The organism is endosymbiont of Galathealinum brachiosum (assembly GCA_003349885.1).
Classification (GTDB): Bacteria; Pseudomonadota; Gammaproteobacteria; order SZUA-229; family SZUA-229; genus SZUA-229.
This window is the reverse complement of record QFXC01000007.1, coordinates 530,515-588,185: the sequence shown is the minus strand read 5'-3', so window position 1 is coordinate 588,185 and position 57,671 is coordinate 530,515. Positions and strand designations below refer to the sequence as shown.

Annotated in this window: 49 protein-coding genes (2 of these 49 only partly in view); 37 read left to right on the top strand and 12 right to left on the bottom strand. The window is 40.4% G+C overall.

The window, feature by feature from the left end; genetic code table 11:
• Positions 1–185 carry the end of a disulfide bond formation protein DsbC gene (locus tag DIZ80_05300; GenBank protein RDH84882.1) on the top strand. Its footprint begins 637 nt before the window's first position, so only the last 185 of its 822 coding nucleotides appear in the window; its start codon lies beyond the left edge, outside the window; it ends in the stop codon at positions 183–185.
• 132 nt (positions 186–317) lie between these two features.
• On the opposite strand, the gene DIZ80_05295 is transcribed toward DIZ80_05300, so the two are convergent.
• Complete coding sequence (locus tag DIZ80_05295) at positions 318–3,749, bottom strand: DNA helicase UvrD (GenBank protein RDH84881.1); 3,432 nt, start codon at positions 3,747–3,749, stop codon at positions 318–320.
• Positions 3,750–4,074: 325 nt separating this feature from the next.
• On the opposite strand from DIZ80_05295, the gene parE reads away from it, so the two are divergent.
• From parE to DIZ80_05275, 4 genes are all read left to right on the top strand, one after another.
• Positions 4,075–5,961, top strand: a complete 1,887-nt coding sequence (parE, locus tag DIZ80_05290) for a DNA topoisomerase IV subunit B (GenBank protein RDH84880.1) — start codon at positions 4,075–4,077, stop codon at positions 5,959–5,961.
• A 281-nt stretch (positions 5,962–6,242) separates the two neighbouring features.
• Positions 6,243–7,124: an alpha/beta hydrolase gene (locus DIZ80_05285; protein ID RDH84879.1), complete on the top strand. Its 882-nt coding sequence runs from the start codon at positions 6,243–6,245 to the stop codon at positions 7,122–7,124.
• A gap of 8 nt (positions 7,125–7,132) precedes the next feature.
• Entirely contained in the window at positions 7,133–9,562 is a 2,430-nt protein-coding gene (locus DIZ80_05280; GenBank protein ID RDH84878.1) for a hypothetical protein, read from the top strand.
• A 356-nt stretch (positions 9,563–9,918) separates the two neighbouring features.
• The gene (locus tag DIZ80_05275) at positions 9,919–10,125 is read left to right on the top strand and encodes a cold-shock protein (GenBank protein ID RDH84877.1); all 207 of its coding nucleotides are present in this window, start codon (positions 9,919–9,921) and stop codon (positions 10,123–10,125) included.
• Between the two features lie 142 nt (positions 10,126–10,267).
• On the opposite strand, the gene DIZ80_05270 is transcribed toward DIZ80_05275, so the two are convergent.
• Positions 10,268–10,771: a cytochrome P460 gene (locus tag DIZ80_05270; protein RDH84876.1), complete on the bottom strand. Its 504-nt coding sequence runs from the start codon at positions 10,769–10,771 to the stop codon at positions 10,268–10,270.
• Positions 10,772–10,903: 132 nt separating this feature from the next.
• On the opposite strand from DIZ80_05270, the gene DIZ80_05265 reads away from it, so the two are divergent.
• From DIZ80_05265 to parC, 3 genes are all read left to right on the top strand, one after another.
• Positions 10,904–11,410: an RNA polymerase subunit sigma-24 gene (locus DIZ80_05265; GenBank protein ID RDH84875.1), complete on the top strand. Its 507-nt coding sequence runs from the start codon at positions 10,904–10,906 to the stop codon at positions 11,408–11,410.
• Positions 11,410–12,057 (top strand): hypothetical protein, encoded by a 648-nt coding sequence (locus tag DIZ80_05260; protein ID RDH84874.1) that lies wholly within the window; start codon positions 11,410–11,412, stop codon positions 12,055–12,057. Before DIZ80_05265 ends, DIZ80_05260 begins: the two co-directional genes overlap by 1 nt.
• A gap of 110 nt (positions 12,058–12,167) precedes the next feature.
• Positions 12,168–14,426 carry a DNA topoisomerase IV subunit A gene (parC, locus tag DIZ80_05255; GenBank protein RDH84873.1) on the top strand — a complete coding sequence of 753 codons (2,259 nt, stop codon included), beginning with the start codon at positions 12,168–12,170 and terminating at the stop codon, positions 14,424–14,426.
• 194 nt (positions 14,427–14,620) lie between these two features.
• On the opposite strand, the gene msrA is transcribed toward parC, so the two are convergent.
• Entirely contained in the window at positions 14,621–15,253 is a 633-nt protein-coding gene (gene msrA / locus DIZ80_05250; protein ID RDH84872.1) for a peptide-methionine (S)-S-oxide reductase, read from the bottom strand.
• Positions 15,254–15,372: 119 nt separating this feature from the next.
• Between msrA and DIZ80_05245 the strand changes: the two genes are divergently transcribed.
• Both DIZ80_05245 and DIZ80_05240 read left to right on the top strand, forming a co-directional pair.
• A complete protein-coding gene (locus tag DIZ80_05245; protein RDH84871.1) occupies positions 15,373–16,155 on the top strand; it encodes a peroxide stress protein YaaA in 783 nt (260 codons plus the stop codon).
• A gap of 29 nt (positions 16,156–16,184) precedes the next feature.
• Positions 16,185–16,727 (top strand): DUF924 domain-containing protein, encoded by a 543-nt coding sequence (locus DIZ80_05240; GenBank protein RDH85045.1) that lies wholly within the window; start codon positions 16,185–16,187, stop codon positions 16,725–16,727.
• A gap of 488 nt (positions 16,728–17,215) precedes the next feature.
• On the opposite strand, the gene DIZ80_05235 is transcribed toward DIZ80_05240, so the two are convergent.
• The 3 genes from DIZ80_05235 to epmB all read right to left on the bottom strand — a co-directional run bounded on the left by DIZ80_05235 (position 17,216) and on the right by epmB (position 22,350).
• Positions 17,216–19,306 carry a two-component system response regulator gene (locus DIZ80_05235; protein RDH84870.1) on the bottom strand — a complete coding sequence of 697 codons (2,091 nt, stop codon included), beginning with the start codon at positions 19,304–19,306 and terminating at the stop codon, positions 17,216–17,218.
• A gap of 28 nt (positions 19,307–19,334) precedes the next feature.
• Positions 19,335–21,176 (bottom strand): hypothetical protein, encoded by a 1,842-nt coding sequence (locus DIZ80_05230; protein ID RDH84869.1) that lies wholly within the window; start codon positions 21,174–21,176, stop codon positions 19,335–19,337.
• Between the two features lie 142 nt (positions 21,177–21,318).
• Entirely contained in the window at positions 21,319–22,350 is a 1,032-nt protein-coding gene (gene epmB / locus DIZ80_05225) for an EF-P beta-lysylation protein EpmB (protein RDH84868.1), read from the bottom strand.
• Positions 22,351–22,444: 94 nt separating this feature from the next.
• Here epmB and efp point away from each other — a divergent pair, with 94 nt between their 5' ends.
• Positions 22,445–23,017 carry an elongation factor P gene (gene efp / locus DIZ80_05220; GenBank protein RDH84867.1) on the top strand — a complete coding sequence of 191 codons (573 nt, stop codon included), beginning with the start codon at positions 22,445–22,447 and terminating at the stop codon, positions 23,015–23,017.
• Positions 23,018–23,032: 15 nt separating this feature from the next.
• Entirely contained in the window at positions 23,033–23,995 is a 963-nt protein-coding gene (locus tag DIZ80_05215) for a hypothetical protein (GenBank protein RDH84866.1), read from the top strand.
• A gap of 205 nt (positions 23,996–24,200) precedes the next feature.
• Here the strand turns inward: DIZ80_05215 and psd are convergent, their stop codons facing one another.
• Together psd and DIZ80_05205 are read right to left on the bottom strand one after the other, a co-directional pair.
• Complete coding sequence (psd, locus tag DIZ80_05210; protein ID RDH84865.1) at positions 24,201–25,064, bottom strand: phosphatidylserine decarboxylase; 864 nt, start codon at positions 25,062–25,064, stop codon at positions 24,201–24,203.
• Between the two features lie 19 nt (positions 25,065–25,083).
• Entirely contained in the window at positions 25,084–25,554 is a 471-nt protein-coding gene (locus DIZ80_05205; protein ID RDH84864.1) for a hypothetical protein, read from the bottom strand.
• Between the two features lie 96 nt (positions 25,555–25,650).
• Between DIZ80_05205 and DIZ80_05200 the strand changes: the two genes are divergently transcribed.
• Positions 25,651–26,556: a 50S ribosomal protein L3 N(5)-glutamine methyltransferase gene (locus tag DIZ80_05200; GenBank protein RDH84863.1), complete on the top strand. Its 906-nt coding sequence runs from the start codon at positions 25,651–25,653 to the stop codon at positions 26,554–26,556.
• Positions 26,557–26,593: 37 nt separating this feature from the next.
• On the opposite strand, the gene DIZ80_05195 is transcribed toward DIZ80_05200, so the two are convergent.
• A complete protein-coding gene (locus DIZ80_05195) occupies positions 26,594–27,688 on the bottom strand; it encodes a hypothetical protein (protein ID RDH84862.1) in 1,095 nt (364 codons plus the stop codon).
• Positions 27,689–27,793: 105 nt separating this feature from the next.
• Between DIZ80_05195 and DIZ80_05190 the strand changes: the two genes are divergently transcribed.
• Positions 27,794–28,894, top strand: a complete 1,101-nt coding sequence (locus DIZ80_05190) for a chorismate synthase (GenBank protein ID RDH84861.1) — start codon at positions 27,794–27,796, stop codon at positions 28,892–28,894.
• Positions 28,895–28,923: 29 nt separating this feature from the next.
• Positions 28,924–30,078: an MFS transporter gene (locus DIZ80_05185; GenBank protein ID RDH84860.1), complete on the top strand. Its 1,155-nt coding sequence runs from the start codon at positions 28,924–28,926 to the stop codon at positions 30,076–30,078.
• Positions 30,079–30,186: 108 nt separating this feature from the next.
• Here the strand turns inward: DIZ80_05185 and DIZ80_05180 are convergent, their stop codons facing one another.
• Complete coding sequence (locus tag DIZ80_05180) at positions 30,187–30,675, bottom strand: peptidylprolyl isomerase (GenBank protein ID RDH84859.1); 489 nt, start codon at positions 30,673–30,675, stop codon at positions 30,187–30,189.
• A 118-nt stretch (positions 30,676–30,793) separates the two neighbouring features.
• Here DIZ80_05180 and DIZ80_05175 point away from each other — a divergent pair, with 118 nt between their 5' ends.
• The gene (locus DIZ80_05175; GenBank protein RDH84858.1) at positions 30,794–31,588 is read left to right on the top strand and encodes a histidinol phosphate phosphatase; all 795 of its coding nucleotides are present in this window, start codon (positions 30,794–30,796) and stop codon (positions 31,586–31,588) included.
• A gap of 144 nt (positions 31,589–31,732) precedes the next feature.
• A complete protein-coding gene (locus DIZ80_05170) occupies positions 31,733–32,206 on the top strand; it encodes a hypothetical protein (GenBank protein ID RDH84857.1) in 474 nt (157 codons plus the stop codon).
• Positions 32,207–32,251: 45 nt separating this feature from the next.
• Here the strand turns inward: DIZ80_05170 and DIZ80_05165 are convergent, their stop codons facing one another.
• A complete protein-coding gene (locus DIZ80_05165) occupies positions 32,252–33,133 on the bottom strand; it encodes a LysR family transcriptional regulator (GenBank protein RDH84856.1) in 882 nt (293 codons plus the stop codon).
• A 204-nt stretch (positions 33,134–33,337) separates the two neighbouring features.
• Here DIZ80_05165 and leuC point away from each other — a divergent pair, with 204 nt between their 5' ends.
• The 17 genes from leuC to DIZ80_05080 all read left to right on the top strand — a co-directional run bounded on the left by leuC (position 33,338) and on the right by DIZ80_05080 (position 53,091).
• A complete protein-coding gene (gene leuC / locus DIZ80_05160) occupies positions 33,338–34,747 on the top strand; it encodes a 3-isopropylmalate dehydratase large subunit (protein ID RDH84855.1) in 1,410 nt (469 codons plus the stop codon).
• A 176-nt stretch (positions 34,748–34,923) separates the two neighbouring features.
• A complete protein-coding gene (gene leuD / locus DIZ80_05155) occupies positions 34,924–35,559 on the top strand; it encodes a 3-isopropylmalate dehydratase small subunit (GenBank protein RDH84854.1) in 636 nt (211 codons plus the stop codon).
• Positions 35,560–35,627: 68 nt separating this feature from the next.
• Positions 35,628–36,704 carry a 3-isopropylmalate dehydrogenase gene (gene leuB, locus DIZ80_05150; protein ID RDH84853.1) on the top strand — a complete coding sequence of 359 codons (1,077 nt, stop codon included), beginning with the start codon at positions 35,628–35,630 and terminating at the stop codon, positions 36,702–36,704.
• A gap of 140 nt (positions 36,705–36,844) precedes the next feature.
• Positions 36,845–37,867, top strand: coding sequence for an aspartate-semialdehyde dehydrogenase (locus tag DIZ80_05145; GenBank protein ID RDH84852.1), 1,023 nt, complete (start codon positions 36,845–36,847; stop codon positions 37,865–37,867).
• Between the two features lie 184 nt (positions 37,868–38,051).
• Positions 38,052–41,258, top strand: coding sequence for a hypothetical protein (locus tag DIZ80_05140; protein RDH84851.1), 3,207 nt, complete (start codon positions 38,052–38,054; stop codon positions 41,256–41,258).
• Positions 41,259–41,452: 194 nt separating this feature from the next.
• Positions 41,453–42,235: a tRNA pseudouridine(38-40) synthase TruA gene (locus tag DIZ80_05135; GenBank protein ID RDH84850.1), complete on the top strand. Its 783-nt coding sequence runs from the start codon at positions 41,453–41,455 to the stop codon at positions 42,233–42,235.
• A gap of 183 nt (positions 42,236–42,418) precedes the next feature.
• Positions 42,419–43,039 (top strand): hypothetical protein, encoded by a 621-nt coding sequence (locus tag DIZ80_05130; GenBank protein RDH84849.1) that lies wholly within the window; start codon positions 42,419–42,421, stop codon positions 43,037–43,039.
• A 221-nt stretch (positions 43,040–43,260) separates the two neighbouring features.
• Entirely contained in the window at positions 43,261–43,893 is a 633-nt protein-coding gene (locus tag DIZ80_05125; protein RDH84848.1) for a phosphoribosylanthranilate isomerase, read from the top strand.
• Between the two features lie 4 nt (positions 43,894–43,897).
• Positions 43,898–45,115, top strand: coding sequence for a tryptophan synthase subunit beta (gene trpB, locus DIZ80_05120; GenBank protein RDH84847.1), 1,218 nt, complete (start codon positions 43,898–43,900; stop codon positions 45,113–45,115).
• Positions 45,116–45,158: 43 nt separating this feature from the next.
• Positions 45,159–45,962, top strand: coding sequence for a tryptophan synthase subunit alpha (locus DIZ80_05115; protein ID RDH84846.1), 804 nt, complete (start codon positions 45,159–45,161; stop codon positions 45,960–45,962).
• A gap of 99 nt (positions 45,963–46,061) precedes the next feature.
• Positions 46,062–46,931 carry an acetyl-CoA carboxylase carboxyl transferase subunit beta gene (locus DIZ80_05110; GenBank protein ID RDH84845.1) on the top strand — a complete coding sequence of 290 codons (870 nt, stop codon included), beginning with the start codon at positions 46,062–46,064 and terminating at the stop codon, positions 46,929–46,931.
• Between the two features lie 66 nt (positions 46,932–46,997).
• Positions 46,998–48,275: a bifunctional tetrahydrofolate synthase/dihydrofolate synthase gene (locus tag DIZ80_05105; GenBank protein ID RDH84844.1), complete on the top strand. Its 1,278-nt coding sequence runs from the start codon at positions 46,998–47,000 to the stop codon at positions 48,273–48,275.
• Positions 48,276–48,296: 21 nt separating this feature from the next.
• On the top strand, positions 48,297–48,755 hold the full coding sequence (locus DIZ80_05100) for a hypothetical protein (GenBank protein ID RDH84843.1): 459 nt from the start codon (positions 48,297–48,299) through the stop codon (positions 48,753–48,755).
• Between the two features lie 52 nt (positions 48,756–48,807).
• Positions 48,808–49,296, top strand: a complete 489-nt coding sequence (locus DIZ80_05095; protein ID RDH84842.1) for a colicin V production CvpA — start codon at positions 48,808–48,810, stop codon at positions 49,294–49,296.
• A gap of 89 nt (positions 49,297–49,385) precedes the next feature.
• Positions 49,386–50,900: an amidophosphoribosyltransferase gene (locus tag DIZ80_05090; GenBank protein ID RDH84841.1), complete on the top strand. Its 1,515-nt coding sequence runs from the start codon at positions 49,386–49,388 to the stop codon at positions 50,898–50,900.
• Positions 50,901–50,938: 38 nt separating this feature from the next.
• A complete protein-coding gene (locus DIZ80_05085; protein ID RDH84840.1) occupies positions 50,939–51,871 on the top strand; it encodes a hypothetical protein in 933 nt (310 codons plus the stop codon).
• Between the two features lie 11 nt (positions 51,872–51,882).
• Positions 51,883–53,091 (top strand): hypothetical protein, encoded by a 1,209-nt coding sequence (locus DIZ80_05080; protein ID RDH84839.1) that lies wholly within the window; start codon positions 51,883–51,885, stop codon positions 53,089–53,091.
• A 65-nt stretch (positions 53,092–53,156) separates the two neighbouring features.
• Here the strand turns inward: DIZ80_05080 and DIZ80_05075 are convergent, their stop codons facing one another.
• Positions 53,157–54,074 (bottom strand): peptidase M14, encoded by a 918-nt coding sequence (locus DIZ80_05075; GenBank protein ID RDH84838.1) that lies wholly within the window; start codon positions 54,072–54,074, stop codon positions 53,157–53,159.
• Between the two features lie 34 nt (positions 54,075–54,108).
• Here DIZ80_05075 and DIZ80_05070 point away from each other — a divergent pair, with 34 nt between their 5' ends.
• The 3 genes in view from DIZ80_05070 to DIZ80_05060 are tightly spaced (at most 48 nt apart) and all read left to right on the top strand, a layout consistent with a single transcriptional unit that may run on beyond the window.
• Complete coding sequence (locus DIZ80_05070) at positions 54,109–54,612, top strand: hypothetical protein (GenBank protein RDH84837.1); 504 nt, start codon at positions 54,109–54,111, stop codon at positions 54,610–54,612.
• Positions 54,605–55,792, top strand: coding sequence for an O-succinylhomoserine sulfhydrylase (locus DIZ80_05065; protein RDH84836.1), 1,188 nt, complete (start codon positions 54,605–54,607; stop codon positions 55,790–55,792). Before DIZ80_05070 ends, DIZ80_05065 begins: the two co-directional genes overlap by 8 nt.
• A 48-nt stretch (positions 55,793–55,840) precedes the next feature.
• A protein-coding gene (locus tag DIZ80_05060) for a diguanylate cyclase (protein RDH84835.1) crosses the window boundary here: on the top strand, positions 55,841–57,671 show its 5' portion. Its footprint extends 254 nt past the window's final position; 1,831 of the gene's 2,085 nt are visible here — the first part of the coding sequence; its start codon is at positions 55,841–55,843; its stop codon lies beyond the right edge, outside the window.

Sequence of the window (57,671 nt, the reverse complement as noted above, 5' to 3'; positions counted from 1 at the left end):
GTGGAATGGTTGAAGCAAAAACGTGTGATAACCCGATCAATAAACATAAGATGCTTGCTACAGATTTAGGTATCAGGGGAACGCCAGGCATAATGCTTGAATCAGGTGAACTGATTGGAGGATACGTGCCTTCAGATAAATTATTAAAAATGTTAAATTCTGTAAATACAGCCAAGCTTAATTAAATGAAAATTACGGCACACCTTTTATAAGGTTGTGTCGTAACTATTTATAGTTCACGAATAAGTTAGTCATATAGTCTTTTCTCAGGCATAACATCGCTCACCATCAGATAAAATAATTTTCTTCTATCTGTTTTATACATCAACCTCAAACAATTCTGAACATTCAGTAAACAGCAAATAACTCTTTATTTGTCTGTCAGGCCATAACTGTTTTAAACCATCAGCATAAAGTGACATTTGTTGTTGATATGGTACTGACAATTCGTGCAAATTATTTTTATTAGCATGCTGATGTGTTTTGTAATCAACAATGGTGACATCGTTTTGTTCAACGATAAGCCGGTCAATAATGCCATATACTAGGCGATCATCTCTGGAGTATTGAACGGGGCATTCGTCATACACTTTAATAATATTGTCAGGGTTAAAAATAGACTGTAATTCAGGGTGACTGTAATTTGAGGTCGCAATGGTTAACCAGTCTTGCAGTTCGTCCTCATCTTCAATATGCAATTCAAAAATAATTTTCTGTAAAATATTCTGACTAGTTAAATTTTGATTTTGACTTAATAATTCGAGCATCCGATGAATGGCTATACCACGTGTTTTTGCAGATTGACTATTCTCAGTGTTACTTCCGGCGTTATTTTTTCCAATGAAATTTTCATCATTATTAAAATAAGCAGCATTTCTTTCTAATCGGCTGGGTGCAAGCATTGTCTGAGGTTTTTCGTGGCTGACTATTTTTTTTGTTAATGCAATGTCTATGTCAACAATATTATCAACTTCAATTGAGGTTGTTTCAGTATCATCACAGTTTAACTGTGTCCCAAAAGGGTAGGTAAGCTGTTCGTCTTCTGTATTACCGGTTAACGTTTGTAAGGCAGTAAAAATGGGTTGATACCAGTTGGTAAAAGGTCCTCTGTCTGGTTGGCAGCCGCTGATAAATAAATATTGTCTGGCGCGAGTAATCGCAACATATAACAGGTTAGCGTCTTCTTTTTGTAATGCCTCTTTTGACTGCTTAGTTAACTCTCTGGTTGTACTATCCTGAAGTTTAGAAGATGGAACCAGTTGAAAATGTTCGGGACGTTTATCTTCTACAGGCCAGTCTACTAAAGTGCTTAAGGATGATCTGTCTTTAGCGCCAGTAATGGTATCTGCTAGATACACTACCGGAGCTTCGAGTCCTTTGCTGGCATGTATGGTCATAATGCGTACCCTTGGCTCACGGGTTTCCATTGGTGCTTCATCTGGCGCATCGCTCTGGGTATGTCGCAGACTTCGTAAATGAAAAAGAAAGTGCATCAGGCTAGGGTAGCGTCCACTGTCTAAATCCAGAGCCATTTCAAGAAACAGGGTTAAATTTGCCTGCACTCTTGCCTGTAATGCTTCAGGTGTCGAACGTTTATAACGTTCTAATACATCAGCCTGTGAAAATATTTTATCGAGTAAATCGTGCACAGGGATTTTATCTGCCAGTGCTCTCCAGATAGATAAAAAATGCCAGGCACGTTTTAGCGGGTGCTGGTCATCAAGTTCATTCGATAACAGCTCCAGTTTTTCAAACCAGTGGCCCTGAAAGTTATGTGATGCCAGTATTTGAAGATCATCATCACTGGCACTGAACAGAGGTGATTTCAATACCTGAGCCAGTGCAAGATTGTTAAATGGTGTTAGCAAGGTATCAAGCAGGGCTTCCATATCCTGTATTTCTAAACAGGATAAAAAAGTGCCCCGGTTAGTGCCCAAATAAGCAATGCCTGCATCTCTTAATGCCTGTTCATAGTCAGCAACGTGAGCGCGTTTTCTAACCAGTATGTAAATATCGTTATAAGTAACCGCTCGTTGTGAATCATCATCAGTAATGGCAGTTTTATTTTTTATTAGTTGTTGAATATGTTGTGCAATCTGTCTGGCTTCTTTCTGGTGGATGCCAGCTGCTTCTGCCCTTGCTTCTTTTAAGGGGTTACGGCAATAAACCGGTTCAATTTTATCGTCAAGGTCGCTCATTTTCCACAGAGGTAAAACTTCAACTTTTCCCGGCAGATTTTTAAGGTGTGTTTCATGTTGAATGAAACCGGGTAAATTTTTCTGATATTCATCCTGAGAAAAAACTGCATTAACAGTTTCAATAATAGCCGGTGATGAGCGCCATGATTTATTCAGAGGAAATGCCTGAGCATTCAGGTTTTGTTCTAGCCAGTTTGCAGCCTGTTGTTGTAATTCAGGTTTAGCCCGGCGGAAACTGTAAATAGACTGTTTTTCATCACCCACCAAAAATACACTGCGGTGTTTTTCAGATTCTGCAGCAGCCATTTCTTCCAGTAAGGGTAAAATTAACTGCCATTGAGTCGGGTTAGTATCCTGAAATTCATCAATCAATAAATGTTGTATTTGTTGGTCGAGCTTGTATTGAATCCACAGCGCATTTTCAGAATCCTGAAGTAATTTATAACTGCGCCATTCAAGGTCTGTGAAGTCTAGTAAACGCTGCTGGGTTTTTAATGTTTGATAGTGCTCAATGAGTTTTTCACCGCAATAAAACCAGTGATGGTTTAGCTGCCAGCAATGTTGTTTATTAAGCTGGTCGAGGGTGTCAATAATTTGCTGGCTTATGTGCTGGTGAACATCCAGAAATTCTTCTGCGGCATCATCACCCAGCTTTTTTCGCAGCGCTTTAGTATCTTTACGTCCCGCAGACAAAGCTTCATCTTTCTGGGTTAGAAAACAGCTGCGTATAATATTAAAACTTTTACTATCTGTCCTTGCATCAACCAGCCAGTTAGCTAAATCATCTGCAGACTGCAGGTTTTTCTTACCCGCAGCTTTAACTAATAACTGAGCAAACTCTTTTAGTGTGTGCTTAAGGTCAGCATTAAAAAATAGCGTTAGTGGATCGGTGTCTGAAGAGTAGCCAAGTTTAGTGGCCAACCGCTGGCTGGCGAAACTGGCTTTGTTAGTTTCTTCATTATCAGTGTAAGCCCACCAGTCACTTCTATGTTGTAAAAAACTGTTAAGAACCTTATCAAGGTTAAACAGCCCCCCACACAGTTTCATTAATTGCTGTAAATGCTTTGAAAGCTCGCCCTGCATATCCAGTGTGGCTACATTAAATAAAGCGTCTCTTGCCTGTTGAATAAGTAAATCAGCACTTTCCAGTAAATCAAAATTAGGCGGTACATCTGCCTCCAGTGGAAACCGGGCTAATAAATCCTGACAGAATGAATGGAAGGTGAGAGTGCGAACCGGGTAATCACAATATTGATGGGCTTCATATAAAGCACGGGCTTTTTGTTGATATTCCTTACCTAAATCAAGTTCATTAAGTAATTTAAACAACTTTTCATCATCTACGGTTGCGAGTTGATATAAACGTTCAGACAGGCGTTGTTGCATTTCAGCCGCTGCTTTACGTGTAAACGTGAGAGCTAGAATACTGCCTGGTTGTGCATCTTCAAGTAGTAATCGCACGATGCGAGTGACCAGCATATAGGTTTTACCGCTTCCAGCCGAGGCGGTAACAGTGGCGTTTATATTGGGGTTTGCGGCTTCAAGACTCATATCGGCATTCTACGGGATATTACGGCAGAATGTGAAACCTGATTTGCTCAGGGGGGAACTCTGGGGTGTCTATACGAATATCTAGTATAAAATTCAAATGTAGCTATTTTATTGTAGGAGGTGGCTTTATCTGACGAAATAAAATGTAATGTGAAACGCCTCATACACATAAATGCTCGCCAGCATCATGCGTGATCGTCAGCCCATGTTATAGATATGTCTAAGCTTACAACGCAATTCCGGCATTTACCTGATAGACAAATTGCGTCTTAGCTCCAAGTCTTTTATAGTTCTCCAAAATCCAGATTGATTAAGAGAATATTGAATGAGTTCATACGATGCTTCCGCCATTGAAGTTTTAACAGGTTTAGAGCCGGTACAAAAACGCCCTGGCATGTATACCGATACTACCCGCCCCAACCATCTGGCGCAGGAAGTCATAGATAATAGTGTCGATGAAGCGGTAGCTGGCCATGCCAGTAAGATAGAAGTTGTCTTATATAAAGATGGCTCACTGGGTGTAACTGACGATGGTCGGGGTATGCCGGTGGATATTCACCCTGAAGAAGGGCTGCCAGGCATAGAAGTGATTATGACCAAACTTCATGCCGGCGGTAAATTTTCAAATGATAATTATAAATTTTCAGGTGGTTTGCACGGTGTAGGGGTTTCCGTGGTGAATGCTCTGTCTGATAAGGTTGAAGCTGAGATACGCCGTGACGGCAAAGTTTTTTCTATTACTTTTGCTCATGGCGACAAGATTAAGGATCTTGAAGAAATTGGCACGGTTGGTAAGAAAAATACCGGCACACAGATTCGTTTCTGGCCTGAAGCTAAATATTTTGATTCACCTAAATTTTCAGTTATACAGCTCAAACATGTACTTAGAGCAAAAGCCGTATTGTGTCCTGGTTTAAAAGTCACTTTTCGAGAAGAAAAAACAGCTGAAAGTTCAGAGTGGTATTACGAAGATGGTTTAGAAGACTATCTAATGGATAGTCTGAAAGGTTATGAATTATTACCTAAAGGACCGTTTACCGGTGCGCTGTCTTCAGAGCATGAAGCAGTTGACTGGGCATTGTTATGGTTGCCAGAAGGCGGTGATTCAGTAGGCGAGTCTTACGTAAATTTAATACCCACTGCGCAGGGTGGTACCCATGTTAATGGTTTACGCACAGGTTTAACAGAAGCGATACGTGAGTTTTGTGAATTTAGAAACCTGTTACCCCGTGGTGTAAAACTCAGCCCGGAAGATGTCTGGGAAAAAGTCAGTTACATTCTTTCAGTAAAATTATTAGATCCACAGTTCTCAGGGCAAACAAAAGAAAGACTCTCTTCAAGAGAATGTGCTGCCTTTGTTTCCGGTGTGGTAAAAGATTCGTTTAGCCTGTGGTTAAATCAGAACACAGATCAGGGTGAACTGATTGCCATGCTGGCAATTGATAATGCCCAGAAACGTTTAAAAGCCGGTAAAAAAGTTGCCCGTAAAAAGGTCACATCGGGTCCCGCATTACCGGGTAAGTTAGCCGACTGTAGCTCATCGGATGCAAACCTGACTGAACTGTTTTTAGTAGAAGGTGACTCAGCGGGTGGCTCGGCCAAACAGGCCAGAGATAGAAACAATCAGGCAATAATGCCATTACGCGGAAAAATACTAAATACCTGGGAAGTGGATGCAGATCAGATATTAGCTTCACAGGAAGTACATGATATTTCAGTTGCCATTGGTGTCGATCCGGATTCGGATGATTTATCCGGTTTACGTTATGGAAAAATATGCATACTCGCAGATGCAGACTCGGATGGATATCACATCGCGACTTTATTATGCGCATTATTTTTACGTCATTTCCGTACACTAACGGAAAGCGGTCATGTTTATGTTGCCATGCCACCACTCTTTAGAGTAGATGTCGGTAAAGAAGTTTTCTATGCGTTAGATGAAGCAGAGAAGCAGGGCGTATTAGATAGAATTACCGCAGAAAAGAAAAAAGGCAAAGTTCAGGTAACCCGATTCAAAGGGCTGGGTGAAATGAATCCTATGCAGTTACGCGAAACATCTATTGCACCAGATACTCGTCGTTTAGTTCAGTTAATTGTAGAAGACGGTGATGACAGCGATAAAATGATGGATATGTTATTAGCAAAAAAACGTGCATCAGACAGAAAAGCCTGGTTAGAAAGCAAAGGTGATTTAGCCGAAGTTTTATAAAGTATTCATTATTCCCTGTAGGTGCTCCTTCAGGTGCACACTGTAGCCGTGTTCCCACGGTCTCTCGAGGAATATGCAAACAAAATCAACAGGTTTAATACCATCAAAATATGCTAATAGCCTGTGATTTTTGGAATACTCAGGGCATGAAATTAATTATTAGTAATATTAGAATGTGTTGTTATCAGGCTATGTTGTTATCTGTTTAAGCCGTTCTCCATAACCGGCCAATTGTTACCTGGTTTCAACACTATCAGCTTAAATTGAACTACAATACTAAAATGCTTAATTGGGTTTTTAAAATGAAAATTCACCCCTTATTACTGATAAAATCTTTCTTTCTTTTACTGGCTTTCTTAGTTACATCAGCTGTATTTGCTGAAACTATACAGTTAACATCAGCAGTAAATAAAAAAATAAATGCTAATTTTTATCAGGGAAAAGGTGATGCTAACCCTGTTTTGATGTTGCATGGGTTTCTTCAAACAAATGAGTTTCCTACTATTAACAGGCTGGCTATATCATTACATGAGTCAGGTTATACAGTATTAAGCCCAAACTTATCTCTAGGCCTGAATAATAGAAAACAAAGCATTGACTGTGAGGCTATACATACTCACTCGATGGATTCAGATGCAAAGGAACTTGCGCAATGGATAGATTGGTTGCATAAAAAAACAGGAAAACCAGTGACATTGATAGGTCATAGTGCTGGTGGGTTGGTTATATTGAATTACATGGAAAATAATCATGCTAAATCCATTAATCAGACCATATTGATAAGTGTTTCATATTATGCTTCAGGGCCAGCTGCCAGAGAAACCATAGAGCATGCTCAAAAAGCAAGAAAGGCGATAGAAAAGGGAAGGAATCCACTGGATAAGTACGCCTTAAATTATTGTGAAACATACCCGACCTATGCGCGTGACTTTTTGTCTTATTACAATTGGGATAGAGATAAAACAAATGCCGTGATCTTAAAGCATAAAAAATTAATATCTTTAATTCTGGGCACTGAAGATAAGCGTATTGAAAAAAACTGGAGGCAGCAATTACAGAAAACAACAAATAAAATTATGCTGATTGACGGTGCCAATCACTTCTTTGATCAGACGCATGAATTTGACTTGATTGATGCTGTCGAAACACTCTTAAGTAATTAAATACGTTTATGCTGCTTAGTATTAAACAATATGCAATTATATTTACTTTATTTATAGTCTTTCTTATAACCGTGTTTACCTACCAGATTAGCAGGAATATTGAAGAAGCCGGGATCAAGATAGATAAGTCTCAGGAAGCATCATCAACTACTGAGTTAGAGCACTCTATTCAGCTTACTGTTGAAAATATCAAACAGTCTGCAAATGAATTAAGCCAGTGGGAAGAAGTTACTCAGCAAATTAACTCTCCTGAAATATTTGCATACTGGTACAACGTTCGCTTTAAAAAATCGGCATTTGATTTACAGAAATACACAGTTGATTTAATGATTTATGACGTAGATGGAAAGGCGCTTGAAAAACTAGATGACAATACTCTGCCATTTGAAATTAAAATCGAAGGCATTGATGCTATAAAATTCAGGTTTGTTAATGATCAGGATGTGATTTATATTTTACCTGTTTATAGTACAGATGAATCTAGATCTGTGATTGGATATGTAAGTACACAAATTAAGTTTATACCATTACTTAAATCATTAAGTAATTTCCAATTTGTAAAGTCAGATTCTATCCAGTTTATTATCCAGGATCAATTTGGTTTTTATGATAGTTTAAATACAGAGCAGTTTTTATATGTCACTAGAAAACCAGAAGGATTACTCAGGTTAGAAAATCAAATACAGGAATCAATTATTCAGTTAGTTTTTATTATTATAATACCGACTTTGATTCTGTTTTCAGCTCTTGTGTTTATTGTGGCTGTGCCCATGAAAGATATAACTAACTATATAAATACTTTAAGAGCAAAGCCCGCCAACAATAGTGAATACAGGTATCAGCGACTATTTCAAGTCACTGAATTAAAAACCATATACGAGTCACTCGCGCAATATCATAGAGAACTCAATCAAAATGAAGAGCATTTATCTTTAACTCTAAACAGTATAGGTGACGCTGTTATTACTACTGATTCTGAAAATAATGTGGTTCGCATGAACCCTGTGGCAGAAAAATTGACTGGTTGGTCAATCAGTAATGCAAAAGGGACACCTTTGAAAGAAGTATTTAATGTTATAGATCCCGCAAATAAAGAAAGTATGATAGACACATTTGACCGGGTCATAAATTCTGGTGAAGTTGTCCATCTGGGTAAACGCAGTACTCTTATATCAAAAAATAATACTGAGTATATTATCGCTGACTCGGCTGCACCCATCCGTGATGATTCCGGCAAAATTCACGGTATTGTGCTTGTATTTAACGATATAACCGAACAAAGAATGAAAGACGAACAACTACAGCATAGTCTTAAAATGGATGCTTTAGGTAAGCTAACCGGCGGTATAGCGCATGACTTTAATAACTTATTAGGTGTAATACTTGGTTACTCAGAATTACTTACTACAAGCAAAAATCTAAATGAGCATAAAATGCTTAATTATGCTGAAAAAATATTCAATGCAGGTGAAAGAGCACGTAAGCTTACTTCACAATTATTAGCGTTTTCACGAAAACAGACTTCAGAATCAACGATTACAGATATTAATCAGCTGCTTCAGTCAGAGCAGCATATGTTGGAAAAAATTCTGACAGCAAGAGTTGAATTAATTCTTGATCTCGATAAAAAAATCTGGCCTGTATATCTGGATCAAAATTTATTGCAGGATGCAATACTTAATATGAGTATTAATTCTATGCATGCTATGCCCGATGGTGGGCAGCTTATATTAAGCACACAGAACATACATTTAGATGGCTTGAATAAAAAACACGTAAGCCTTCCCGAAGGGGACTATGTTCACTTTACCATTAATGACACAGGTATCGGTATGGATAATGCTACCTGTAATAAAATATTTGATCCATTTTTCTCTACCAAGGGTGATCAGGGAACTGGGCTTGGAATGAGTCAGGTTTATGGATTTGTTAAGCAGTCTAATGGAGCCATTTACGCTTACTCAACTCGTGGTGCCGGCACACAGATATCAATTTATCTCCCGCGATATTCTGTATTAGATGATACATCTAATGAAATAGATAAGGTCAAGCTGAAAATAGACGTAGTGCCTGCAGGGAATGAATCGATTCTTGTTGTTGATGATGAGCCCGCGCTTCTTGAGTTATCATGTAATATCTTAAAAAGTCAGGGTTATCAGGTAACGTTTGCAAATAGTGGAGATGAAGCGCTTTCTATTCTTGAAAAAAACACCATACATCTTTTACTAACGGATGTGATAATGCCTAAAATGGATGGTTTTCAACTTGCAAGTATAGTTGCTGAGAAATATCCCGAAACTAAAATTCAGATGGTCAGTGGCTATAGTGATGATAAAAACAAACATGTAGAAGATGATGATCTTCATCAGAACATGTTACATAAACCCTTTAAGTCAGATGAGTTATTAATAAAAGTAAGAAAAACATTAGATAGTTAATAGTTACCAGAGAAAAACGTGTCTCTGACTAATTTAAAACTCTGACCCCATACCTATGTTGTAACAAAACTGCAGGTGATCCTTCAGGTGTGCTTAATCTTATCCCCTCGCCCCCATGGGGGCGAGGGGATAAGTGGCACAAACGTGACTACTAACCCTTAGCTTCTATTACATTTACAGGTTACACTACGTATCACTACAACAAAAACTATAGCTACTGAGTTAGCAGCCCCTTAGCAAAACGTTATGTGTAGGTAAGCGAAATGTAATTTACAACTTTTGCTCGCTACAATTGATGTAAAATACGAAATAAATAGCCAGGCTATATTTAAAACTAACTAAACAGGAACATCACAATGAGTAAAGGTACAGTAAAGTGGTTCGACGCGGGTAAAGGTTTTGGTTTTATAACTCCAGAAGACGGAGGAAAAGATCTTTTTGTGCATCATTCTGAAATTAAGAGTGGTGATGACTATAAATCACTTAATGATGGGCAAGTGGTTGAATATGAAGTAGGACAAGGCCAGAAAGGCCCTTGCGCAAACAACGTTGTCCCAGTTTAACTGCATTGAACAAAACGCCTATGAGTAACAGCACGTTATATGCTGGTTAACTGGGCGTTATGAAAACAGGGTCAGAGAACAATTGTGTATAATTTTAGAATATGCTGTTTTCTGACTCTGATTTTTAGGTTGATGTAACTTTTCAGGGCATTTTCGCCGGTGTCGTAAACACCCAGTCATTATCTTTTACCGGTGTGTGGCATCCCATGCATTCCAGAGCAAAGTTTTCATCACTACCGTAAGGTTTCTGATCTAATCCTGTCCAGCGTGCATAACCCCAGCCACCGGTTGATTTATATTTTTCACTGTCTTTATGCATGAATTCAGCATGCACAAATTTATCTGGAGCAATTGCTGCTGGCCAATGTTCTTCAGCGGTTTGTTTCCATACCAGTTTTCCCAGTATTGAGCCTTTAGGCCATGGATTGGTATTGCCAGCGCGTGCGGCTTTTACTGCAATGTCATTTCCCAGAATGGTGCGCATAGAGTGGTTATCTGTGCGATGTGAGATAGAAATGACTTTCCAGTCTTTATAAGCTTCAGGCAGTGTAATGCCGTTGGGGGAGGGTTTAATTATTTCACCTGCAATAAGTGACTGACTCATAATGGTTAATGTTAGAGATAATATGCCTGTTTTTAATTTCATTAAAATGTCCTTTTGATACAATCGAAATACTCTGTTCACAGCTATAACGTGTGAGCTGCTCATTTGATTGCATGTTTGTGATCACAATTCTTTGCAATCAAATGAGCAGGCTGGCCGTCTTATAAGAGACCCATGTTGAATCAAGAAGAATTAAATCAGTTATATCGTTATGCACTGTCATTATCGGCCCATGAAGAAACGGCTTATGATCTGGTGCAAAGTGCTGTGGAGAAATTTTTAAATAAACAATCTGCTTCTATTGATAAACCACAGGCCTATATAAAAACGATTATTCGGAATCTTTATTTTGACCAGGAACGACATAAAAAAGTGGTGCCTATGATTTCAATAGAAAGTGACGAATTATCTCATATTGAACCCGTTGATAATGATGGGATGGACGACCTGTTGATCAATCAGCAGGATGTTCAGGTTTTAATCGATTTTTTGAATGCAGAAGAAAATGAGTTGTTGTATTTGTGGGCGGTAGAAGAGCATACCGCAGATGAAATTGCGCGTATTTATGAAAAACCCCGGGGTACTATATTGTCAAAATTACATCGGTTAAAAAAACGTATGAGAGAGCGATTTCAGGGTGATCGGTTTGATACCAGTGTAATGAATAAGGGTGAATTGTAATGAGTGAAGACAAGCAGCCAATAAGGCAGGCGGTAAAAGCCTTTTATGGTAATAAGTCATTATCAGCTGAGCAAATGAAGACGCTGCAGAATATACTGTCACAGCATAGTGAGGAAGGTGAGCAGCACCAGCAGTCTTCCGGTAGTCGGTTTAAGCAGATCAATGTTTATAAATGGCCAGGCTCAATAGCAGCGTCAATTTTATTGTTTGTTGTAATGATGGGGTATTTTCAGACGCCTGATTTAATTAGCTCTGCTTATGCAGATATTCAAAAAGATTCTAATTTAAATAATGGCATGCAGGTTTCAATGCAGCAGTGGCTGGACGAAAACGATATTAGTCGTGTGCCGATAATGTACCCGGTTGAAATGAGTAAATTTTGTCGGCTTGATCAAAAATTAACCACACATTTACGTATTGCGGGCAAAGAGCAGGGTGTGCTGAATGTTTTTTTCCATCAGGGGAAGCGTCCACTGCACTGGTCACCTTTGCATTGGCTTAAGGGTGCTGGAACACTGGATGATATGAACTGGAAGTTAGTTAAGGTGAGGGATGACCTGACGGTCATTGTATTGTACAGCCATGATATGCGTGAAAAAGCCGTGTTACACATTATGCGTGAAATGTTGCCTGAATTCGAAGTGTAATCGCATTTTATCGGTGCCCCTGAATCTTCCTGTTTGATTCGTTGTGTTTATGCGTTTATTTGAGCATAATTCAGCAAACGAAATAAATCACATAGAGAAAGATTGACTGTATGTCTGACCAGGAAGATTTAAATTTTGAAGGCGTAGAAAAACAGCCTCTCGCCGAATTCACAGAAAAGGCGTATCTGGACTATTCCATGTACGTTATTTTAGACCGGGCCCTGCCGTTTATCGGTGATGGTTTAAAACCCGTACAGCGACGCATTATTTATGCAATGTCTGAGTTAGGGCTGGTGTCTACCGCCAAACATAAAAAATCAGCGCGTACTGTAGGTGATGTATTAGGTAAGTTTCACCCACACGGTGATAGTGCCTGTTATGAAGCCATGGTGTTGATGGCGCAGGACTTTTCTTATCGATATCCATTAGTTGATGGACAGGGTAACTGGGGCTCGCCAGATGATCCTAAGTCTTTCGCAGCCATGCGTTATACAGAGTCTAAATTATCTAAATATGCCGAAGTGCTTTTAAAAGAGCTGGGGCAGGGCACAGTTGACTGGCAGCCTAACTTTGATGGCACGCTTGAAGAGCCCAGGTCATTACCAGCTCGCTTACCGAATTTATTGTTAAATGGAACAACGGGTATTGCCGTGGGTATGGCGACGGATGTGCCGCCGCATAATTTACGTGAAGTTGCCACGGCCTGTATTCGATTGCTGGATGAGCCCAAAGCAACGGTTGAAGAATTATGTACACATATTCAGGGGCCGGATTATCCGACAGATGCAGAAATTATCACGCCTCGTGAAGAACTGCTGGAAATGTATAACAAGGGTAAGGGCAGTATTCGTGCCCGCGCTATCTATGAAGTAGAAGATGGTGACATTATTCTTACGGCATTACCTCATCAGGTTTCGGGTAATAAAATTCTTGAGCAGATCGCGCAGCAGATGACCGCTAAAAAACTACCTATGCTGGAAGATATTCGTGATGAGTCTGATCATGAAAACCCGACCCGTTTAGTGCTGGTGCCACGTTCAAATCGTGTGGACATAGAACAGTTAATGACGCATCTGTTTGCGACAACGGATTTAGAGCGCACCTATCGTGTCAATATGAACATGATAGGTATAGATGGGCGCCCGTCGGTTAAAAATCTGCGTGTGATATTAAAAGAATGGATTACCTATCGTACGACTACGGTGCGTAACCGTCTTAACTGGCGCCTGGAAAAAGTTAATAAACGTTTGCATTTATTAGAAGGTTTGTTAATTGCCTTTTTGAATATTGATGAAGTAATTCAACTTATTCGTGATAGTGAAAAACCGAAACCTGCATTAATGGAACGATTTGGTCTGAGTGAAGTTCAGGCTGAATATGTGCTGGATACAAAATTACGTCAGTTAGCGCGTTTAGAAGAAGTTAAAATTCGTGCTGAGCAGGAAGAGTTAGCGGAAGAAAAAGCCAGGCTTGAAAAACTGCTGAGTTCAGAGCGTCGATTAAAAACATTAATCAAAAAAGAAATTCTGGATGATGCGGAAACTTACGGTGATAAACGTCGTTCACCTATTGTGGCACGTGATGCTGCACAGGCAATGGATGAATCAGCATTATTATCCAGTGACCCGATTACGGTTGTACTGTCTGATAAAGGCTGGGTGCGTGCGGCAAAAGGTCATGAGCTGGATGCGCATAAACTTAATTATAAAGCCGGTGATGCCCATCGCTCATCTGCACAGGGTAAATCTAATCAGCCAGCGGTGTTCCTCGATAGTACGGGCAGAGCTTATACATTAGGTTCTCATACTCTACCCTCAGCCAGAGGGCAGGGTGAGCCACTTACGGGCAGGTTTAATCCTCCGCCGGGTGCTGTGTTTGTTTCTGCACTGATGGGCGACCCTAAAGATCTTTATTTATTTGCCACCAGTTTTGGTTATGGTTTTGTTTGTGAGCTGGGTGAATTACAGTCCAGAAATAAAGCGGGTAAAGCATTTCTGAAAGTGCCGCCTGGAGCAAAAGTATTGCCACCGGTTAAAGTGCGAAGTCTGGATGATGATTTTATTGTTGCCATTAGTTCAGAAGGACACATGCTGGTAACCGAGCTTTCCGAATTGCCGCAAATGGCAAAAGGTAAGGGGAATAAAATTATTAATATTCCATCGGCAAAACTGAAAGAAGCAGAAGAATGGGTTTGTGCAATTGATCTGATTCAGGATGGTGAAAAGCTGGCTGTGTTTGCAGGTAAAAAACATAAAGTCATGAGAGCCGGAGAAGTGGATGAGCATTATGCCGAGCGTGGTAAACGTGGATTTAAGCTACCTCGCGGTTACCAGAAAGTAGATAAGATTGAGGTTGAGATTAAAGAGTAGGTTCATCTCCATCGGGGATGGACCTCGCTTTTTGAGCTCCGTCCCCTGTTGTGATGCCATCAAGAGCTGATCAGAGTTGTTCATCGCCCTGCCAGTCAGATCGGAATTACCATATGGGACAGAGCGCTAAAAAGCAGCGGGCTGTCCCTGATGGATATGTTCCGTAACATGGTAAAGATGGCAATCACTCGATTTTATTTGCTACCCCAAAGCTCCTCAACTCTCGCATCACGCCCACAGGCATATCGATAATATTTATATCTCAGCGGGCTCTTTTTGTAATAATCCTGATGATAATCTTCAGCGGGATAAAAAGTACTGGCCTGAATAAACTCTACTTTTAATGGGTCTTTAAACGATTTAGTTTTTTCTATATGGGCAGCTGATTGTAATATTGCCTGTTTTTCCATTTCATTTTTATAGAAAATAGCCGGGCGATATTGTGGGCCTCTATCGCAGAACTGTCCGTCATCGCGAGTAGGATCTATGTGATGCCAGAAATAATCTAGCACTTTTGTATGCTTTATGATCTCAGGGTCATAGGTCACTTCTACAACTTCAATGTGTCCGCTATTACCCGCAGAAACCTGTTCATAAGTAGGGTTTTCTGTGTGTCCACCCGAGTACCCGGAGACAACACTGATAATGCCGTCGAGTTTTTCATAGTCTGATTCTATGCACCAGAAGCAGCCACCGGCTAATACAATTGACTTCATCGTGTTTGTTTGTGAATTAGCTTTAACAGGTGTTTCAGCCTGTGTTGCGTTAACCATAATAGCCAATGCTACTACTGATAAGGAAATGAGGGAGAGTGAGCGTAAAGACATGTTATGGGGTACCTTTAAAATAAACATCTGTGAACTTATGGCAATTAGTATAGCAATTATGGGGTTAGTTCATTTTTATTGGTTATAATGGGCGCTAACTCAAAACTATGTGAATCAGTATGCTTATTGTTGTCTCTCCTGCGAAAACCCTTGATTATGATACACCGCCAAAAACAAAGAAATTTACCCTGCCGGATTATCTGGATGATTCAGCTGAGTTGATTCACCGTATGCGTGAGTTTTCTTCATTAGATATTTCAGAGTTGATGAAAGTCAGCACAAAAATTGCCGATTTAAACTTTGATCGTTTTGAAGCCTGGAATAAAAAATTTACAGAGAAAAATGCCAAACAGGCTGTGCTGGCTTTTAAAGGTGATGTGTATACCGGTTTAGATGCGGAAAGCTTTAGTGCGCAGGATTTTACTTTTGCACAAAAACATTTTCGTATGTTATCTGGTTTGTATGGTTTATTACGACCTCTGGATTTAATGCAGCCATATCGTCTTGAAATGGGTACCCGACTTAGTAATGATCGGGGTAAAAATTTATATGAATTCTGGGGTGACGAGGTTACTGAGGGTTTGAATAGTCAGCTTAAGAAAGTTAAATCTAAATATCTGATTAATCTGGCATCAAATGAATATTTTAAGGTAGTAAAACCTAAAGTGCTTGAAGGTGAAATTATTACACCTGCATTTAAAGAGCTGAAAAATGGCGAGTATAAAATGATTGGTGTTTATGCCAAGAAAGCCAGAGGTTTGTTAAGCCGTTATATTATTCAAAATCAGTTATCTGATATTGAAGATATAAAGTCATTTGATGTTGCTGGGTATAAATTTAATAAAAAAGTATCAAAAGGTAATAACTGGGTATTCACACGTAAAATACCAAACTCAAAATAATGCCTGAATAAATTAGAGGATGTGTTTTGATTGAAGCTGAAGAAATAATCCAGTTCTGGTTTTCAGAACCCATGAATAAACACTGGTTTAAATCAACACCAGAAATTGATGCGCTTATTCGAGATAAATTTGAAGTGCTTTGGCGTCAGGCATTTGAAGGAGCCTTAGATTCCTGGGAAGATGATGCATCAGGTTGTCTGGCGCTGATTTTATTATTTGATCAGTTTCCGTTGAATATGTTCAGAGGAAAAGCGCAAGGGTTTCTTACTGAAGCCAGATCTATTGAACTGGCTCTGTCTGGTATTAAGCAGGGTTATGATCAGCAAATTCCGAAGTCGCAACTTAGTTTCTTTTATATGCCTTTAATGCATAGCGAACTGATGGAGCATCAAAATTTGTCGGTAGAGAAATTTGAGCAGGCGGGTTTTGCAGACAATGCTCGTTTTGCCAGACATCATCGATCAATTGTTGAAAAGTTTGGTCGATTCCCCCACCGTAATGGCATTTTGGGGCGCGATTCTACGCAAGCTGAGCTGGATTACCTGAATTCAAAAGAGGCTTTTACGGGGTGAAGCTAGCTTGCTCCGGCCCTTAATAATGCTCTAACGGCTGCTCGCTTACGTATCGAGTGGTTTATCGTCAGCTGAAGTTAACTCCTACAAGGAGGTGAAGTTGGCTTGAAATTAGATAAAAACCATTAATAAAACTAATAAAATTTAAAATTACGCTATATTTTTATCTTAAACTCCACTATTCTTAATCTATATCAATGATTAAATGTAAATCGGAGTATCTGTATGAGCGTTTTAACGAAAGAAATTGGTGATATTTGTATTTCTTGTACTGTTTTACCCATTATCGGTATTACGGCGGTTACAGCGGCGATTTATTATTTAATACAGTTGTTTGTCTAATTAATTGTTTTTCAGTTTTATATAACGTTAGTTTTTTGCCCTGTTAAGGTTCATATCCCCGAGAGAGATATTTCACAGCAGTTTACCTGTAAGTTAAACTGAATTTATGTCTGCTTCAGGGTATAAGCTGTCACAAGCTTATCTAGTTACCCTGCCATAGAGCTAAAGTCATAATCCAGATCTGGAGAAGGCTCTTGCAGGAAGTTGCCTTGAATAAAGTTAATGCCCATGCCCCAGAGTACAGATAAGCTGGTTGCGTCCTGTACGCATTGAGCAATTGTTAGTTTGTTTAACTCCATAGCCTTTTCGGTAATCGCTTTTACCGCTTCCTGATTTTCTGTGCTTGTAGACAGCTCTTCCATAAAAGAACGTTCCAGCTTTAGGTAGTCTGCAGGTATATGCTTTAATAACTCGAATGGATTGCTGCCGGTACCAAAATCGTCAAGTGCAAAACCACAGTTTAACTCCTGTAAAGATTTTGCCAGTTCGGCTGTATACTTCAGACTGGTAACCGCAACGCTTTCTTTTACTTCAAAGATCAGGCTGTTTTTAGGTACGTTATATTTCTTTAACTGTTCTTTTAGCCATGACATCAGGCTGGTGTCTTTTAATGAGTTAGCGGCCAGTTTGACAAAGAATAAAGTGCGCTTACCTTCTTTCCAGCATTTCGTTAGTGTGGTAATTGTTGTGAGTAATACCCAGCGATCGATGGCAATAGACATGCCCGTTCTGTCTGCAGCAGGTAGAAAATCATTGGGCATAATAATGTTGCCATCTGTATCTAGCATGCGAACAAATACTTCATATCGTTCATCGGTATCACCATGTAAGCTAATAACCGGTTGAAAGTTGAGAATAAAACGGTTGTTTTTAAGAGCAAGTTTCAGGTCAGTGACTACCTTGGCGTCAATTTCTTTCTGTGTTAATTCGCCTTCTTTAGGTTGATAAACAATAACCGTGTTAGGCCCCTGTTTGCCAGCTTCTTCTACTGCTCGTTCTGCACGTAATAAAATTTCACCGGTATCTGGTGTGTTTTTATCTAACAGGCTCACACCAATAGTGCAGGTAGTGTTGAGTGATTGGGTTTTGATATTGGCAATAAAATCACGCGATGCTTTGCTGATTTTATTTGCGTATTCTTCAATGGTTTCTGCCGTCTGGTTGAAAGCAATAATGGAGTAAGTATTGCCTTCAAAGTGAGCCAGTACATCATCACCTGCAACAGACTCTTCAAACTGTCTTGAAATTTCATTTAAGAACTGGTCAGCAGCAACAACACCAACGCTTTGTTTGATATCGTCAAAATTATCGAGGTGAATAAGCAGAGCCGCAGCGGTGATTTTACCTTCTTTTGCTTTTGATGCTGAGTCTTCAATGGTATCTAAAAAGTACTGACGATTAAATAATCCGGTAATAGAATCTGTCTGGCTCATCATGGCCAATTGTTTTTCTAAATCTTTATTATCAGATTGTGTTCTGATAATAACCTGTATGCAGGGTTCGCCTTCTATGCTGGCAGGAGAAAACTCCATTTCACCTTTGAACTCTGTTCCATTTGATTTACTCAGGCTTAATTTTAGCTTATCACTATCGCAACTTCCTGATTTGCAGTTGTCACGTAAAAAAGTTTTGAAACCATCTCTGTCGTCCGAACCAACCATGTCCAGAATAGGCATGCCTTCCAGATCTTCTGATTCGTCAAAACCAAATAAAGTTAAATAAGAGTGATTTGAATATACATGCATACCTTCATGTATATAAGCAATCGCATCACGGGAAGAATCAAGTAGTGCTTCGCAGCGTTTCTCGGTTTCCTTGATAGCAATTTCGAGTTTAAATAATTTTGCAATACTGGAGTGTGCCTGAATTTCCCGGTGCATAACCATTTCAAGATGAGAAGGGTTGTCGTATGAAGTTAAATCTCTGGCGCCTGTGCGCATGGCTTCAATAACATCTAATTCGTGCCCGGGACGGTTTACTGCTAAAACAGGCACAGGTTCACTGGCGTGTTCTTCAAGGCATTGAACTGTGTCCTGCAATGAGATTAATTCCATGCCATTTGAGTAGAGCAATATGTCAGGTGTTTTTTTCCTTAAGGCTTCTATTAAATCTTCATCATCTTCAATACGCGTTGTATGTGCTGCATATCCTGAGCTACGCATAAGCTTAACTATGTTTTCTTCATTATTAAATGAGTCATCAATAATGAAAATATTTATTTTTTTCTTTTCTTCCACAGCTTAAGCTTCCAGGTAGTTTTATTAGTTATAATGAAGACCAGATTGAATCAAAATTATCAGGATTCTTCCTTTCAGATCGTCCTTCATTGCCGTTGTCTTCATCATCAGGCGTATTGTCTTCATTGGGTTGTGAAAACTGGAACTGGGTAAATGAACCGGTGTGTTCACGTACTGTGCCTAGTTTAATTTCCATATCACGTTCGTAAACATGTAAGTTTAATGTGTTGCTGCGACGGAATGCATGAGCGGGTAAAAGTAATGTGGATGGTTGTTGTATTGGTTTTATGCCGGGTAACATTAAGCCGTTAAATGGCTCTTCATTTTTACGTTCTGTCCTCTGTACCTGACAGGAAATAACTTTTGGGGATAAAACCTGAACGCCAATTTCCAGACCATTTTCATGGCTATACTGCATCCAGCGAATAACACCAACTCGCCACTGGTATGTGTGATCGGGTTCTTTTTCACGAATACTTATTAACTCGCCAACCAGTGCGCGGGAAGGTAAGTCTGAATCCCAGAACAGGCAATAACCGCCTGCACTTACATTCGTTATTTTCCAGTGTATATCAGGGTCTTCTTTAAAAAGTTCACCAATGGTCTGGTCCTGCTCCTGAAGTTCATTGGCATAAGTTGCTGTCAGGGTGCGGCCTTTTGCAACCATATCCCATGCGCCTGAAGAGCGATCTTTTTCGTTTTGCATTTCAGGGTGGGTGATAAAAAATGTAGGATCCTGTTGAGCAAATACATCTTTACTCGCCTGTTCATTTTCAGGAATAGATTCCAGAGAAAACATTTTGTTTGGTTTTTTGAGTTTAGGCTTGGGCGGTTCTATTTCCGTGTTTAATGCTTTGTGTATCGGGTTCAAACCAATGGTTACTTTAATATCATCTTTACGTACAGCGCGTGAAAAACGACGTTTAGCACAAAGGCTCCATGAAGAAACTAATGTTCGAATTGTTTCCTGTGATACCTGATCGCCTATTGAAACAGCTGAATATAAATCATCAGATTCATTATCTATTTTTTGAAGATGTTCAACCAGTTTAGAGGTTTCTATTGAACGGACATGCTCAAGGTTTTTCAGGTCGCTTTCAGAAACGCAATTTGGTGGCAGGTCTCCATCAAGTTTACTAACAAAATAACGATTAAGTTTATTTTTAGATGGTTGATTACTAATACTGGCAAATTTTGCCCAGCCATTAATGGATTTGAATAAACGCTCAGCATCGCTCTGGCGTAATGCGTTAGGGCGAGCCAGTGAGAAAAGCAGAATCTGTTTATAATAATCCTCGGCAGTAATATCTTTAATTGATAACTCGGGATCTTTTACGCTTTTCTGGTGTAAATTTTTAAATTCTGCATAACCATAGATACGGTGAATATCCCACCATACTCCTCGTGGTAATTCGGAATAAATCTGGCTTGAACGAAGAAGTAATTCGGAATAATAATGCAGTGATCGTTCGCAGGCGGTGAGTATGGTTTTAGTGTCTATTTTAGCGAGGTTGTTTGATGCCTCAAAAATGAGAATTTTATAACCGGTTGCCATTTCATTTAATAATGCCTGATTAAGATGCGTGATCTTATAGCTTTTTTCGGGCAAGGGTAATGTGCGATTTATAAAATGTTTGTTGAGCTGATTGAAAATGTAACGCGTAGGTTCGCGCAGTATTTCCATATTTTCCAGGCGGTGTTTAGGTGTTATTGCCTGACGATTCAGGGATAAAATACCATTATATACCTGACGCGTGAAATCACCCATATTGGCGCGCTTTAAGCTAGACAGCCATTTTTTTACTTTTCGCGGATGGTTTGGAAAATCATCCTTATCTGGGGTGGTCTGTTCCGGAACGTTTAATTTCATATCGTTTGTCGGCTTGGTTATTATCCTTTTTATCGCCTTTGAGCCCTTATCTGTCTCAAGTCTATCCTATTTATGCATATTATTTAATAAAAACAGTTAGATACTGCTGCTTTTTAAGCTAATTTCATGCGTTATTATAGATTTATAGCTCATTCGCTGGAGTTTTGCTCGTTTCTCCTGCAATTTCACGGACTAGCCTGGGCACTAGAAAGCCCGGTAATTTATTTTGCATCTGTGTCATAAGGCATAATGCGTCGTTTAATTTTACATCAAAATGAGCTGCACCCTGTACCGGATCCAGTAAATGAAGATAGTAAGGAAGAACACCTGCGTTAAACAGTGTTTCAGACAGATTAACCTGGTCGTCAATATGATGGTTGATGTCTTTCAGTAATACCGCCTGATTAAGGAGGTGAATCCCGGCCTGCTTTAATTTATCAAGCGCATTAACTTCATTGTCGGTAATTTCATTGGCATGATTAGCGTGTATAACCAGGCAAACATTAAATCGGCTGGATGATAGTGTGTTTACCAGTTTGTCGGTAATGCGATCAGGTAAAACCACAGGCAATCGGCTGTGTATGCGTAAACGTGTTATATGGGGGATATTTTCGAGCTGTGTGACTAAATCATCCAGTTTTTTATCAGATAGAACAAGTGGGTCTCCTCCACTTAAGATGACTTCTTTTATACTTTTATCATGTTGAATATAGTTAATTGCCTGTGACCATTGTTCCCGCCCTGCTTGTTGTTGCTGGTAGGGGAAGTGACGGCGAAAACAATAACGACAGTGTACGGCACAGGCACCCGTCGTGATAAGTAATACCCTGCCATTATATTTATGTAACAACCCCGGTGTTTTGTTTGCGTTTAAATCACCAACAGGGTCGGTGTGAAAATTCTCCGAGGGCAGCATCTCCTGAGATTGAGTCATAATCTGTAATAACAGGGGATCCCGAGCATTGCTTTTCTGTATTTTATTTATATAAGCATGTGGCACTTTAAGGCTAAATTGTTGATTTGCTTCGCTGAAAAGGGGGAACTGGTCAGGTTTTATGTTCAGAATATCTAGTAGTTGATCCGGGTCAGAAACGGCCTGCGATAGTTGCTGCTGCCAGCTTATTGGCAAATTAGAGATGAAATTCTCAGATTTGATCGTTATAGTTTTTGGCATTATGGGCTGTTCCGAGTATTATATGCGCTGCTTTTGATCTAGATAGATATACATGTCTTCTAGATTCAATGTCCATAATAAAGGTTATTTGCAAATGGCATCATACAGTACAAATGAATTTCGTGGCGGTCTTAAACTAATACTAGATAATGATCCGTGTTCAATTATTGAAAATGAATTAGTAAAACCCGGTAAAGGGCAGGCGTTTAATCGAGTAAAGTTACGTAACTTGAAAACAGGTCGAGTGCTTGAGAAAACCTTTAAATCAGGTGAATCAGTAGAAGCGGCAGATGTAGTCGATGTTGAAATGGAGTTTTCATATAACGATGGTGAATTCTGGTACTTTATGGATCCTAATACTTTTGAGCAAATTGCAGCGCCAGATTCTGCCATGGTTGATTCGGGTAAATGGATTAAAGCTCAGGAGTTATGCACGGTTACGTTATGGAATGGTGCTCCTTTAGTTGTAGCGGCTCCCAATTTTGTTGAGTTAGCCGTGAGTGAAACAGATCCGGGTCTGAAAGGCGATACAGCTCAGGGTGGAACAAAACCAGCAACACTTGAGTCAGGCGCAGTTGTTAAAGTACCTTTATTCATTGAAGAAGGTGAAATGCTTAAAATTGATACTCGTAGTGGTGAGTACGTTTCACGAGTTAAAAGCAGTTAATCTGAAAATTAAATAATGTCTTTTAACTGGCAACCAACCGCTTCAGTTTCGATATTAAAAGAGAGAGCCCGAATGTTGCAAAGTATTCGGGCTTTTTTTTTACAGCGAAATGTACTGGAAGTAGAAACCCCGGTTATTTCGCCTGCCGCTATTACTGATCCGCAACTGGAAAGTTTTTCTACGCAGTTTCATCAAAAAGAATTTTATCTGCACACGTCCCCTGAGTTTTATATGAAACGCCTGCTTGCTGCAGGAAGCGGGGATATATACCAAATTGCAAAGGTGTTCAGGGATGATGAAAATGGGAGAAACCATAATCCGGAATTTACCATGCTGGAATGGTATCGTCTGGGTTTTGATCATCATCGGTTAATGGATGAAATAGAAAAACTTTTAAGTGAGCTGATGGCGAGGGGAAAAGTTAATTTTCAACGCTTAAGTTATCAGCAGGCATTTATTAATCAACTTGAAATTGATCCGTTTAATTCTGATGTTACCCAGTTAAAGCAATGCGCGAAAAAATTTAATATTGAAACGCCACAGGGTATGGATGATGACAGGGATATGTGGCTAGACTGGTTGATGGTGGAAAAAATTGCGCCTGACTTTTCTAAAGACAGTTTTACTTTTTTATATGATTATCCTGCTTCACAGGCTTCATTAGCGCGTCTGGATAAAGAAGATTCACGTAAGGCTAATCGATTTGAACTATTTTATGGTGAGCTTGAGTTGGCGAATGGTTTTTATGAATTAACCAATGCTGATGAGCAGGCGAGGCGTTTTGAAAGTGATAATATTAGTCGTCAACAAAGAGGGCAGGAATTAATGCCAGTTGATGAGTGTTTGCTTGGTGCTTTGAAATCTGGTTTACCTGAGTGTTCAGGGGTGGCGATTGGTGTTGATCGGCTTTTGATGTTGATGGTGGGGGCTGATCATATTAATGAGGTGATTAGTTTTGGGGATGAGTTTTCGGGATAATAGTTTGTCTGTAAGCTCATAGTTTTATGGGAATTAAAGTTCTGCGGTGTCGTCTGCCGAGTACTCGCAAACTCCTAACTTTCTGGGAGTTAGACTTCTGTGGTTTGATCTGCAGAAGAGCGAGTAAATATCTAACAGCTCAAACTACAGAATTAAAATTTCCATAATGATAAAAGCTTGCCCATACTCGATCAGCTAAAAACAATCAAATATTATACGAAGCCAACTTCTGCCCAAGTGTCACAACTTCATCATGTTTAATTGCATCATCAAGCGTAACTTTATCATTCATTAATAGAACAACCGTAGACCCTAGATTAAATCGCCCCATTTCTAAACCTTTCTTCAGGTTTATATCGACATTCTCATAAGTGGTATGAATAACTTTACGTTTACTCGGTGGTGTAACTGAACCCGCCCACACCGTATCAATAGCAGAAACATTTACAGCGCCAACCAGAATCATAATCATCGGGCCATGGTCGGTTTCAAATTTACATACCAGTCGCTCATTGCGTGCAAATAATCTGGGAACAGTATTAACTGTGTGAGGTGCAACACTGAATAAACGCCCGGGTACATAAACCATGTCGGTTAGTTTTCCATCAAGGGGCATATGAATGCGGTGATAGTCCCGGGGAGATAAATAGATGGTTGCAAAACTTGCATTTGTAAAAGGTTCTGCCAATTTATCTATGCCACCGACCAGTTCCAGTAAACTATAGTCCTGGCCTTTAGCCTGAAAAACTCTGCCATTTTCAATCGCCTGCGCCTGACTTACTTTTCCATCAACCGGGCAGACCATGGTTTTTTCTGAATTATCTATTATTCTTGCATCTGCTTTTAATGCACGAGTAAAAAAAGCATTAAGGGTTTCATAAGCGTAGGGGTTTTCTTCAACCGCCTCAGACATATTGACTTCATGTAATGACAGGTAAATTTTTAAGGTAAAGTTTTTTACAGGCGCCCATTTAATACGAGCGACTTTAAATACCACGGCAGAAATTAAATGATGTGGTAAAAAATAAAAAGGAGTGGATTTTAAATAATCGGTAAATGATGCTTTCATAATTTTAGTCGTAATTGGTTTACATTCCGCCGCATTTTCCAGCGGCACATTTCATGGCTCGTGAAGAGGTTTTTTTAATATTCACATCGAGTGATATTTTTGTGTCATTCGAGAGAGTAAAGTTCAGCTTAATCAGGTCACCATGCTTAAACCATTTTTCTGGTTTGATTAACATTAAATGATAACTGCCTGACTTTAAAATCAGTTTTCCATTGGCGGGTATGCTGAGTTTTTTCTGTGGCAGCATTTTAGCAAAACCATCAACTTCTTTAGATTGATGCATTTCTACCATTTTAAATGATTGACTGTTTACGCTAATAATATCAATGTTTTTACTGGTGGTATTACTGATTTCCATGTAGCCGGCCATCACGCCTGCGCCTGGAGGTGCTTCAGGAATTCTGGCATTGAGAAATTCCAGACTGCCAGTCGCATTTGCATTAAAACTGAGAAACAGGCTGAGTAGTAAGGATATAGATAAAGTTTTCATGGAAATATACTTCTGCACAATAATTACTCGTGATTATATTCGCCACGGGTTAATATTTAAAGCTCTTATCAATTCCCGGGCTAACAGGATTAAATAATGTCTATAAACGGTATCCCTGAAGAATTAAAAACCATAAAAGACTATATGCGTTGGGGTGTCAGCCGGTTTAACGAAGCTGAGCTGTATTATGGACATGGTATGGCCAGTGCGCTGGATGAAGTGGTTTACCTTTGTTTGTTTGCCTTGCATTTGCCACATGATTTCTCTGAAAATTATTTTGATACTGCTTTAACTCTGGATGAAAAACAGGCTGTTTTTAAGCTGTTAAGTCGCCGTATAGAGGAAAAAATACCTGCATCTTATTTAACCGGTGAGGCCTGGTTTGCGGGTTTGCCCTTTGTGGTGAATGAAAATGTACTGGTGCCAAGATCGCCTATTGCAGAATTAATTGAAAAACAGTTTGAGCCCTGGGTCGAGGCTGAATCTGTAGAAAATATTCTTGATCTCTGTTGTGGTAGTGGTTGTATCGGTATTGCTTCTGCATACGCCTTTGACTGGGCTTATGTTGATATGGTGGATATTTCACCAGAGGCAATTGAAGTAGCGGCGGAAAATATACAGCGACATCAGCTGGATGAGCGCGTCAGCGTGATTGAATCTAACCTGTTTGAGAATGTGCCTCAGCGTCATTACGATATTATTGTTAGTAACCCGCCTTATGTGGATGCAGAGGACATGGCATCTTTACCTGATGAATATTTACATGAACCGGAATTAGGGCTTGCTGCGGGGGATGACGGGCTGGATCTGGTGGTACCTATGTTACAGCAGGCTAGAAAATATTTAACTGATCAGGGTATTCTGGTGGTTGAAGTGGGTAATTCACAACACGCTTTACAGGAGGCTTATCCTCACGTGCCTTTTTACTGGCTGGATTTTGAGCGGGGTGGTTCTGGTATTTTTCTATTAACAGCAGAGCAGCTGGACGAATTTGAATTTTAACTGGGGAGCTGTGCTCTGTGTTTATCTGTCAATATTTTTAGACGGGTTTTAATTTAAATATGGGGAGTTTGAACCAGAAGCTAACGCCCTTTTCGTGATTGTTCATAGCGTCAATTTCACCATCATGTAAATCAATTAACTGTTTACATATTGCTAGGCCTAAACCTGTTTGAGGCTCATTATTAGTGGGCTTATTGCTTAGTTCGGCATTTTTTATAAATAGTTGTTCAAAGTCACTATCTGCTAATCCCGGGCCAGTATCTGAAACGATAATCGATACACCATCATCACCGACTTTAGTGCAGATAGTGATTGTGTCATTTGCAGAGCAAAACTTAACCGCATTATCCACCAGATTATCCAGCACCTGAGCGATACGTGATCGATCTACTTCTACAGTTGGTGTGTTCTCTTCAATTTTGCTAATTAGATTAATGCGTTTTTCGCTGGCATAAGCCAGATGTCGGTTAATGGTTTCGGAGATAAGGGGTTCTATCTGTAATGGAATTTTTGTTAGGCGTATCTGACCAAATCCGCCTGCCTGAGCATTTAAAATACACTCTACGATCGAGTTCATAAAGTTAGCTGATTGCGCAATGGTATTGAAGTTATATATTATTTCTTCATTATCAATAGGCTGGTTCGTGGCTACTTTTAAACTTGATGTGGCTGCTGCGTCCTGAATAACTGCAATTGGTTTACGTAAGTCATGGCTTGCAGTGGTGAGAAACTCATTGTTTAGTGCGGATAATTGTTTCAGACTCAATTGCGTCTGTAAGCGTGCAATCAGAATCGGGAAATTAATAGGTTTAGATACATAATCGTTTGCGCCAAGCTCAAGTGCACGTACGATACGCTGGTCTTCATCAATGGCAGTAACCATAATGATGGGTAAATCAACCATGGAATACTGCTGTCGAAGTGTGTGTAATACCTGTAAACCCATAATTTCGGGCAACATGATGTCCAGTAAAATAACATCAGGTTTTTTTTCTTCTACCATGTCCAGGGCCTGTTGCCCATCAACTGCAAATCTTAAATTATAATTACAGGGTTGCAGGCGCAATGCCATTATTTCCCTGTTAAATTCTTCATCTTCGACAATCAGTATGTCTGGTATTGAAAAGTACATATTCTACATTTGAATTTATTAGTATGATTCCACTATATAGGTTTTTGCCCCCCGCTGGCAAGCCGATATGTTAATATTGAGACTTGAGTCTATTGAGGAAATAAAGTGTCAGGTAATACTTTTGGTAAATTATTCACTGTAACCACCAGTGGTGAGTCTCATGGTCCTGCGTTAATGGCGATTGTTGATGGTTGCCCACCGGGAATTGAGTTATCTGAAGAAGATCTTCAGGCCGATCTTGATCGCCGTCGCCCTGGTACATCTCGCCATACTACTCAGCGTAGAGAGCCGGATCAGGTTAAAATTCTTTCAGGTGTTTTTGAAGGTAAAACAACCGGTACACCCATTGGTTTACTGATTGAAAATGTAGATCAGCGCTCAAAAGATTACGGTAATATCGCGCAAACTTTCAGGCCGGGACATGCTGATTATACTTACACACAAAAATATGGATTTCGTGATTATAGAGGTGGTGGTCGTTCATCAGCCAGAGAAACTGCAATGCGGGTTGCAGCAGGAGCAATTGCGAAGAAGTTTCTTAAAGATCAGTACAATATATTGATTCGTGGTTACCTGTCAAAATTAGGACCGATTGAAGTTGAAGAACATGACTGGGATCAGGTTAGTCAAAATCCATTTTTTAGCCCCGACAAAAATAAGGTTAAAGAAATGGAAGATTATATGGATGAGTTGCGTAAAGAAGGTAACTCAGTAGGTGCCAGAATTTCAGTTGTGGCCGAAGGTGTGCCGCCGGGATTAGGTGAGCCCATTTTTGATCGATTAGATGCTGAAGTTTCTTATGCAATGATGACAATTAATGCCGCTAAGGGTGTAGAAATTGGTGGTGGTTTTAGTTGTGTAGAAGCCAAAGGTACCGAGTTTCGTGATGAAATAACACCTGAAGGTTTTTTAAGTAATCATGCGGGTGGTATTTTAGGGGGCATAAGTTCCGGGCAGAATATTGTTGTTCATACCGCGTTTAAACCGACTTCCAGTATGCGTTTATCCGGTAGAAGTGTTGATATAAATGGTGAACCTATGGAAGTGGTAACTCATGGTCGTCATGACCCCTGTGTTGGTATTCGAGCCACTCCCATTTGTGAAGCTATGCTGGCATTAACACTGGCCGATCACATGATGCGATTTAAAGCGCAGTGTGGTGATGTAAGGTGCTCTACACCGGTTATACCGGCTGGTGATGATTAATTTATTTAAAATAATCTATCTAATTAAACATGACTTCTAGTCAAATGCCTTACTGGCGTCTCTCTGGTTTTTACTGGGTTTACTTCGCTTCACTTGGCGTAGTGGTACCTTACTGGAGCCTGTATTTAAATTCATTAGGCTTTGATGCCCGATCTATTGGTGAGTTAATGGCCATACTCATGGCCACAAAAATTGTAGCACCTTATTTATGGAGCTGGATAGCTGATCATACAGGGCACTGTATGAAAATTATCCGTGTTGCCAGTATCTGTTCAACCATTGCATTTTTAGGTGTGTTTTTAGACTCGAGTTTCTGGTGGCTCGTTATTGTGATGTTGCTATTCAGCTTTTTCTGGAATGCAACGCTGCCGCAGTTTGAAGCTAACACCATGAATCACTTAGGCGAACATACACATAAATATAGTGTGGTGCGTTTATGGGGTTCCATGGGTTTTGTGGTCTCGGTAATCGTCATTGGCGTGCTGTTAGATGAATTTGGTTATCAGTTAGTGCCCGTCTCTGTTTTTATTCTTTATGTATTAATTGTTGTATTTAGTTTTCTTGTGAAGGATGCACCCTGTACATCAACGCATATTGAGCAGGGATCAATATTAAAAGTATTAAAGCAACCTCATGTAATGGCATTGTTATTGATCTGCTTTTTAATGCAGATGAGTCACGGGCCTTATTACACATTTTATTCTATTTATTTAAAACAGTTTGGTTACAGCAGTTCAGCATTGGGCTGGTTATGGGCATTGGGTGTAATAGCTGAAATTATTCTGTTTATGTTTATGCATAAATTAATGCCGAAATACAGGCCAAGATCATTAATGATAATAGCGCTGGCCTTAACAACATTACGCTGGTTATTAATAGGTGCATACGTAGAAGATTTTTTAATTGTTATTTTTGCTCAGTGTTTACATGCAGCCAGTTTTGGTTTGTATCATGCGGTGGCTATAGAATTATTTCATCGTAATTTTAAGGGCAAGTTGCAGGGGAGGGGGCAGGCTCTGTATTCAGCAATTAGTTTTGGTGCCGGAGGTGCTGTAGGAACCTTGTTGAGCGGTGCTTACTGGGATGCTTATTCGCCACAGGTTATTTTCAGTGCGGCTGCAATGGCTTCCTTACTGGCATTATTCGTCGTAGTTAAAATGAATCGTTTAGAGAGGGTTATTTAAAACTAGCACCGAAAATATAATTGAGAGATTGAGTTTAAAGTTGAAATTTAAGATTGGGTTAGAAGCTCAGAGCGGTGAATAAAAATATAACCCGCTCTGAGTTTTTAATTAGTGATTATGTCCGCAACTTTCACCATGAGCATGTATGTGCCCATGACTTAGCTCTTCTTCAGTGGCATCACGTACATCCATAACTTCCACAGAATAGTTCAATGTCACGCCAGCTAAAGGTGGGTTGCCGTCAATTGTTACATCATCGCCATTTATTTCACTAACGGTAATTAATACAGGTTGGCCGTCATCGCCTTCTGCATGAAACTGCATACCGACTTCAACTTTTTCATCGCCAAATGCGCTGCTATTGATTACCTGAGTGATAGCCGGGTTGTATTCACCATATGCATCCTTAGGTTCCAGCACTAAGTCAAAAGTATCACCTTTTGTTTTATCGTTTAATGCAGATTCCAGCCCTGGAATGATATTGTGATGTCCGTGTAAATAGATAAAACTTGAATCTTTTGATTCATCAATTAATTTACCTTCATTATCTTTCAGGGTGTAATTGATCGTAATGGCTTTGTCGGCAGATATATTCATGGTTTGCTCAGTTTGATTTTAAAAGTGCTGGGATTATATCTTATTTGGATTCTGGTTTACTAGTCTGATTAAATATGGCAATAATTGCGTCTCTTTTCATATCCGAGCTGTTATTAGTATGCCATCACAGAAACAGATTAACGAATTCTCCAGTTTTGCTCACAAGGTTGCTGATGCAGTAGGTGAAATTCACCGTAAGTATTATCGTCAGCCAGTTTCAACGGAATACAAGGACGATAGCAGCCCTGTCACTCAGGTAGATAAAGAGTCTGAGGCGTTAATGCGTGAAATGGTCATGAAGCGCTTTCCCGAGCATGGCATTCTGGGAGAGGAGTATCCGCCGCACCAGCCAGATGCAGAGTTTGTCTGGGTGATTGATCCGGTTGATGGCACCAAGTATTTTATGACCGGACATCCTACCTTTGCCCTGTTATTAGGTCTGGCTTATCAGGGGGAGTTTATTTTGGGCGTAATTGATCAGGCGATCTCCCGGGAGCGCTGGATCGGGGCTGATGGCGCAGGAACCTATCTGAATGGTGAGCTCATTCATACACGTAAGTGTGCTTCTATCGATAAAGCGATTATTGCTCGCGCGGGTTTTGAGTGGCATACAGAGGGGCGTGATCATTATATTGATAAAGTCTGGAAAGCGACTCATTGGGCGCAGTGGGGTGTGGCACCATATGATTATGGTTTGTTAGCCGCGGGGCATCTCGATGTTGTGATTACAGCGGGGCCTCTGGTTCATGATTATGCTGCACTTGGGCCAATTATCAATAATGCCGGTGGATTGGTGACAGACTGGTTTGGTAATAAACTGACGCTCAATTCACCTAATCATGTGATTGCCACGGGCAATCCGAAATTGATGCAGGAACTTATTTCGATACTGAATTTTCCGGCTGATGGGTAAGTGTATGTCTTTCGCTACCACATGATTTAATGGTAAAGTTCTTCACCATAATATAAAGACATGCTCTAGATAGCATGCGGAAGAGAAAAATGGGTGCCAGCTTATTAATGGTGCTCTTAAATGATTAATAACAAGGAGATTTAAATGCAGTATAAAAAGGGTTTTATTAGCGTATTGTGCCTGGTGTTTTTAGCCATATCTGGCTGTTCTTCAGTACCTATGGCAAGTTCTACACAGGATAATCAGGCAAAACTGTTCCATACGCATCCTGAAAAATCTAACTTATATATTTTTAGAAGTGATAAAGAAGGTTCATCAATAAAAATGAAGTTAGATGTTGATGGGAAGTATGTGGCAACTAATATCGGGCAGACATATATAAAATTAGTTGTTGATCCAGGTAAACATGTCATCGTCTCTCATGCAGATAATAACTACAGATTAGTGCTCGCAACGTTGAAGAATAAAAATTATTTTATTTATCAGGATGTGAAGGTTGGGAAAGTGACTACACGTACAAAACTGAGTCATGTGCGTGAAAACGTAGGTAAGCAGGGTGTAATAAATAGTGTAATGATATCATCTGTCGCTTTTTCGCCAGCATTGTCTATGCGTTAGGCAAAAGTTACCAGTCAATGATGTCTTCCTGAGTTCAGGTTTGTGTCATGACTGGTTTTTTGAGGCGCTATGAAGTTCTAACATTAGCATTTTAGCGGCATTAGATAAGGTTCGATGCTGATGACTGACAACCCCCAGTAACCTTTCAAACTCAATCCCTTTTATATGCATAATAGCTATGTCGCTGGTAACCATCGATACCGGCAATACGCTCCATCCAAGGCCGATTGATACCATCATCTTTATGGTTTCCAGATAATTCGTTTCCATGGCAATATTTAAATTTTGATGATTCAGTCCCAGAGCATTTTCAAGCAATTCACGTGTGAAGGTGTTTTGAGAAGGCAGAATAGCAGGGATTTTACTTAAGCTGGAAACATCGATCCGTGGTGAACTGGCTTGCGGATGTTGCGTGCTAATCACGACATCCAGAGGGTCGCGCCAGATAATCTGGCTTTGCAGTTTGGGCCAGTCCTGCTCTGGCAAAGTGGCAATGGCAAGATCTACCTCGCCTTTCAGAACACAGTTGCAGGCTTCTTCCGAGTCCATAAACTGAAGATCCAGATCAACATCAGGATATTTTCTGGTATATGCTCGCAACACCGGAGGAAGTCGGTGCAAGCCAATATGGTGACTTGTCGCGATGCTGAGTTTGCCGCTCACTTTTTCATTTAAATTACCAATGGCGCGTTTACTTTCTTCCAATTCAGCTAAAATACGCAATGCACTTGGTAGCAATGCCCGCCCTGCTTCGGTGAGTTGTACCTGTCTGCCGATGCGATCGAACAGACGTGTATTGAGTTCTGTTTCCAGAGCGGCAATCCGTTTACTAACAGCTGGTTGTGTAATAAAGAGTAGTTCGGCCGCTTTTGAAAACGACTGTTTTTCGCTGACGGTTATAAAGGCTGAAAGATTTTGAATATCCATAATTTATCTGTATTTGATTCTGTTTAACCAGGTTGTATCAGGGGTTTGTATTTATTGTGGTTAATTTGTTAGTTATTCCTATTAGGAATAGTTTATATGAAAAAGATGAATTTGTTTTATGTTTCGGCTGAAGTTAGAATCTAACAACTGAAAGACTCAGCCCGATTTATGACTATAAGGCGCTGTAGCAGGAGATTAAGAGAAATGCCCGGTAAGACATTATACGAAAAATTATTTAATTCTCATGTGGTACGGTCTGAAGAAGACGGTACTGCATTACTTTATATAGACCGTCATTTAGTGCATGAAGTGACATCACCTCAGGCTTTTGAAGGTTTAAGATTAGCTAATCGTAAGCCATGGCGTGCAGACGCTGCATTGGCGGTACCTGATCATAATGTACCAACCGTCGCGGCTGAGCGAGCGAAAGGTATCACGGATGCGGTTGCTCGTATTCAGGTTGATACACTGGAAAAAAACACCACTGAATTTGGTATTACCCAGTTTGCAATGAATGATATACGTCAGGGTATTGTGCATGTCATTGGCCCGGAGCAGGGTGCAACCTTGCCGGGTATGACGCTTGTTTGTGGTGATTCGCATACCGCTACCCATGGTGCTTTTGGATCTATGGCTTTTGGAATCGGTACTTCAGAAGTTGAGCATGTATTGGCTACCCAGTGTTTGTTGCAGAAAAAAATGCAAAATATGCGTATCAATGTTGAAGGTAAGTTAGGCGCAGGCGTAACGGCTAAAGATATTGTGCTGGCAGTCATTGGTGAAATTGGCACTGCAGGTGGTACAGGTTATGCCATGGAATTTGCCGGTTCTGCTATTCGTGACCTTTCAATGGATGGGCGAATGACCATCTGTAATATGGCGATTGAAGCCGGTGCTCGAGTTGGCCTTGTGGCGGTTGATCAGACAACGATTGATTATGTTGAAGGACGCCCTTATTCGCCTGAAGGTGATAACTGGGATCTGGCCGTTGCTGCCTGGTTTGATTTACACAGTGATGAAGATGCTGTTTTTGATGAAGAAATCACACTGGACGCTGCATCTATAAAACCTCAGGTTACCTGGGGAACCTCTCCGGAAATGGTGGTATCTGTAGATATGGATGTGCCAGATCCTGCGAATGAATCGGATACAGTTAAGTCTGACGGTATGCAGAAAGCACTGGAATATATGGGGCTGGATGCGGGTACACCGATGGATAAAATAAATATCGATAAGGTGTTTATCGGATCCTGCACGAATTCGCGTCTGCAAGACTTGCAGGAAGCAGCGGATATTATCAAGGGTCGTAAGGTCGCAGATAATGTAAAACTGGCAATGATTGTTCCTGGTTCGGGATTAATAAAACAGCAGGCAGAGAAAGCCGGACTGGATAAAATTTTTCTTGATGCGGGTTTTGAATGGCGTGAACCGGGTTGTTCAATGTGCCTGGCAATGAATGCGGATAAACTTGAAGCGGGTGAACGTTGTGCATCCACTTCTAATAGAAATTTTGAAGGCCGTCAGGGTTCCGGTGGGCGTACTCATCTGGTTGGTCCGGCGATGGCCGCTGCTGCTGCAATTGCAGGGCATTTTGTAGATGTAAGAAACTTTTAAAGGTGAAGTTATGAAAATATTTTTTGGGTTAATGGTTCTGGTTTCTCTTTCTTTTCTTAATGCATGTAATGTTAAAGATGCAGCGAAGAGTGTTGGTGATGCGGGTAATAGTGTCGGTGGAGCAGTAGAAGACACTATTAGTAGAGACAAGGCAAAAAAATAATTACGAGTTAATAATGGAAAAATTTATTAAAGTTACAGGTATCGTTGCACCGATGGATCGACCTAATGTCGATACAGATGCAATTATTCCAAAACAATTTTTAAAATCAATCAAACGTTCAGGTTTTGGTCCGAATGCATTTGATGACTGGCGTTATCTTGATCCGGGGGCACCGGATATTGATAATTCTACGCGTCGTATAAATCCTGAGTTTGTTCTTAATCAGTCGCCATACGATAAAGCCACTATATTAATTGCCAGAGAAAATTTTGGCTGTGGCTCGTCTCGTGAACATGCGGTATGGGCTCTGGATGATTATGGTTTTCGTGCGGTAATAGCGCCCAGTTTTGCTGATATCTTTTTTAATAACAGTTTTAAAAATGGCATGTTACCCATTGTGCTGGATGCTGAAATTGTTGAAGACTTATTTAATAAAGTAGCTTCTAAATCAGGTTATGAGTTAACTGTTGATTTACAGAAACAAAAAGTGATTACAGAAGAAGGTGAAGAGTACCCATTTGAAGTGGATGCTTTTAGAAAACATTGCTTACTGAATGGTCTGGATGATATTAGTTTAACGCTGCAGCACGAAAGTGAAATAAAAGCGTACGAAGAAAAAACAAAACAGTCAGCTCCCTGGTTGTTTTAATTATTTGCCACAGAGACACGAGTACATAGAGTCGTTTTTTTGTTCTCTGTGGCGTAAGAGGAAAGATAATGACACAGAAAATTGCAATTTTACCCGGTGATGGTATCGGTAAAGAAATAGTCGCCGAAGCGGTTAAGGTAATCGAATTTTTAAAAGCGGATGGTGTGCTCGATGTAGAGCTTAACGAAGCGCCAGTCGGTGGCGCTGGATACGATGCGGATGGTGAACCTTTACCCGCTGCAACTCTGGCTTTATGTAAAGAGTCTGATGCGATTCTTTTAGGCGCAGTGGGCGGTCCTCAGTATGAATCTCTGCCACGTGAAAAACGTCCGGAAAAAGGTCTTTTAGGTTTGCGTTCTGAGCTGGAATTATTTTCTAACTTACGCCCGGCAATATTATATCCACAACTGGCGGATGCATCGTCACTTAAACCGGAGATTGTTTCGGGTCTGGATATTATGATTGTGCGTGAGTTAACGGGCGGTATTTATTTTGGACAGCCTCGTGAAATTACCGAAAAAGACGGTGAGCGTTATGCCTACAACACGGCAGGTTATAAAGAAAGTGAAATAGAGCGCATTGGTCGCAGCGCTTTTGAAATTGCAATGAAACGTGACAAACGAGTGTGCTCGGTTGATAAAGCAAATGTTTTAGAAGTATCCGAATTATGGCGCGAAGTAATGGAAAATGTTGCCAAAGATTATCCGGAAGTTGAGTTATCACATATGTATGTTGATAACGCAGCTATGCAGTTAGTTAAATGGCCTAAACAGTTTGATGTAATGGTAACCAGTAATTTATTTGGTGATGTGTTATCTGATTGTGCGGCTATGTTAACCGGTTCAATTGGTATGCTGCCTTCTGCTTCTTTAGATTCAAATGGGCGTGGTATGTATGAACCTATTCATGGTTCAGCACCGGATATTGCCGGCAAAGGTATTGCAAACCCGTTAGCGACTATTTTATCAATTTCTATGATGTTACGTTATAGCTTAAATAATGAAGCAGTGGCGCAGCGTATTGATGATGCTGTGGGTAAGGTGCTGGATCAGGGGTTGCGTACACCGGATATTATGTCTGAAGGTTGTACTGAAGTTGGAACTGCAGCTATGGGTGATGCTGTGGTTGAAGCGCTTAAAGCTTAATTAAAAAATTAGCCACAGAGGCATTGAGAATACAAAGATAAACTTTATTCAATCGTTCCTTCGAAAACAGGAATAACTAAATAATTAAAATAAAAAATCTCTGTGTTTCCGTGGCAAAAAATAAATATTTAGGAAAAATTATGAGCAAAACATACGATGTAGCAGTAGTAGGTGCCACCGGTGCAGTGGGTGAAACAATGCTGTCAATTCTGGCGGAAAGAAACTTTCCTGTAGGTAAGGTTTATGCCCTGGCTTCTGAGCGTTCAGCGGGTAAAAAAGTTGAGTTTGGTGATACCATGTTAACGGTAGAGAATCTGGCAGATTTTGATTTTTCAAAAGTACAGATTGGTTTGTTTTCAGCTGGTGGTTCAATCTCTGCGGAGTTCGCACCTAAAGCAGCGGCGGCAGGTTGTGTTGTTATCGATAATACATCTGAATTTCGCTATGTAGATGATATTCCACTGGTTGTGCCAGAAGTGAATCCTCATGCTATCGCAAATTATAAAACCAAAGGCATTATCGCTAATCCTAATTGTTCAACTATTCAAATGCTGGTCGCTTTAAAACCAATTCAGGATGCTGTGGGTATTTCACGTATTAATGTTTGCACTTATCAGGCAGTTTCCGGCACAGGTAAAAATGCAATTGAAGAGCTGGCGGGTCAGACGGCGCGTTTGTTAAATGGCAAACCGGTTGAATGTAATGTTTACCCTAAACAGATCGCTTTTAATGTTTTACCGCAAATTGATGTGTTTCAGGAAAATGGTTACACCAAAGAAGAAATGAAAATGGTGTGGGAAACTAACAAGATTATGGAAGATGACACTATTAAGGTGAACCCTACTGCGGTTCGTGTACCTGTATTTTATGGCCATTCAGAAGCGTTACATATCGAAACACGTAAAAAGCTAAGTGCGCAAGCATGTAGGAAATTACTGGAGAAAGCACCAGGTGTTGAAGTGATGGATGAGCAGGTTGATGGTGGTTACCCAACTGCGGTTACAGAAGGTGCAACCAATAATCCGACATATGTGGGTCGAATTCGTGAGGATATTTCTCATGAGATGGGTCTGGATATGTGGGTTGTGTCGGATAATGTAAGAAAAGGCGCAGCATTAAATAGCGTACAAATTGCAGAAATTTTGATAAAAGACTATTTATAATCTATAGTTACGTCTACATGCTAAAGTTTATTCTTAGCTTTTAACTGGAAATGGGTGTATCTTTGGCCTAAATTCAGAATAAAGATGTAAAAAAGAAATAATAGTTGCTAGTCAGGATGTCTCTGATTCAGGGAAGAACTGGCTGGCTCTTAAATATTCATAGGATCGAGTGAGGGGACTACCTGTGCGCAAATTAACGCTGAGCCTTGCCGTGATGGCTGCACTGCTGCCAGTACGCGGATATCCGTTAGGGTTGGGTGATTTAGAGTTGAATTCAGCTTTGAATCAAGAGCTTAATGCAGAAATAGAGGTGCTTTCAGCTGCACCAGAAGATGCAGAGCAAATTATAATAAAGCTGGCTAGCCGAGATGCGTTTAGTCGAGCTGGCATTGATCGCCCACATCTATTGCAACAACTCAAATTTAAAATAATCGATAAAAATGGTAAATCTTATGTAAAGGTTTATACCAAAACACCGATTCGTGAACCATTTTTAAGTTTTCTGGTAGAAATTGACTGGCCTCAGGGTCATCTGCTGCGAGAGTACACGCTTTTACTGGATCCTCCTGTTTATAATTCCGCAACACCTGGTGCTACAACTGCATCAGCGGGTGTAAATAGCCCTTTTAATGAACCGGCTGATGCTCAGGCGCAAACTCAGCCGGTGCTTTCTGAGCAACAAAGTGCACAATCTGTTCAAAGTAGCGCGCAGGCCCCGGGTGTCAGATCAGGGGTTATCTCATCTGATGATTCTGGTCGAAGTGTAAATTATAATTATCAGGCTTTACCCGTAGCCAATGCATCTTCTGATCAATACCGTGTTCAGCAGAATGATACGCTGTGGAGTATGGCGAATCGCATGCGTCCGGATAGTTCGGTGAGTGTTGAGCAAATGATGCTGGCACTGGTGCGCAAGAATCCAGAAGCATTTATTCAGGAAAATATAAATGGCGTTAAACGCGGTTATATTTTACGTATTCCAAATCGTGATGAAGCAACTCAGATAGATCGTCAACAGGCAGTTGCACAGGCACGAGAACATTCAGCGCTATGGCGTGAATACAGTCAGGGTGCAGCAAGCGCATCTCCTGCATCATCTCTGGAAGCAGAGCCTGCAGGTGGTGGAGCGGGTGATCAACCTCGCGATGCTGATGGGCACTTATCAATAGTCAGTGCAAGTGAAAGTGGTAGTGAGTTTGCCGGCTCAAACCAGGATCCGGATGCCAGTCTGAGCAGTCTTAAGCAGGAACTGGCAATGGCTCAGGAACAACTTGAATCTGAGCGCCTGGAAAAAGAAGATTTACGTGCGCGTCTGGCAGAGCTTGAAGATCGAGTGCAACGCGTTATCGAAATGGATGACGGTGAGTTAGCTCAATTACAGCAGGATTTGCAAACAGAAAAGCAGGTGGCGGAGCCTTTAGATGCGCCTGTTGAAGACATGCCAGTTGATGATTTACCGGCAGAAGATATTGTTGAAGAACCTGTTTTAGATGAAGTAATCACAGATGAGCTACCAGAAGAAGGCTTAACAGAAGAGGTTATTCCCGAAGAAGCGCTAAGTGATGAGACTACTGAAGAGACTACTGAAGAGACTACAGGAGAGCTGACAGAAGACGCTATCTTTGTTGATGAAACTGTTTCAGATGACATGGTCGAATCTGAAACTGAAACACAGGCACAAATGCTTGAACCGGTAGATGTTATAGAAACACCTGCTTTTGCACAGCAAAAACCTAAAAGCTTCCTTGAAGGTTTGATGGAAGATCCAAAATTATTAGGTATGGTCGGCGGTGGTCTGGCTTTTGTTCTGCTGTTAATTACATTACTGCTAAAACGTATTCGTGGTGGCAAAGCTGATGAAGAAGAGCAATGGACAGCGTCTATGGATGATCCGTCATCTGACATGTCGAGTCTTGAAGCCGATTTAAATGCAGGTCTGGACGAAGCGACGGTTAAGACTGAAGCGGCTGAGATGGACTCAACGGCAGAAATGATTGCTGAGCCTGTGGATGATGATCTGGGTATGGAAGATACTCAAATTGAAGCACCGGATGCAGGTGATAATCTTGAAGATACGGTTTTCAATCTGGAGGGTGCTGATCAAGCGGAACCTGAAGAAGATGAACGTGATGATGTTATTGCCGAGGCTGATGTTTACCTGGCTTATGGTATTTATCAACAAGCAGAAGAACTTTTAAATAGTGCGATTGATCAGAATCCTCAGCGTGATGATTACCGTATGAAATTACTTGAGACTCATTATGCAGCTAAAAATGGCAGCGCTTTTGAGCAGCTGGCAGAAGATCTGAAAGCGCGCAAGGGTGATGATAAGGCATTCTGGAGTCGTGTAACTGCGATGGGTATGGAGCTTTGCCCTCAGAGCCAGATATTCTCGGGTTCAGATGCAATTATGTCTGACTTCGATGCAGAAGCGTTATTACCGGATAAACCACAGACGACTGATCTTGATCTGGATGCGGGTGATGATTCCGCAACAGACTTCGATTTAGGACTGGATGCGGTTGATGATCAGGCGACAGATTTTGATCTGGGTCTGGATTCAGATGAAGGTCTGGGTGATGATTCTGAAAAGACTCAGGTACTTTCAGAGCCTCTAGATCTTGATGCTATGTCACCTGAGGAAGAGTCTCTGGATGATGGTCTGGATCTGGCGGGTGATCTGGATGATATTGCCAGTGAATTAGATAGTGATTTAGAGGAAGAATCTCCATCAGATGATACCAGCTCTGAACTTGAGTTCGATCTGGGTGAAATTGATGATATGGAGGAATCTACAGTAGATGTTGAGGATGACTCAACAGAATCTGCTGAGCTGGATATTGACGATGATTTTTCTCTTGATTTCGATGCGGCTGATTTAGGTTTTGAAGAAGCAGAAGACGAACCAGAAGAAACCGCTGAAACTGAAGAAATTAACCTTGATGCAGATCTTGATCTGGGTGAAGACCTGACTGAAGAGCTGGATAGCTCTGCAGATGATTCGCTAGAAATGGATATGGGTGAAATTGAAATCGACGGTGATGAGCTAGATCTGGGTGATATGGACCTGGGTGATGACCTGACCGAAGATCTGGGTGAGTTAGATTCAGAGGTATCAGAAAATTTATCATCAGATATCGAAACCGATGAAATGGATATCGGTGTAGAAACCCTTGATGATTCAGTTGATGACTTATCTGATGATGGTGAGTTTGATATTTCCGAATTATCTGAAGATGTCGATGAAGTCAGTACAAAACTGGATTTAGCGAAAGCGTATATTGATATGGGCGATAAAGATGGAGCTCGCAGTATACTTGAAGAAGTAAAAGCTGAAGGTAATGATGAGCAGCAACAGCAAGCTGAAGAGTTGCTTCAACAGGCTAGTTAGTTGATTACCTGACAGGAAAATAAAACGGCATCGGTTTACATCGATGCCGTTTTTTGTTGTCTGCTATTAACCGGGAGTGGACGTTTTCGGTTTAATATAGCAGCGGATTATTTGCACTGTGAAGGTATATCAGTGAATTAATCTGAGTAAGTTCTATAACAGAGTAATAGCAGAATATAACAGAGTACACATACATGAAATTTGCACTAGGCATAGAATACGATGGTAGTAAATTTGCTGGTTGGCAAATGCAAAAGCACGGTACGCGTACGGTTCAGGAATGTGTGGAGATCGCTCTGTCCAGCGTTGCAAATCAACCTGTGCAGGTTGTCTGTGCTGGCCGCACTGATACGGGTGTGCACGCTGTGGGGCAGGTTGTTCATTTTGAATGTGATTCCCCGCGTCAGGAAAAAGCCTGGGTAATGGGTGTGAATACCCAGTTACCGGATGATGTTTCTTCAATCTGGGCTCAACCCGTTGCCGAAGACTTCAGTGCTCGTTTTAGCGCAACAGCTCGACAGTACCGTTATATTATTTTAAATCGTCAGGCTCGGCCTGCAGTATTAAATAAAAAAGTTACCTGGAAACATGGGGGCTTTAATGTAGAGGCAATGCATCAGGCTGCACAGGCATTACTGGGTGAGCAGGACTTTACTTCATTTCGATCATCAGCCTGCCAGGCAGAACATGCTATGCGAAATGTTCACTGGGTAAACGTGAGCCGTGAAGGTGATTATATTTATATCGATATTAAAGCGAATGCTTTTTTGCATCACATGGTAAGAAACATTGTAGGGTCATTGATTATGGTGGGGCAGGAAGTAAAAGCGGTTTCATGGATGGCAGATTTGATGCGGTGTAAAGATCGTAATCAGGCGGGGCCAACCGCGCCGGCAGATGGCCTGTATCTGGTAAATGTTAGTTATCCACAGGAATCGGGTATTATTTCCACTATAAATTTACCTCGTTATGCCTGAGGCTGGAAAACTGTAAAGATTAGCAGATTATTATTTGCTTAAATGCCGGGTTAGCTTACAGTTATTTAAAGTTGTTTTTATAAAATTTATCTAACTTGTTGTAATTTCAAGTAATTATTTATTTGGCACGGCTGTTGCTCTTAATGCTCCTTTTAGATATTTACAAAATAAGAGCAAGGAAAGATGAAGAACAAGTTTATAATTTTGGTGTTTACTGCAGTGAGTTTATTCACTTCTGGTGCACAGGCGGCATATTTAACAGAATCACACCTGAGTAATGATACATTTGCGACAGCGCAATTTATAGATTCGGTTTATTTTGATAGTAACTTTGATAGAGATATAAATACTGGGACCGGTGTTAATATATCTACATCATCTCTGCATGCCAGTCTTTTAGGTTCAGGTGATGATACGGTAGATTACTTTAGTTTTAATGCGGTAGCGGGTCAGGCTTATTTTGATATCGATTACGGTATGGATTTTGGCGGTTCATTTGATTCGTGGGTAGAATTATATGATTCATCGTTCAATATGTTAACTATGAATGACGACTACAATATTGAATCAGGTTCATTACATCATTATGACAGTTTTATCGATTACAACTTAACTGCAGCTGATACTTATTATATTGCAGTGGGACGTTTTAGTGGTTTAGCTGCTATTCCGTTTGGTTCAAATTATACGTTACATGTAACTCAGAATTCACTTTCTGCTGTGCCTGTGCCAGCGGCTATCTGGTTGTTCCTGTCTGGAGTGCTTGCTATTTTTGGTTTTGCATCTGGCCGTAAGTCAAAATAATATTATATTTAGGGCTTGTTAAAAGCGCTATAAAAACCAGACCTCGTTTATCGGGTCTGGTTTTTTTTTGCATATAATTTGTAAGTCATTGAGAACTGATTTAATTTATCTTTCAAGCCGAAAGGTGCTAGCAACGTAAAAACCTTAAATAATGGGAGATGTTTCGTAAATTAGAGACTAATTTCTGTTAAAATGCCGTTTTTTATGTGGCCAGTAGATCATTGCACTTAAGAACACGCGTTAAAATTTGTGGTATTACTCGTAGTGAAGATGCTATTGAGGCTGCTCGGCTGGGTGTTGATGCGCTGGGTATGGTTTTTTATGCCAAAAGTTCGCGTAATATCAACAGCACACAGGCTAAGGCAATATGTCGTGTTTTGCCCGGCTTTGTGACACCGGTGGCCCTGTTTTTAAACCCGGAAGAAAGCCTGGTCAGGCAGGTGCTCGCTGAAGTAGATATTGATTGTCTTCAGTTTCATGGCAATGAATCGGTTGAGTTTTGTGAGTCGTTTGGAAAACCATATATAAAAGCGCTGGGTATTGAAGGTGTAGAAGATATAGAGGCTTTGTTTGATCAGTACTCCAGCGCTCGAAGTGTCTTGCTGGATAGTCATGGTGCAGGTGAGGCCGGTGGTACGGGTGAGTCTTTTGACTGGTCAACCATTCCTGAAAATTTACGTCAGAAAATTATTCTGGCGGGTGGTCTGAAACCGGATAATGTGGCTGATGCTATAAACCAGGTAAGGCCTTATGCCGTTGATTTAAGCTCGGGTGTTGAATCAGCGCCGGGTATAAAAGACAGTGATTTAATGATGCGTTTAATGAAAGAAGTTAAACGAGTCGATTGTGGATAGAAAGATGAGTGAAGATATTTGTAAAGATTATTATTCCATGCCGGATGAGCGTGGTCATTTTGGTACTTATGGCGGTAAATTTGTAGCCGAAACCTTGATGGGGCCAATAGAAGAATTACGCGAAGCTTATGAAAAAATAAAAACTGATAAGGATTTTCAGGCAGCTTTTGATAAAGATCTAGCTGACTATGTGGGCCGTCCGAGTCCCTTATATCATGCGGAGCGCTGGTCTAAAGAGTTAGGTGGCGCACAGATTTACCTGAAGCGTGAAGATTTAAATCATACTGGCGCACATAAAATAAATAATACGATTGGTCAGGGGTTGCTGGCTAAACGCATGGGTAAAACACGTATTATTGCTGAAACGGGTGCGGGGCAGCATGGTGTTGCGTCAGCCACAGTGGCGGCACGTTTCGGTATGGAATGCATTGTGTATATGGGTGAAGAAGACGTTAAACGTCAGGCGCCTAATGTATATAGAATGAAGCTGCTGGGTGCGAAAGTAGTGCCGGTAACTTCTGGTTCACGAACCCTTAAAGATGCTTTAAATGAAGCGATGCGTGATTGGGTTACTAATATAGATAATACGTTTTATATTATTGGCACCGTAGCAGGCCCCCATCCTTACCCCGAAATGGTACGTGATTTCCAAACTATTATTGGTCGTGAAGCTAAACGACAAATTCTTGAAAAAGCAGGACGTTTGCCAGATGCACTGGTTGCGTGTGTCGGTGGTGGCTCTAATGCAATTGGTTTATTTCATCCATTTCTAGGCGATGAAGACGTAAAAATATTTGGTGTAGAAGGTGGTGGCGATGGTATTGATACACCGAGGCACGCGGCCCCCTTATGCGCAGGTAATCCGGGTGTCCTACATGGCAATCGTACATATTTAATGGAAGATGATAACGGCCAGATTATTGAAACACATTGTGTTTCAGCCGGGCTTGATTATCCGGGTGTTGGCCCTGAACACGCCTGGTTAAAAGATTGCGGACGTGCAGAGTACGTAGCAATTACAGATAAGGAAGCGCTTGCGGCATTTCACGAATTAACACTGACAGAAGGTATTATCCCTGCTCTGGAATCCAGTCATGCCCTGGCATATGGAGCCAAGCTGGCAAAAACAATGGATAAAGATAAAATCATTATTATTAATCTGTCGGGACGTGGTGATAAAGATATAAACACTATCGCCGAGATTGAGGGAATTGAATTGTGAGTCAATATACCAGTATAACCGTTAAGATTGAGAGCGTAGAACTGTGAGTCGTTTACAAACACGTTTTGATGCTTTAAAAGCCGCAGATAAAACTGCATTAGTGCCATTTATAACGGCAGGTGATCCTCATCCGTCTGTTACAGTGAATTTAATGCATGATATGGTGGCTGCCGGTGCAAGTGTCCTTGAATTAGGTGTTCCATTTTCTGACCCAATGGCAGAAGGCCCTGTTATACAGTTAGCCTGTGAGCGTGCATTAAAACATAATGTGAGTCTTGCTGATGTTTTGCAGATGGTGAAAGAGTTTCGTGTTAAAGATGCGGATACACCGATTGTTTTAATGGGCTACACCAATCCTGTAGAAGTAATGGGTTATGAAAAATTTGCAAGTGCTGCAGGTGATGCTGGAGTTGATGGGTTAATACTGGTTGATTTACCACCGGAAGAAGGTGCAGATCTAATTAGCCAGTTGAAAATTAATGAAATTGACATGATCTTTTTACTGGCACCCACCACGACTGATGAACGAATGGAATTGATATGTAAACAGGCCAGTGGTTTTGTTTATTATGTATCATTAAAAGGTGTTACAGGTTCTGCTAATTTAGATGTGGACTCGGTGGTAGAAAAAGTTAGTCAAATCCGCACTCATACATCGATACCGGTTGGTGTGGGTTTTGGTATACGCGATGCGCAATCAGCGGCGCAGGTTGCTGCTGTTTCGGATGCGGTTGTAGTGGGAAGCGCAATTGTTAATCGTGTTGCAGAGAATGCTGATGATCCGAAAAAGATTTCACAACAGGTTTGTGAGTTGTTGTCGTCTATGCGCACAGCAATGGATAAATAATAGATATTGAAGCGAAGAGGCAGAGACACAGAGTTAATGTAATTAACTTTGATAAACTCAGTGCCTCCGAGTCTATGTGACAAAAAAGGTTTTTATAATATGAACTGGTTTGAAAAATTAATGCCATCGCGTATTCGTACTGAAGCGAGTGATGCGGATAAAAAAGGTTCTGTGCCAGAAGGCTTATGGACCAAATGTAACTCCTGTAACGCTGTTTTATATCGAGCGGAACTGGAACGTAATCATGATGTATGCCCTAAATGTCATCATCATATGCGCATGAATGCAAGGCGACGTCTGGAAAACTTTCTCGATGAAGAACCACGAGAAGAAATAGCCGCTAATTTGAAACCGGTTGATATTTTAAAGTTTAAAGACAGTAAAAAATATAAAGACCGAATTACCGGGTCGCAGAAAAGTACCGGTGAAAATGATGTATTAATTGCAATGAAGGGGCAGGTTAAAAAAATACCTCTGGTTGCAGTAGCATTTGAGTTTAAGTTTATGGGCGGCTCTATGGGTTCGGTTGTTGGCGAGAAATTCGTCAGAGCCGCAAATATCTGTCTGGAAAATGATATTCCTCTTGTGTGTTTTTCTGCTTCAGGTGGTGCACGTATGCAGGAGTCTTTGTTTTCATTAATGCAAATGTCAAAAACATCTGCGGTATTACAGAAAATGTCTCAACGTGGAATACCTTTTATATCTGTTATGACGGATCCTACAATGGGCGGTGTTTCTGCTAGTCTGGCTATGCTGGGTGATATTAACGTTGGGGAGCCGAATGCGTTAATTGGTTTTGCGGGTCCTCGTGTTATAGAGCAAACTGTACGTGAAACATTACCGGAAGGTTTCCAGCGTAGTGAATTTTTATTAGAGCATGGTGCAATCGATATGATCATTGATCGCCGTGATATGCGTGATAAAATCGCTAATCTTTTAAGTATGATGCAAAACAAACCAGCAGCCTGAATTTTTCCATAGAGCCACAGTGATCACTGAGTTAAATTAAAATCTGGTGTCTCTGTGGCAATAAATATGCGTTATAAAAAACTTCAAGACTGGCTTAACTGGCAAGAAACCCTCAATCCAAAAGAAATTGATTTAGGGCTTGATCGTGTTAATGCGGTATTAGAAAAATTATCGTTTTCAGCTAGTTTTTTCTGCCCGGTAATCACCGTTGCAGGAACAAATGGTAAAGGTTCAACCGTAGCTTTTATTGAATCGATACTACATCAGTCTGGTATTGTTGTTGGTACCTACACCTCTCCTCATTTATTTAAATACAATGAACGAATTCGCATAAATCAACAACCGGTGCCTGATGATGAATTGTGTGAAGCTTTTGATGTCATTGATAAGGTACGGGGCGATATTGCGTTAACGTATTTTGAATTTGGTACACTGGCATCATTTGTTATTTTCAAAAAATATAATGTGGATGTGGCCGTGCTTGAGGTTGGGCTGGGTGGTCGACTGGATGCGGTTAATGTTATAGATGCGGATGTATCGGTTATCAGTAGCATTGGTATAGATCATATTGACTGGCTGGGTGATGATATTGAAGTTATTGCCCGGGAAAAAGCCGGGATTATGAGACCTCATAATCCGGCAGTGGTGAGTATTTTCAACCCTCCTGATTCATTAATGGAATATGCTAAAGAAAATAACGTGAAACTGATTCGCCCTGGTATGGATTATCTTTATCAGGGGTTATCTAAAGCTAACTGGCAGTTAAAAGCCGCAGATTTTCAATTGTCTGATTTACCGGTGCCTGCATTATGTGGCGGTTTTCAATTACAGAATGCATCTGCCGCTATTATGGCTATTTCTCTTCTCGATATAGAGCAAAAACCGGAACAGTTGAATATAGCAAAAGGTCTGACAGAAGTTCGTTTGGCGGGGCGATACCAACAGATTGTTGATAGTCCACAGGTTGTTGTTGATGTGGCACACAATGAACAGTCCGCGCAGGTACTGAATGATGTGCTAAATGATATGCCCGTTACGGGTAAAACCATTGCTGTTGTTGCCATGCTTGCAGATAAGGCCGTTGCAGAAGTGCTGCAGGCTGTTTTGCCAGAAGTTGATCAGTGGATTAGTGCCGGTCTTCAGGTTGCTCGTGGAATGAGCTCAAAAAACATGGCGCAGGCGGTGCGTGACGTGCAATCAGATGTTAAACTCTCTGTTTGTGAAAATGTGACTGATGCTTGTGTAAAAGCAAGAACTTTAGCGGCTGAAAACGATCGTATTATCGTGTTTGGTTCGTTTTATACGGTTTCTGAAGCGACGGAATATTTTAAATCTCTACAGTGACAATTAATTTCTGGAACAGGATTGGATAGAAAACTTCGTAAACGAATTATTGGTGCAGTTGTATTAGCCGCATTTCTGGTTATTTTAGTACCGGAATGGCTTGATGGCGCAGGCCATAAATCACGTTACAGCAATAAGATAGACATCCCGGATAAACCGCAATTTAAGCCTATTTCCGATTATATGGAGAGTACTGACTCTGCATTAACGATTAACAAGCGTATAAAGTCAGAAGAATCGACGGTGCATGCCTGGGCATTACAACTCGGTAGCTTTTCGAAGGAGGCAAATGCTAAAGTCATGCGAGACAGGCTCAGAGCAAAAGGTTATGCGAGTTATGTTGATGTGCTGAAAAAACCAGATCGTAGTGTTTACAGGGTAAGAATTGGACCGGAACTCGACAAACAGCAGCTTGAAAAACTTAAAGCTGAGTTAGTCAAAAAAGAGAAATTATCCGGGATGCTGGTGCAGCACCCGTGATGATAATTACTCAACTTGGTATTATTATGGTTTTGAATTCAGGAATGATGGAATGACCCTTGTAGATTTTGGAATAGTGACCATCATTGCAGTATTACTTGTGCTTGGGCTGGTCTGGGGCTTTGTGAAAATAGCCATTGCTTTAGGCACCTGGTTAGCAGCAAGTACTATATCTTTTAGTTTTGCACCTAATCTGGCGGCATCGATGCTGACATCTATCGATTCGCCCCCCATGAGGCTGGCTGCAGCAATGGGAATATTATTTGTTCTAACTATTATGGTTGGAGCGGTTGTCAGTTTTCTGGTACGACAGTTTGTTAGTAAAACCGGTTTAAGTGGTCTTGATCGGGTGCTTGGACTGGTTATAGGTGGTTCGTTAGGACTGCTTATTGTTATTGCGCTGGTTTTTATAGCGGGTTTAACAAATGCGCCCAGTTATGACTGGTGGCAGTCATCGTTGTTGATTGAAAGGTTTGAAACTCTGGCAATGTCGTTGCAGGCTTATTTACCTGATGATGTTGCAAAGTACTTCTCTTATTAAGGATAACGTCTGTAATTGTTTATGTTATGGAAATGTCCTGATGTTTATTTTCTGCTCTAATTTTTAGCATTTTTGCTGTTGAGGTTTTTATGTGCGGTATAGTCGGTATTTTTAGCCGAAGTCCTGTTAATCAGTTGTTATATGATGCGTTAATCATATTGCAGCACCGTGGGCAGGATGCTGCTGGCATTGTAACCAGTGAAGGGAATAAATTTCATTTACGTAAAAGTAATGGACTGGTAAGTGATGTTTTTAATTCGGATAGCATGGTTCAGTTAGCCGGTAATATGGGTATAGGTCATGTGCGTTATCCGACTGCTGGTTGTTCATCTGCAGCAGAATCTCAGCCATTTTATGTGAACTCTCCATATGGTATTGCCATGGCGCATAATGGTAATCTGACAAATGCAGAAACGTTAAAAGCACAGTTATATAAAGACGATATGCGCCATATTAATACCGAATCTGATTCTGAGATTTTGTTAAATATTTTTGCTCATGAGCTGCAGGCGTTAAATAAATTACAGGTTACGTCGAAAGAAATATTTAAAGCTATTACGGCAGTACATCAACGTTGTCTTGGCGGTTATGCGGTTGTTGCCACGATTGTTGGTAAAGGTATTCTGGCGTTCAGAGATCCTAATGGTATTCGTCCGGTATGTTATGGAAAACGTGAAACAGAGTCAGGCACTGAATATATGGTCGCTTCCGAGAGTGTGGCATTACATGCGCTTGGTTTTGAGCTGGTGCGTGATCTGTTGCCGGGTGAAGCGATTTATATTGATATAGAGGGTAACTTGTTTAACCAGCAATGCGCTGAGAATCCGAAAAGTACACCCTGTATATTTGAATATGTGTATTTTGCCCGTCCGGATTCTATTATTGATGATATTTCGGTTTATAAAGCACGTTTACGCATGGGTACAACACTGGTTCAAAAAATATTACGTGAAAGACCCAAGCATGATATTGATGTTGTTATTCCAATTCCTGATACAAGCAGGACTTCTGCACTGGATGTGGCTTATCATCTGGGCGTTAAGTATCGAGAAGGTTTTATTAAAAATAGATATATTGGCCGTACATTTATTATGCCCGGACAAACACAACGTAAAAAATCGGTGCGTCAGAAACTTAATGCAATAGATCTTGAGTTTAAAGATAAAAATGTTCTGTTAGTCGATGATTCAATTGTGCGTGGAACGACTTCAAAACAAATTATTCAAATGGCCAGAGATGCGGGTGCAAAAAATGTATATATGGCATCGGCAGCGCCCCCGGTAAGGCATCCAAATGTTTACGGTATTGATATGCCTTCACCAAAAGAGTTTGTGGCTGATGGTCGCGATATTGATGCAATAACTAAAGAAATAGGTGCAGACTGGTTAATCTATCAGGATCTTGATGATTTAATTCATGCTGTTAAACAGGGTAATGAAAAGATTGATAACTTTGATAGCTCATGTTTTAACGGTGAGTATGTTACAGGTGATATAGACCAGGCTTATCTGCAGCACCTTGAAGATATGCGTTCTGATGCTGCTAAGGCTAAACGTGAGCATGCAGATAATCTGGCTGGAATTGACTTATACAGCAACCAATAACATTTCAGCCTGAGGTGATTCAGGTTAAATTATTTTTTATGGATTATAAAATTTTTCAGCAAAAATTACGGTGTATTTTTTTATTAATGGTCTTACCGCTGTCTTTGTTCTCAGTGGTGGCTGTCGCTAATGATACAGAAATACAAACGATAAATAGTGATAAAAAATTGTTTGAGAAAGCCGTAAGTCTTTACTCTCAACAGCAATGGGTTCAGGCTGAAACCATTTATCGTGATTTATTAAAACGTAATCAACAGTGGCCTGAGCCCGGCAATAATCTGGCTATTTTATTGCTTAAAACCGGTCGTATTGATGAAGCGAAAAAAATACTTGAACAAGCGGTAAGTGGTTCTCCTGGTTATCGTGTTACTCAAAATAATAGATCTCAGTTATATAATTATCTGGCTACACAGGCTTATGATAAAGCGTTAGGGTCTGAACAACGAATTGATATGCCTGAACTTGAGCTTATTCAGGAAATTTATCAACCTGTAATAATTGTTGAAAAAATTATAGAAAAGCCAGTTGAAAGAATTATTGTAAAAGAAGTAATAGTTGAAAAAACTCAGCCTGAAATTCAAATTGAATCAGCGCCGCAGCAAACTGAACAGGGAAGTATAAATAATCATATTAAGCGGCAACTATCTGTCTGGTCTCAGGCATGGTCAATGGGTGATTTTAAGTCATATATACAGTCTTATTCTAATGATTTTTTGCCTTCAGATGCACGAAAATCCTATGCAGAGTGGAAGAATATTCGTCGTGCACGCCTCAAGTTTACCAAAGGCGTGAATATACAAATTGAAAAGTTAAGAGTATTTATTGAGCCGAATGATGAGTATGTGCTTGTTGAGTTTATGCAGAATTATCGCTCTGAAACATATAGTGACAGGGTTCTGAAGCAGATGTATATGCATAAACTGCAGGATAACTGGTTGATTCTGTCTGAAAGAACTATTAAAAAGTACTAGAATTTAAGTTGATGAAATTTGTTTCTATTATAATTGCTGTGTTTTATTCGGTGATATTGTTTGCCGCAGATCCCCATCCTGAGGATCGTCTACTTGATGCTGTCCGTGATATACAGTCTTCTAATTTGATTAGTGCCGAATCAAAGCTTGAATTACTCGTGTCTGAGGTGCCAGATTTTAAGCTGGCACAACTGGTTTATGCTGATGTTTTAATGTCTAGAGTAAAAGGCGTTAATAATCTAGGGTCAGAAATAAAAGATAGCCCTGAAAAATCTTTATTATTAACGGAAATAAAAAACCGTTACCAGGCAGATAAGGATAACGGTGTAAAGAGTCGTATCCCATCTGTATTGGCGAAGCTTGATTCATTCTATCGTCATGCAATTGTTGTTGATTTAAGTAAATCTCGTTTGTATTTGTTTGATAATTCTCAGTCGTTACCAGTATTGATCGATGATTTTTTTGTTTCTATGGGGCGTAGTGGTGCGGGTAAGGTTTTAGAAGGTGATTTAAAAACGCCATTAGGGGTATATTTTATTCAATCATATATCGCACCAGATCAACTTGCAGATAAATATGGTGCCGGTGCCTATCCTATTAATTACCCTAATGCATGGGATCGTTTAAATGGTAAAACCGGGCACGGCATCTGGTTGCACGGCACGCGTAGTGGTACATATAATCGCCCGCCTTTAGCATCTGAAGGTTGTGTTGTTTTACCAAATAATGACCTGCTTGATTTAGGTATGCATATTGATTTAAAGAGTACCCCTGTTTTAATTGGTGAAAATATACAGTGGTTAATCAGTGAGCAATGGCAGTCACATAAAAATGAAATTAGTCTGGTACATGAGCAGTGGATATCAGACTGGGAAAGTATGAATGTTGATGATTATTTAAATCATTATTCGGGTCGTTTTACGAATGGGAAAAAAGATTTTAATCACTGGTCAGACCATAAACGTAGAATTGCGAAGCATAAAACTTTTGTGAATGTTGAATTATCTAATGTCAGTTTACTTAAGCATCCAAATGAAGATGTTATGGTGGCTACATTCCTGCAAACTTATGCCAGTGATAATTTTTCCAGTCAGAGCTGGAAACGTCAGTACTGGAATAAAGAAAATGATGGTCAGTGGCGTATTGTTTTCGAAGATGAAATATCTGCGCCTGTTGCACCGCAGTTGGCTATTAATGACAAGCTGCTAAAAAGAAAATAAATTATAACCTGTGGGTATGATTTGTTGAGATAGTTTTTTTAGTAGAGTAGATAGTAAATATCTAACTACTTGATGATTACATTGTGTTCAGCATGCCTTTGTGGCAATTCCTGAGTTTTTTGTTTTTGTGGAATATTCTTTTTTAACCATCTAATCATATCAACCCAGATTCGTCCCACTTCCTTGTCGCTTGGCATAATGCCCGCGTAAGGCAATTCAATCGTAACAACGGGTATTTCCTGTTGTAACCCGGCATAATTACCTAATGAGCCAGGATAGGTTCCGAGTAATTTTAGATAAAGCGGTCCAAGACGGGATGGTGGTTTCGTTGGCCCGTCATAATCCACAATTCCATAAGGTGCATGCACAGCCACAATGGCATCGGGTTTAAATTGTTTAATAAGCTCAACTATCCACTGTGTTTCAGGTTCACTTGTAGGCATTGGGCCGGGGTAGCGCCTCGGGTCGCTATAAGCTCGCTTTTTCCAGTATTCAAGACTGGCATCCGGCTTACCATTGTTTGGAAAATTTCGATTTAGATCAACCCCATTGGCATTTATACGTTGTGATTTTTTCTGTAATAAACCGTCAGGGTTAACTAGCGGGGCGACTTTCCAGTGAAACAGTCCGCTATGATACTTATCCAGAATATGCATCCATTTAAACATAATGGTTACGGATGAGTATTCGTCACCATGAATGCCACCAAGCATTAGTATTTTTGCCTGTGGTTCTCTTTTATTTAATAGGGGAGGGTATTCTTTAATTAGAAGGCTGTTATTTTTAGCTGATTGATGCACGGATGAAGATAAGTTTAACTTCAGGCATTCATTAAATGTAACACTGGATAGTTTTTTTCCGATATTGAGGCAGGAGCTATTTACCTGCTGTTGTTGCTCAAAGGTATTGAAATTCAGGTTTTGGCTATATGCAGGTATAGCGAATAATAAAAGAAGTGTAATCTGGTAAAGGCGTGTTAGCATAGAAAATCGGTCGTTTTTATCAGTTACTAAAAATATGTCACAACTTAATTATATAATTGTAAATATAGATCAGCAGCGTTTGCTTTGCATTGATCGTAATGGAAAACAGTTCATTGATTACCCCGTGTCAACTTCAGTTTCTGGTTCAGGTAGTCAGGATGGTAGTTTTAAAACACCATTAGGTAGGCATAGTATTGCACAGAAAATAGGTGATGGTTGCCCTATTAATGAAGTATTTGTAGGTAGAAAACCTTTAGGTGTGCTGGATGAACTGCTTGCTGCAGGTGAAACTCTGCCAGAGGATATAATTACGAGCCGAATACTCTGGTTGAAAGGAGAGGAACCAGGCCTGAATGTAGGCGATGGAATTGATAGCTATAAACGCTATATTTATATTCATGGTACCTCAGATGAAGATAAAATTGGCATGCCTGCATCTCATGGGTGCGTGCGCATGTTTAATAAAGATGTGATTGAATTATTTAACCTTGTAGATGAAGGTTGCACAGTGTTAATACAGGAAAAAGATAATGAGTGATTTTGAGCAATTAGAAGCTGAATGGGCTTTTGCAACTCAGGCGGTACGAGCAGGTCAAACTCGTACTCAGGAGCAGGAACATAGTGAGCCTATTTTTCCTACATCGAGTTTTGTTTTTTCTTCAGCTGCTGAAGCAGCAGCTCGATTTTCTGGAGAGCAGCCGGGAAATATATATTCACGTTTTACTAATCCGACGGTAAGAACATTTGAACAGCGTCTTGCTCGAATGGAGGGTGCGGAATGTTGTGTCGCAACCGCATCAGGAATGTCTGCGATACTTGCAACCTGTCTGGGTATTTTGAAAACAGGTGACCACATTGTTTCATCCAGAAGTATTTTTGGTACGACAACCGTATTGTTTACCAACTTTATGGCTAAATTAGGAATTGAAACGACGTTTGTTGAATTATCAGATCTTGCTGCATGGGAAAATGCAATTGAGAAAAATACGCGTTTATTATTTCTGGAAACACCTTCTAACCCGTTAACTGAGCTGGTTGATATTAAAGCACTGGCTGAAATTTCACGTAAACACGACTGCCTGTTGGCGGTTGATAATTGTCTGGCTACGCCAGCATTGCAACAGCCTATCAGTCTGGGTGCAGATATCGTGATTCATTCGGCGACAAAATACATCGATGGGCAGGGGCGTTGTATGGGTGGAGCTGTTTTGGGCACTGAAAGTATTGTTGGTACGGATGTATATGCATTTTTGCGTAGTGCCGGACCGACAATGAGTGCATTCAATGCATGGGTATTTTTAAAAGGTCTGGAAACACTTGATCTTCGTATGAAAGCGCATAGTGCTGGTGCGATGGAGCTTGCCCGGTGGTTAGAGCAGCAACCTCAGGTTGCTAGAGTTTATTATCCGGGGCTGGAGTCTCACCCTCAGCATGAGCTGGCAAAATCACAGCAAAAAGGCTTTGGTGGTTTGTTATCATTTGAGCTTAAGGGCGGTAAAGATGATGGGTGGAAGTTAGTCGATGCGACACAAATTTGCTCAATTACGGCAAATTTAGGTGATACAAAAACAACAATCACACACCCTGCAACTACTACCCATGGACGATTAACACCAGAGCAACGTCAGGAGTCAGGAATCGCAGATGGTTTGATTCGTATAGCAGTTGGTCTGGAAGATATTGAAGATATAAAGAAAGATCTGGCGCGAGGCATGTAATTAAGTGCTATTACATAATGTATCAAGCATAAATCAGGGATTAAAGTTGTGTCAGATTTAGGCAGTCTTATTATTGCAGAGCGTAAAACTCCGTTATTGCTTGTGATTGATGACGATATAGTGGTTCGTTCAATGTTAATGAAAGCCTTGCAAAAACAGGGTTTCGATACCATAGAAGCACCCAATGGTGCGGAGGGTGTTGAGTTGTTTCGTCAGCACCGTCCTGATCTGGTTTTACTTGATGTATTAATGCCGGTAATGAATGGTTTTGAAACCTGTCAGGAAATGAGATCTTTAGATCCTGATCGAACTGTGCCAATTATTATGCTAACTGGATTAGATGATGTGGCATCGGTTGATAAATCATTTGATGCAGGGGCTACTGATTTTATATCTAAACCTATTAACTGGAGTTTGTTTTCTCAGCGGGTTCGTTATGCACTAAAGTCCCGCGAAATGGATTTTGAATTACGCAAAAATAGACACCGTGTGGTACATGCTTTAAAAGTTGCAATGTTAGGTTACTGGGACTGGGATCTGGAGACAGGTGAAATTTCATTCCCACCCGGTGTGTTGGAAATGCTGGGTATAGATCGTAGTAAAGGCATCACATTAAATGATTTAATAAATTATGTGCCAGAAGAAGATCGTGATCGGGTAGTGCATGCTTTTGAAGATGCCCGCAAGCAGGGAACCCGGTTTGTTTTAGAACACCGTTTGCAGGGACTCGATAATAAAGAAAGGTATGTGTATCAACAGTGTGATGTCATTATGGGAGATGACAAAAAACCCCGTTATGTATTAGGTACCATACAGGATATTACCGCACTGAAACGCGCTGAAGATATGATACTACATCAGGCGTATCATGATTTACTTACTGATCTTCCTAATCAGACTCTTTTCAAAGAACGCTTAACTCATGCCATTAAAGTGGCTGAACATGCAGGTCATCAGGTGGCAGTGGTTCTGATGGATATAGATCGTTTCCAGTTGATTAATGACAGTTTGGGTCATGATATAGGTAATGAATTGCTCGTTGCGTTTGCCGGCTTCCTAAGTTGTTTTGTAAATGAAGGTGATACTGTAGCCCGAATCAGTGGAAATGAATTTGCATTATTGCTTGAAAGCTCGTCCTCTACTGATGAAATTACACAGATGCTTAGCCGTTTAAATCAAACATTAAAAGATAATAGCTTTGATCTTGGAGATCAGAAAGTCATTGTTTCATTAAGTTTAGGTGTTGCACTGTATCCAGATGATGAAGTAGATGCGGGTGAACTGATTCATTGTGCAACTGCTGCAATGCGTAAAGCCAAAGCTCTGGGTGGTGATCAGGAACATTTTTATACCAACGATATGAATCGCCGTGTGGATGACCGTTTGCGTATGGAAACAGATTTGCGAAGTGCGCTAGAAAATAATGAACTTGAGTTATTTTATCAGCCGCAGGTTGATTCAAGTACACGTAAAATTATTGCCTCTGAAGCGTTGGTTCGCTGGCGACATGATGAGCATGGTTTAGTGCCACCCATTCGTTTTATTCCTCTCGCAGAAGAAACAGGTTTAATACAGCCTTTAGGTCATTATGTCCTGGAGCAGGCAATTAAACAAACCAGGGAATGGAATCAGCAGGGGCATGATTTAAGTGTTGGAATTAACCTGTCTGCGAGGCAGTTTATGCAGGTAGATTTAGTTGATCAAATTAAAGAGCTAATTCAACAATATGAAATAAAACCAGAAAATATAGATTTAGAAATAACGGAAACCATAGCAATGCAGGATGCGGATAATAGCATTAACAAGATGCACCGTTTGAAAGAGCTGGGTGTTAAATTATCAATGGATGATTTTGGTACTGGTTATTCTTCTCTAAGTT

Coding starts and splice junctions, on each gene's coding strand:
- DIZ80_05095 (RDH84842.1), top strand. CDS start 48,808: ATGACCCTTGTAGATTTTGGAATAGTGACCATCATTGCAGTATTACTT.
- parC (RDH84873.1), top strand. CDS start 12,168: ATGTCTGACCAGGAAGATTTAAATTTTGAAGGCGTAGAAAAACAGCCT.
- DIZ80_05215 (RDH84866.1), top strand. CDS start 23,033: ATGTCTTTTAACTGGCAACCAACCGCTTCAGTTTCGATATTAAAAGAG.
- DIZ80_05205 (RDH84864.1), bottom strand. CDS start 25,554: ATGAAAACTTTATCTATATCCTTACTACTCAGCCTGTTTCTCAGTTTT.
- leuB (RDH84853.1), top strand. CDS start 35,628: ATGACACAGAAAATTGCAATTTTACCCGGTGATGGTATCGGTAAAGAA.
- DIZ80_05130 (RDH84849.1), top strand. CDS start 42,419: ATGAAGAACAAGTTTATAATTTTGGTGTTTACTGCAGTGAGTTTATTC.
- DIZ80_05170 (RDH84857.1), top strand. CDS start 31,733: ATGCAGTATAAAAAGGGTTTTATTAGCGTATTGTGCCTGGTGTTTTTA.
- DIZ80_05175 (RDH84858.1), top strand. CDS start 30,794: ATGCCATCACAGAAACAGATTAACGAATTCTCCAGTTTTGCTCACAAG.
- DIZ80_05165 (RDH84856.1), bottom strand. CDS start 33,133: ATGGATATTCAAAATCTTTCAGCCTTTATAACCGTCAGCGAAAAACAG.
- parE (RDH84880.1), top strand. CDS start 4,075: ATGAGTTCATACGATGCTTCCGCCATTGAAGTTTTAACAGGTTTAGAG.
- msrA (RDH84872.1), bottom strand. CDS start 15,253: ATGTCTTTACGCTCACTCTCCCTCATTTCCTTATCAGTAGTAGCATTG.
- DIZ80_05280 (RDH84878.1), top strand. CDS start 7,133: ATGCTGCTTAGTATTAAACAATATGCAATTATATTTACTTTATTTATA.
- DIZ80_05230 (RDH84869.1), bottom strand. CDS start 21,176: ATGAAATTAAACGTTCCGGAACAGACCACCCCAGATAAGGATGATTTT.
- DIZ80_05075 (RDH84838.1), bottom strand. CDS start 54,074: ATGCTAACACGCCTTTACCAGATTACACTTCTTTTATTATTCGCTATA.
- DIZ80_05260 (RDH84874.1), top strand. CDS start 11,410: ATGAGTGAAGACAAGCAGCCAATAAGGCAGGCGGTAAAAGCCTTTTAT.
- DIZ80_05105 (RDH84844.1), top strand. CDS start 46,998: ATGCGTTATAAAAAACTTCAAGACTGGCTTAACTGGCAAGAAACCCTC.
- DIZ80_05185 (RDH84860.1), top strand. CDS start 28,924: ATGACTTCTAGTCAAATGCCTTACTGGCGTCTCTCTGGTTTTTACTGG.
- psd (RDH84865.1), bottom strand. CDS start 25,064: ATGAAAGCATCATTTACCGATTATTTAAAATCCACTCCTTTTTATTTT.
- DIZ80_05180 (RDH84859.1), bottom strand. CDS start 30,675: ATGAATATATCTGCCGACAAAGCCATTACGATCAATTACACCCTGAAA.
- DIZ80_05285 (RDH84879.1), top strand. CDS start 6,243: ATGCTTAATTGGGTTTTTAAAATGAAAATTCACCCCTTATTACTGATA.
- DIZ80_05110 (RDH84845.1), top strand. CDS start 46,062: ATGAACTGGTTTGAAAAATTAATGCCATCGCGTATTCGTACTGAAGCG.
- epmB (RDH84868.1), bottom strand. CDS start 22,350: ATGCCAAAAACTATAACGATCAAATCTGAGAATTTCATCTCTAATTTG.
- DIZ80_05200 (RDH84863.1), top strand. CDS start 25,651: ATGTCTATAAACGGTATCCCTGAAGAATTAAAAACCATAAAAGACTAT.
- DIZ80_05065 (RDH84836.1), top strand. CDS start 54,605: ATGAGTGATTTTGAGCAATTAGAAGCTGAATGGGCTTTTGCAACTCAG.
- DIZ80_05270 (RDH84876.1), bottom strand. CDS start 10,771: ATGAAATTAAAAACAGGCATATTATCTCTAACATTAACCATTATGAGT.
- DIZ80_05085 (RDH84840.1), top strand. CDS start 50,939: ATGGATTATAAAATTTTTCAGCAAAAATTACGGTGTATTTTTTTATTA.
- DIZ80_05080 (RDH84839.1), top strand. CDS start 51,883: ATGAAATTTGTTTCTATTATAATTGCTGTGTTTTATTCGGTGATATTG.
- DIZ80_05265 (RDH84875.1), top strand. CDS start 10,904: ATGTTGAATCAAGAAGAATTAAATCAGTTATATCGTTATGCACTGTCA.
- DIZ80_05195 (RDH84862.1), bottom strand. CDS start 27,688: ATGTACTTTTCAATACCAGACATACTGATTGTCGAAGATGAAGAATTT.
- DIZ80_05090 (RDH84841.1), top strand. CDS start 49,386: ATGTGCGGTATAGTCGGTATTTTTAGCCGAAGTCCTGTTAATCAGTTG.
- DIZ80_05275 (RDH84877.1), top strand. CDS start 9,919: ATGAGTAAAGGTACAGTAAAGTGGTTCGACGCGGGTAAAGGTTTTGGT.
- efp (RDH84867.1), top strand. CDS start 22,445: ATGGCATCATACAGTACAAATGAATTTCGTGGCGGTCTTAAACTAATA.
- trpB (RDH84847.1), top strand. CDS start 43,898: ATGAGTGAAGATATTTGTAAAGATTATTATTCCATGCCGGATGAGCGT.
- DIZ80_05245 (RDH84871.1), top strand. CDS start 15,373: ATGCTTATTGTTGTCTCTCCTGCGAAAACCCTTGATTATGATACACCG.
- leuC (RDH84855.1), top strand. CDS start 33,338: ATGCCCGGTAAGACATTATACGAAAAATTATTTAATTCTCATGTGGTA.
- DIZ80_05295 (RDH84881.1), bottom strand. CDS start 3,749: ATGAGTCTTGAAGCCGCAAACCCCAATATAAACGCCACTGTTACCGCC.
- DIZ80_05070 (RDH84837.1), top strand. CDS start 54,109: ATGTCACAACTTAATTATATAATTGTAAATATAGATCAGCAGCGTTTG.
- leuD (RDH84854.1), top strand. CDS start 34,924: ATGGAAAAATTTATTAAAGTTACAGGTATCGTTGCACCGATGGATCGA.
- DIZ80_05145 (RDH84852.1), top strand. CDS start 36,845: ATGAGCAAAACATACGATGTAGCAGTAGTAGGTGCCACCGGTGCAGTG.
- DIZ80_05135 (RDH84850.1), top strand. CDS start 41,453: ATGAAATTTGCACTAGGCATAGAATACGATGGTAGTAAATTTGCTGGT.